Origin of the sequence: Paenibacillus sp. FSL R7-0189, from assembly GCF_037969925.1 — a bacterium.
Classification (GTDB): Bacteria; Bacillota; Bacilli; order Paenibacillales; family Paenibacillaceae; genus Paenibacillus_AQ; species Paenibacillus_AQ odorifer.
The window spans coordinates 3,517,961-3,575,631 of the sequence record NZ_CP150223.1 but is presented as its reverse complement, the minus strand read 5'-3'; the positions used below and the strand labels follow the sequence as shown (position 1 = coordinate 3,575,631).

At 46.3% G+C, this 57,671-nt stretch carries 47 protein-coding genes and 1 riboswitch (2 of these 48 running past the window's edge); of the genes, 17 read left to right on the top strand and 30 right to left on the bottom strand.

What is annotated here, in order from left to right; all coding sequences use genetic code 11:
* Positions 1 to 2,090, bottom strand: partial view of a WIAG-tail domain gene (locus tag MKY63_RS15540; protein WP_339809263.1) — the 5' end (the start) only. It extends 2,599 nt beyond the left edge of the window; the window shows 2,090 of its 4,689 coding nt (coding positions 1–2,090); the start codon lies at positions 2,088 to 2,090; the stop codon falls past the left edge of the window.
* Between the two features lie 217 nt (positions 2,091 to 2,307).
* On the opposite strand from MKY63_RS15540, the gene MKY63_RS15535 reads away from it, so the two are divergent.
* Entirely contained in the window at positions 2,308 to 3,402 is a 1,095-nt protein-coding gene (locus tag MKY63_RS15535; protein ID WP_036679737.1) for a YheC/YheD family protein, read from the top strand.
* Positions 3,403 to 3,488: 86 nt separating this feature from the next.
* Positions 3,489 to 4,280 (top strand): archaetidylserine decarboxylase, encoded by a 792-nt coding sequence (asd, locus tag MKY63_RS15530; protein ID WP_036679739.1) that lies wholly within the window; start codon positions 3,489 to 3,491, stop codon positions 4,278 to 4,280.
* Between the two features lie 1,109 nt (positions 4,281 to 5,389).
* Here asd and gpmA read toward each other — a convergent pair.
* From gpmA to MKY63_RS15515, 3 genes are all read right to left on the bottom strand, one after another.
* Positions 5,390 to 6,133, bottom strand: a complete 744-nt coding sequence (gene gpmA / locus MKY63_RS15525) for a 2,3-diphosphoglycerate-dependent phosphoglycerate mutase (protein WP_036679780.1) — start codon at positions 6,131 to 6,133, stop codon at positions 5,390 to 5,392.
* 781 nt (positions 6,134 to 6,914) lie between these two features.
* Positions 6,915 to 7,700, bottom strand: coding sequence for an AraC family transcriptional regulator (locus tag MKY63_RS15520; RefSeq protein WP_036679782.1), 786 nt, complete (start codon positions 7,698 to 7,700; stop codon positions 6,915 to 6,917).
* 313 nt (positions 7,701 to 8,013) lie between these two features.
* Complete coding sequence (locus tag MKY63_RS15515) at positions 8,014 to 9,519, bottom strand: PLP-dependent aminotransferase family protein (protein ID WP_036679783.1); 1,506 nt, start codon at positions 9,517 to 9,519, stop codon at positions 8,014 to 8,016.
* Between the two features lie 143 nt (positions 9,520 to 9,662).
* On the opposite strand from MKY63_RS15515, the gene MKY63_RS15510 reads away from it, so the two are divergent.
* The 5 genes from MKY63_RS15510 (at position 9,663) to MKY63_RS15490 (ending at position 13,547) form a co-directional block, all read left to right on the top strand.
* Complete coding sequence (locus tag MKY63_RS15510) at positions 9,663 to 10,280, top strand: pyridoxamine 5'-phosphate oxidase family protein (RefSeq protein WP_036679785.1); 618 nt, start codon at positions 9,663 to 9,665, stop codon at positions 10,278 to 10,280.
* A gap of 111 nt (positions 10,281 to 10,391) precedes the next feature.
* Positions 10,392 to 11,693: an aminotransferase class I/II-fold pyridoxal phosphate-dependent enzyme gene (locus MKY63_RS15505; protein WP_036679816.1), complete on the top strand. Its 1,302-nt coding sequence runs from the start codon at positions 10,392 to 10,394 to the stop codon at positions 11,691 to 11,693.
* A 150-nt stretch (positions 11,694 to 11,843) separates the two neighbouring features.
* Positions 11,844 to 11,963 (top strand): YjcZ family sporulation protein, encoded by a 120-nt coding sequence (locus tag MKY63_RS15500; RefSeq protein WP_212592220.1) that lies wholly within the window; start codon positions 11,844 to 11,846, stop codon positions 11,961 to 11,963.
* Positions 11,964 to 12,354: 391 nt separating this feature from the next.
* Positions 12,355 to 12,672: a transposase gene (locus MKY63_RS15495; RefSeq protein ID WP_036683594.1), complete on the top strand. Its 318-nt coding sequence runs from the start codon at positions 12,355 to 12,357 to the stop codon at positions 12,670 to 12,672.
* Positions 12,621 to 13,547: an IS3 family transposase gene (locus MKY63_RS15490; protein ID WP_339279736.1), complete on the top strand. Its 927-nt coding sequence runs from the start codon at positions 12,621 to 12,623 to the stop codon at positions 13,545 to 13,547. The genes MKY63_RS15495 and MKY63_RS15490 overlap by 52 nt, the downstream gene beginning before the upstream one ends.
* A gap of 265 nt (positions 13,548 to 13,812) precedes the next feature.
* Here MKY63_RS15490 and MKY63_RS15485 read toward each other — a convergent pair whose 3' ends face one another.
* The 6 genes from MKY63_RS15485 to MKY63_RS15460 form a co-directional block, all read right to left on the bottom strand.
* A complete protein-coding gene (locus tag MKY63_RS15485) occupies positions 13,813 to 21,663 on the bottom strand; it encodes a glycoside hydrolase family 3 N-terminal domain-containing protein (RefSeq protein ID WP_256717842.1) in 7,851 nt (2,616 codons plus the stop codon).
* Between the two features lie 262 nt (positions 21,664 to 21,925).
* Complete coding sequence (locus MKY63_RS15480; protein ID WP_076099366.1) at positions 21,926 to 23,146, bottom strand: ABC transporter permease; 1,221 nt, start codon at positions 23,144 to 23,146, stop codon at positions 21,926 to 21,928.
* A 1-nt stretch (position 23,147) separates the two neighbouring features.
* On the bottom strand, positions 23,148 to 23,894 hold the full coding sequence (locus tag MKY63_RS15475; RefSeq protein ID WP_036679788.1) for an ABC transporter ATP-binding protein: 747 nt from the start codon (positions 23,892 to 23,894) through the stop codon (positions 23,148 to 23,150).
* A complete protein-coding gene (locus MKY63_RS15470) occupies positions 23,891 to 25,399 on the bottom strand; it encodes a DEAD/DEAH box helicase (protein ID WP_076099367.1) in 1,509 nt (502 codons plus the stop codon). The genes MKY63_RS15475 and MKY63_RS15470 overlap by 4 nt, the downstream gene beginning before the upstream one ends.
* A 97-nt stretch (positions 25,400 to 25,496) precedes the next feature.
* Positions 25,497 to 26,273 (bottom strand): SDR family oxidoreductase, encoded by a 777-nt coding sequence (locus MKY63_RS15465; RefSeq protein ID WP_076099368.1) that lies wholly within the window; start codon positions 26,271 to 26,273, stop codon positions 25,497 to 25,499.
* Between the two features lie 28 nt (positions 26,274 to 26,301).
* Complete coding sequence (locus MKY63_RS15460; protein ID WP_036679793.1) at positions 26,302 to 26,757, bottom strand: chemotaxis protein CheX; 456 nt, start codon at positions 26,755 to 26,757, stop codon at positions 26,302 to 26,304.
* 254 nt (positions 26,758 to 27,011) lie between these two features.
* On the opposite strand from MKY63_RS15460, the gene MKY63_RS15455 reads away from it, so the two are divergent.
* Together MKY63_RS15455 and MKY63_RS15450 are read left to right on the top strand one after the other, a co-directional pair.
* Positions 27,012 to 27,914, top strand: a complete 903-nt coding sequence (locus MKY63_RS15455; protein ID WP_038573173.1) for a LysR family transcriptional regulator — start codon at positions 27,012 to 27,014, stop codon at positions 27,912 to 27,914.
* A 71-nt stretch (positions 27,915 to 27,985) separates the two neighbouring features.
* Positions 27,986 to 28,795: a histidinol-phosphatase gene (locus MKY63_RS15450; RefSeq protein ID WP_038573175.1), complete on the top strand. Its 810-nt coding sequence runs from the start codon at positions 27,986 to 27,988 to the stop codon at positions 28,793 to 28,795.
* Positions 28,796 to 28,937: 142 nt separating this feature from the next.
* On the opposite strand, the gene MKY63_RS15445 is transcribed toward MKY63_RS15450, so the two are convergent.
* The 7 genes from MKY63_RS15445 to MKY63_RS15415 form a co-directional block, all read right to left on the bottom strand.
* Positions 28,938 to 29,669, bottom strand: a complete 732-nt coding sequence (locus MKY63_RS15445) for an NADPH-dependent oxidoreductase (protein WP_256717607.1) — start codon at positions 29,667 to 29,669, stop codon at positions 28,938 to 28,940.
* Between the two features lie 210 nt (positions 29,670 to 29,879).
* Positions 29,880 to 30,422 carry a GNAT family N-acetyltransferase gene (locus tag MKY63_RS15440; RefSeq protein ID WP_051491088.1) on the bottom strand — a complete coding sequence of 181 codons (543 nt, stop codon included), beginning with the start codon at positions 30,420 to 30,422 and terminating at the stop codon, positions 29,880 to 29,882.
* Positions 30,423 to 30,460: 38 nt separating this feature from the next.
* Entirely contained in the window at positions 30,461 to 31,390 is a 930-nt protein-coding gene (locus MKY63_RS15435) for a metallophosphoesterase (RefSeq protein WP_081382462.1), read from the bottom strand.
* A 57-nt stretch (positions 31,391 to 31,447) separates the two neighbouring features.
* Complete coding sequence (locus MKY63_RS15430) at positions 31,448 to 32,239, bottom strand: DUF3891 family protein (protein ID WP_051491089.1); 792 nt, start codon at positions 32,237 to 32,239, stop codon at positions 31,448 to 31,450.
* Positions 32,240 to 32,449: 210 nt separating this feature from the next.
* A complete protein-coding gene (sdhB, locus tag MKY63_RS15425) occupies positions 32,450 to 33,214 on the bottom strand; it encodes a succinate dehydrogenase iron-sulfur subunit (RefSeq protein ID WP_036679800.1) in 765 nt (254 codons plus the stop codon).
* A gap of 75 nt (positions 33,215 to 33,289) precedes the next feature.
* On the bottom strand, positions 33,290 to 35,032 hold the full coding sequence (gene sdhA / locus MKY63_RS15420; protein WP_076099370.1) for a succinate dehydrogenase flavoprotein subunit: 1,743 nt from the start codon (positions 35,030 to 35,032) through the stop codon (positions 33,290 to 33,292).
* 45 nt (positions 35,033 to 35,077) lie between these two features.
* A complete protein-coding gene (locus tag MKY63_RS15415) occupies positions 35,078 to 35,743 on the bottom strand; it encodes a succinate dehydrogenase cytochrome b558 subunit (protein ID WP_036679804.1) in 666 nt (221 codons plus the stop codon).
* A gap of 404 nt (positions 35,744 to 36,147) precedes the next feature.
* Between MKY63_RS15415 and MKY63_RS15410 the strand changes: the two genes are divergently transcribed.
* A complete protein-coding gene (locus MKY63_RS15410; protein ID WP_036679806.1) occupies positions 36,148 to 37,050 on the top strand; it encodes a LysR family transcriptional regulator in 903 nt (300 codons plus the stop codon).
* Positions 37,051 to 37,573: 523 nt separating this feature from the next.
* On the opposite strand, the gene MKY63_RS15405 is transcribed toward MKY63_RS15410, so the two are convergent.
* The gene (locus tag MKY63_RS15405; RefSeq protein WP_036679808.1) at positions 37,574 to 38,245 is read right to left on the bottom strand and encodes a TrkA family potassium uptake protein; all 672 of its coding nucleotides are present in this window, start codon (positions 38,243 to 38,245) and stop codon (positions 37,574 to 37,576) included.
* 13 nt (positions 38,246 to 38,258) lie between these two features.
* Positions 38,259 to 39,617: a TrkH family potassium uptake protein gene (locus tag MKY63_RS15400; RefSeq protein WP_254924578.1), complete on the bottom strand. Its 1,359-nt coding sequence runs from the start codon at positions 39,615 to 39,617 to the stop codon at positions 38,259 to 38,261.
* Between the two features lie 64 nt (positions 39,618 to 39,681).
* A riboswitch (cyclic di-AMP (ydaO/yuaA leader) is annotated at positions 39,682 to 39,857 on the bottom strand.
* Between the two features lie 320 nt (positions 39,858 to 40,177).
* Here MKY63_RS15400 and MKY63_RS15395 point away from each other — a divergent pair.
* Positions 40,178 to 41,854: a CPBP family intramembrane glutamic endopeptidase gene (locus MKY63_RS15395; RefSeq protein ID WP_076099371.1), complete on the top strand. Its 1,677-nt coding sequence runs from the start codon at positions 40,178 to 40,180 to the stop codon at positions 41,852 to 41,854.
* Between the two features lie 98 nt (positions 41,855 to 41,952).
* On the opposite strand, the gene uvrC is transcribed toward MKY63_RS15395, so the two are convergent.
* Both uvrC and trxA read right to left on the bottom strand, forming a co-directional pair.
* Positions 41,953 to 43,848: an excinuclease ABC subunit UvrC gene (gene uvrC, locus MKY63_RS15390; protein WP_218642148.1), complete on the bottom strand. Its 1,896-nt coding sequence runs from the start codon at positions 43,846 to 43,848 to the stop codon at positions 41,953 to 41,955.
* A gap of 178 nt (positions 43,849 to 44,026) precedes the next feature.
* Positions 44,027 to 44,344, bottom strand: coding sequence for a thioredoxin (gene trxA / locus MKY63_RS15385; RefSeq protein ID WP_036679814.1), 318 nt, complete (start codon positions 44,342 to 44,344; stop codon positions 44,027 to 44,029).
* Positions 44,345 to 44,698: 354 nt separating this feature from the next.
* On the opposite strand from trxA, the gene MKY63_RS15380 reads away from it, so the two are divergent.
* Positions 44,699 to 44,857 carry a YqzM family protein gene (locus tag MKY63_RS15380; RefSeq protein WP_094902239.1) on the top strand — a complete coding sequence of 53 codons (159 nt, stop codon included), beginning with the start codon at positions 44,699 to 44,701 and terminating at the stop codon, positions 44,855 to 44,857.
* A 474-nt stretch (positions 44,858 to 45,331) separates the two neighbouring features.
* Here the strand turns inward: MKY63_RS15380 and dnaI are convergent, their stop codons facing one another.
* From dnaI to MKY63_RS15365, 3 genes are all read right to left on the bottom strand, one after another.
* Positions 45,332 to 46,288 (bottom strand): primosomal protein DnaI, encoded by a 957-nt coding sequence (gene dnaI, locus MKY63_RS15375; RefSeq protein ID WP_036685219.1) that lies wholly within the window; start codon positions 46,286 to 46,288, stop codon positions 45,332 to 45,334.
* An 18-nt stretch (positions 46,289 to 46,306) separates the two neighbouring features.
* Positions 46,307 to 47,845, bottom strand: a complete 1,539-nt coding sequence (locus tag MKY63_RS15370; RefSeq protein ID WP_038573182.1) for a DnaD domain protein — start codon at positions 47,843 to 47,845, stop codon at positions 46,307 to 46,309.
* Between the two features lie 240 nt (positions 47,846 to 48,085).
* On the bottom strand, positions 48,086 to 48,382 hold the full coding sequence (locus MKY63_RS15365) for a YuiB family protein (RefSeq protein ID WP_036685224.1): 297 nt from the start codon (positions 48,380 to 48,382) through the stop codon (positions 48,086 to 48,088).
* A 307-nt stretch (positions 48,383 to 48,689) separates the two neighbouring features.
* Here MKY63_RS15365 and hemQ point away from each other — a divergent pair, with 307 nt between their 5' ends.
* Complete coding sequence (gene hemQ, locus MKY63_RS15360) at positions 48,690 to 49,448, top strand: hydrogen peroxide-dependent heme synthase (protein ID WP_036685226.1); 759 nt, start codon at positions 48,690 to 48,692, stop codon at positions 49,446 to 49,448.
* A 65-nt stretch (positions 49,449 to 49,513) separates the two neighbouring features.
* Here hemQ and MKY63_RS15355 read toward each other — a convergent pair whose 3' ends face one another.
* Together MKY63_RS15355 and MKY63_RS15350 are read right to left on the bottom strand one after the other, a co-directional pair.
* A complete protein-coding gene (locus MKY63_RS15355) occupies positions 49,514 to 49,792 on the bottom strand; it encodes a hypothetical protein (protein ID WP_036685228.1) in 279 nt (92 codons plus the stop codon).
* A gap of 1 nt (position 49,793) precedes the next feature.
* Entirely contained in the window at positions 49,794 to 50,987 is a 1,194-nt protein-coding gene (locus MKY63_RS15350; RefSeq protein ID WP_036685230.1) for an NAD(P)/FAD-dependent oxidoreductase, read from the bottom strand.
* 331 nt (positions 50,988 to 51,318) lie between these two features.
* Here MKY63_RS15350 and MKY63_RS15345 point away from each other — a divergent pair, with 331 nt between their 5' ends.
* On the top strand, positions 51,319 to 52,293 hold the full coding sequence (locus tag MKY63_RS15345; RefSeq protein ID WP_036685581.1) for an NAD(P)/FAD-dependent oxidoreductase: 975 nt from the start codon (positions 51,319 to 51,321) through the stop codon (positions 52,291 to 52,293).
* A 132-nt stretch (positions 52,294 to 52,425) separates the two neighbouring features.
* On the opposite strand, the gene sda is transcribed toward MKY63_RS15345, so the two are convergent.
* Both sda and MKY63_RS15335 read right to left on the bottom strand, forming a co-directional pair.
* Positions 52,426 to 52,569: a sporulation histidine kinase inhibitor Sda gene (sda, locus tag MKY63_RS15340; RefSeq protein ID WP_036685584.1), complete on the bottom strand. Its 144-nt coding sequence runs from the start codon at positions 52,567 to 52,569 to the stop codon at positions 52,426 to 52,428.
* 315 nt (positions 52,570 to 52,884) lie between these two features.
* Entirely contained in the window at positions 52,885 to 53,547 is a 663-nt protein-coding gene (locus tag MKY63_RS15335) for a YheC/YheD family protein (protein ID WP_036685231.1), read from the bottom strand.
* Between the two features lie 333 nt (positions 53,548 to 53,880).
* Here MKY63_RS15335 and MKY63_RS15330 point away from each other — a divergent pair, with 333 nt between their 5' ends.
* Entirely contained in the window at positions 53,881 to 54,090 is a 210-nt protein-coding gene (locus MKY63_RS15330; protein ID WP_036685233.1) for a hypothetical protein, read from the top strand.
* 437 nt (positions 54,091 to 54,527) lie between these two features.
* On the opposite strand, the gene MKY63_RS15325 is transcribed toward MKY63_RS15330, so the two are convergent.
* Both MKY63_RS15325 and MKY63_RS15320 read right to left on the bottom strand, forming a co-directional pair.
* On the bottom strand, positions 54,528 to 54,980 hold the full coding sequence (locus MKY63_RS15325; protein ID WP_339809250.1) for a GNAT family N-acetyltransferase: 453 nt from the start codon (positions 54,978 to 54,980) through the stop codon (positions 54,528 to 54,530).
* A 101-nt stretch (positions 54,981 to 55,081) separates the two neighbouring features.
* On the bottom strand, positions 55,082 to 55,441 hold the full coding sequence (locus tag MKY63_RS15320) for an iron-sulfur cluster assembly accessory protein (protein ID WP_036685235.1): 360 nt from the start codon (positions 55,439 to 55,441) through the stop codon (positions 55,082 to 55,084).
* A 458-nt stretch (positions 55,442 to 55,899) separates the two neighbouring features.
* On the opposite strand from MKY63_RS15320, the gene mqnE reads away from it, so the two are divergent.
* Both mqnE and MKY63_RS15310 read left to right on the top strand, forming a co-directional pair.
* The gene (gene mqnE, locus MKY63_RS15315) at positions 55,900 to 57,006 is read left to right on the top strand and encodes an aminofutalosine synthase MqnE (protein ID WP_339809249.1); all 1,107 of its coding nucleotides are present in this window, start codon (positions 55,900 to 55,902) and stop codon (positions 57,004 to 57,006) included.
* A gap of 51 nt (positions 57,007 to 57,057) precedes the next feature.
* Positions 57,058 to 57,671: the 5' portion of an NAD(P)/FAD-dependent oxidoreductase gene (locus MKY63_RS15310; protein WP_076099373.1), read on the top strand. Its footprint extends 448 nt past the window's final position; the window shows 614 of its 1,062 coding nt (coding positions 1–614); the start codon lies at positions 57,058 to 57,060; its stop codon lies beyond the right edge, outside the window.

Here is a 57,671-nt window from a genome sequence, read left to right as displayed (position 1 = left end):
CGGATATGCGCCCCACTGACACTGCCGGGATTCAAATGTCTACTTTGAACGGCACTTTCGCTTATGGTTTTCGAACTTACAGCATTTACCGACAAATGCTCAGCATGAACTGCTGACGCCGCCAGTTTACTGGATTCTATGCTGCCGTCTGCAAGCTTAGCCGAAGTGACTGCTAAATCACTGATTTTATCCGTTGAGACACTTTCCGGTGAAAGCTTCAACGAGGTCACTGCATGATCGGCCAGATGGTGAGGCTGCACGGCTCCTGCTGCCAGGTGAATTTCTCTCACCGCAGCGGAAGCCAGCTTATCTCCTGAAACTGAGCCCGATTGAATCGCAGCGGAAGTCACACTATTTTCACCAAGATGTCTTCGTTCCACGGCTCCCGTGGCCAAATGATCCTTATTTACCACAGCATCCTGCAATACACGGCCGCTCACACTGGCATCCGCCAGATGCTTTTCCTCCACTGTACAAAAAGCGATATGTTCACCACTGACTACTTCACGCGCAATCGTGCTCCCAATCACTGCACCTGCTGCCAGCTTAGCTGCATTTACACTTCCATCTGCCAACTTGGCAGAAGTAACGCTCTGTGCACGAAGATGCTCCCCGCCCACAGATTCTGAAGCCAACTGTTCTCCAGTCACAGCACCGGAAGATAAATGTTGAGTCTGAATAGCTTCTTCCTTAAGCTGCTCCGAGCCGACCGCTTCCGCCGCTATATGCGAATGATTCACTGCTTCGCGTTCCAGATGAATAGAAGTTATGGCTTGCATAGCAATTTGCGGTCCGCGAATGGCGGATTTAGCAATATGTCTTGTGGTCACTGCTTCATCTGCCAGCTTATGTGGGAGAATGCTTTGGTCAGCAATTTTGGACGAGGTTACCGCTTGCTCCACTAACTGTGCAGTTCCTACTGCACCCTCAGCCAGCTTTAAAAAAGAGATGCTGCGGTCAGCCAAATGCCGACTCGATATTTCGCCATCACCGATATGATTACCATTCACACTTTCTGGGCTTAAATGGACGCTTCTCACGACATCTGCACCAAGTTGCTTAGAGCCTATAGCTCCATCAGCTAAATGCCCGCCTTCGATAATACCCGACTGCAGCTGTTCCTTACCGATCAATTTGCTGGCAAGCTGATCAGAACCAATCGCTCCCGGGGCCAGATGTCTGGCGGTTATCAAAGCGTCGCTAAGATGGCGGCCTTCAATAACAGCATCCGCTAGCTTTGAACTGCTGATTTCACCATCAGCAATTTTATCGCCAGATACCGCTGCATCGGCCAGCTTGGAACGGTCAACACTGCCGTTAGCTAGGTGGCGACTTGTGATGCTGCTGCTTCCTATTTTGTCACTAGTAACGGCTCCATCTTCCAGTAAATCCGCAGTAATAATCAAATCGCTTAAATGGCGGCTCTCAATGGCTTTATCTGCAATTTGACCGCCGCCTATAATCCGATCAGCCAGCTTCTCTGGACTAATACTGCCATTTTTCAGCTTCTCTCCACTAATCGAATGATCCAGCAGCTTACCGCCACTAACGCTTCCTTCTGCTAAATGCTCGCCCACAATCGATTCTGGTGCGATTTTTGCAGAAGTGACTGCCTTGTCCGCGATATTGATACTCTGTACAGCGTAATCTTGCAGCCAAGGTGTACCAATAATGCCGAACTTTAGCTTAGAACCGTCAATGGTACGTGGAGCGATTTTGGCTCCGGTCACCGCTGCATCCGAAAGATCATCTGTATAAACGGGCTGAAAACGTTCTTTCTCTGGAGGAGCGAACCATACGGTTTCAGGAAGATTATCCGCCTGTTTCTGAAGCTGCGCTTCCTCTATAAGCTCCGGCTCCAATTGTAGAACTGGAGCAGAAGTTGGCTCCTCTAGAACGACTTCAGCTATTGCTCCCCCACTTACCTGAACTTCCGCGATCTCTGCTTCACTGACTCCGTCACTGTTATTCCCCGAGCTTCTAGAGCTGCTTTTGGTATCCAGCATACTCAGTTCCTCTTTATTGGGATTATCTACAAAATAGAGTCGTTTCTGTGGACTGCGCGGCTGCTTTTTTTTGGAACCCCTCACAAGCAGTCTCCTCCTTCCATCTAATGTTTCTCCTAGGCATCATATGCAGCGGTATGGGCTTATGACACCCTTTTGCGATGAGGCCTTCATAAGATTATGTATAAAAAAAGGCATCTGCCTTCGCGCATTCGTCCACCCTGACACGCGGGTACAAACATACTATGACAAGAGTAGAAAAAGCAGGGATCATGTAACCGATGAAACAGGAGGAACAAACATGGGGCATAAGCTCGTTGGAATATTACTAAATGCCGATATGCACCGGGGCGTTCCCCGGCTAAAAACAGGACAGGAGTCTCTATCCAACTATGAAGAGGCCGCGGCGGCATACGGTTTAGTCCCTTGCTTCCTGAAGCTCGCGGACATCGATACGGACACAGGCTTTAGTGCCGCCTATATAAAGGGAGCCAACGGATATAAAAGCGTAGTTGTTCCTACGCCTGCTGTTATCCATAACCGGGCAATATACAGCAAAAACAGCCCTGGGATGCAGCGTCTGCTGAAGCACTATCCCCTGATTTTCAATACATGTAATCGATACGGCAAAGATGAGATCCATCAGCTGCTTGAAAAAAATACGGAGCTTCGCGAATATTTACCCGTAACAACGAGAGTCTCAGGCCTAAAAGAAATGATGAATCTTTATCCCGATCTCATTCTTAAACCTTGCCGTGGAAGTATAGGGAATGGGGTCATGCGGCTGGTCCGCAAGGGATCTCAGCGTTGGACCTTGAGCTACCTCTCCCCTTCGATGCAGCGCTGGAGAAATATTCCCGTAAATCAGGCGGCGTTGCCACAAGCGCTCCGCGCACGCCTAACCTCCGTGCCTTATCTTGTTCAAGAACGTATTCCCCTTGCTGAGATTGGAGGACGTCCCTTTGATCTACGCGTCACCGTTCAGCGCGGCTGGGGAGGAGATTGGCAGGTCACTGGGCTCTTCGCCAAACTGGCTGCCCCAGGGGGCTTTGTCTCCAATATAGCCCGCGGAGGAGAAGCGTTAAGCTCCTCCCTAGCGCTCGAAAAAGCCTTTTCAAGATCCACAGCGGCCCACATCCGTATGTCTGTCGAAATACTTAGCCTTGCAATCGCACGGTGTCTGGAGCAAGACCTTCCCGGACTGGCCGATATCGGACTGGATATAGGCATTACTAAGGACGGACGACTCTTCTTCATAGAATGTAACGGTCGCGACCAACGCTACGGATTTCATAAAGCCGGCCTTACGGAAATTTGGAAAGACAGCTATCGCAGACCTATGGGATACGCGCGTTTTTTAATAGAAACGAACAGTACGGTATATAACAGTTATTGATTTGTCTCCTATTCTATGTCAATATAATGCAGAGCAGAGACGACCCGTATACAACCGTACTGCTGCATTATGGAAGGGAGATGGGCATGGTAAAACAATTGCTACGGCTGATGACCGAGCTATCCTCACACCGGTGGCTTTCACGGTTAATGGGATCTTTTTCTCATAGTAGAATCAGCCGTTTTCTTATCCCGGCATTTATTAAGACTTATCAAATCCCCTCCGCTCAAGCGGAGAAAAATCCTGGAGAATATCTCACTCTTAATGAGTTTTTCAGCCGCCGGCTGAAGCCGGGCATGCGGCCTATTGCAACCGATGCTGACGCTTTGGTTAGTCCCGTAGACGCAACGATTACTGCTATGGGTGACATTACCGCCGGTACGATTATGAATGTAAAAGGGCAGGATTATAAGATCGAGGATCTCCTTAATCACTCCCCGCATCTGGAGCTGTACAAGAAGGGTTTTTTCTTCGTTCTTTATTTGAGTCCTACCGATTATCACCGGATTCACTCTCCCCTTACCGGACAAAAGGTGGAGAGCGATTATATTCGCGGACGGGCCTATCCTGTCAACGATTTCGGAATGCGACATATGAAGGGTGTCCTGAACCGCAACGAACGTCTCATTACGTATATTGCCGGGAGTTACGGGGAAACCGCGGTAGTAAAGGTAGGCGCAATGAACGTCAGCAGCATCCGTTATACGGATGCTACGGCTGCCGAGTGGCAAATAGGCGATGATCTGGCTTATTTTGAGTTTGGCTCCACCGTAGTGCTGCTCACGGAAAGCGGTACCTTTACCCCGAGACCCAAGCTTGAGGTCAACTCGAAGGTAAAGATGGGCGAACTACTGGGAACGTTGCATCGACCTTTGTAGGGAGAGTTGGGCGAATGTCAAAAATTAGAGGGTGCCTCAAAAGCCATGAAATGGCTGCTGGGGTGCCCTCTAATTTTGGGGACTTAGTGTGGAGCACAGTTGCGGACACGAACCCTCTAGCTATCGTATACCTATCGTATACCTATCGTTAGCTATCGGACCCAGCTGACCTTATACGCGGATTTTTGACACATTTGCGATTCTATCGGACTCCACCGCAGCTATTGGCATGAAAAACACCCTATTTGCGCTAGATCTTAGGCAATAGCGGCACTGGAGTCCGAAACTCCGCTCAAATGGCGATAAATGGGCAAATAGCGGCTGCTGAGTCCGTAAGCATTTGCAGAGCGTTGGTCGAGGTTGGTCGAGCGTTAGTTGAGGATGGTCGAGATAGTGGAGGGCTGGTCGAGATAGTGGAGGGCTGGTCGAGATAGTGGAGGGCTGGTCGAGCGTTAGTGGAAGGTGTGCGCTCGCCGCTATCGGACCCAGCTGACCTTATACGCGACTTTTTCACACATTTGCAATTCTATCGGACTCCACCGCAGCTATTGGCATGAAAAACACCCTATTTGCGCTAGATCTTAGGCAATAGCGGCGCTGGAGTCCGAAACTCCGCTCAAATGGCGATAAATGGGCAAATAGCGGCTGCTGAGTCCGTAAGCATTTGCTAGAGCGTTGGTCGAGGTTGGTCGAAAGTTAGTTAAGGGCTGGCCGAGAGTTAGTTGAGGGATGGTTGAGCATTAGTGGAGGACTAGTCGAGAGTTGGTGGAGGGATGGTCAAGAGTTAGTTGAGGATTTGAGGGCTAGTGGAGCGTTGGTCGAGGATCTACGGAGCGTTGGTCGACGGTTAACATTCAACGCTTTCGCACCCAGCTGACCTTATACGCGCCATTTTCGCACATTTGATTGGTCACAAACACACTAATAGCAAAAAGGACAGCCCCGAGGCTGTCCTTTTATCTTTTCATGTAACCCACCTAATACGCCTGTTACGCTTATTAACCTGCTACGCCCTAATGTGATTATTACGCCGCCTGTTTTGCTTACTATACCTGTACACCCGTTATACTCAATACACCTGTTACGCCTATACGCTTATTACACGCCAATTACACATGTCCCTGCTTAGCAACATCAAGCGCCTTGGCCGCTACCTGTTCCGGATCTCCTAGATAAAAGCGACTGATAGGATTCATGTCCTCATCCAGTTTGTACACGAGCGGTACTCCGGTAGGAATATTGAGCTCCAGTAATGCCGCTTCATCAATATCCTCCATAAATTTAATCAATGCACGCAGCGTATTGCCGTGGGCTGAGATAAGCACCCGTTCTTTTTTACGCAAAAGAGGTACGATCCGGTTTCCCCAGAAATCGCCTACACGATGTACAGTGTCCTCCAGGCTCTCTCCACGCGGGATATCTTCCGGACGAACACCGCTGTAGCGAATATCGTTTCTGGCATACCTAGGATCATCAAGCTCCAGCAACGGGGGTCTCACCGATAAACTCCGCCGCCAGATATGCAGCTGCTCATCTCCATATTTTAGCGCTGTCTCGCTTTTACTTAATCCCTGCAATGCCCCGTAATGGCGTTCATTCAATTTCCAAGACTTTTGCACGGGTATCCACAGCAAATCCATCTCTTCCAGTACATAGTTAAGAGTTTTAATCGAGCGTTTGAGTACCGAAGCAAAAGCCAGATCAAATGTATACCCAGCGTCCTTCAACAGCTTGCCAGCAGTCTTTGCCTCTTGGATACCCTTCTCAGTTAAATCCGGGTCACTCCAGCCTGTGAACAAATTCTGTACATTGTACTGGCTCTCACCATGACGTATTAGTACGATTTCGTACATTTTCTCTCTCTCCTTCCAACTATGGACCTTATATATTCTACCGACGAACAACATTATGCGAAACGTATCGCGGAAAGCTCTCACCTTAGTAATAACCCAATCGTAGAAATAAATATCTACCGCTACCTCATAGTTAGACCAATTAAACATCCTCAAAGGTACGTGAATGAGGCGTGCATGGACCGTGAACGGCGTGTAGATAGTGCGGTACATGAGCTTACGCTTCATTGCAGAATGTGCAACAGAAAATCTTAACTCTCACTTGAAAATACATTACATTGTACTTTGTGCAATAGATTATCGTGATGATCTCTAGAAAGGCTGCTTCTCCTGAATTTGAATGTAAGATGTGCAACAGAATTCAAATCCGACTGCTTTTAGACTCAATCCCATTGTACAAAATACAACGTGAGGCACGATGTAATGTCCATCAGTTACTCTAGTCTTCGACTTAAGTTCATTATATATATCAATTTCTAACAACACAAAAAAACCGGATGCCTCATGGCCCCGGCTATTTATATTTTTAGTCATATCATGCGATTGTATGCTTGCTTGTTCCGTTTAGAACCAGCTGTCCACGACAAAAGCGTTCGCCTGCTTTAACCGTTTTAAGCGGTTTCTAAAAATACCTCCGCCTCCACTCTTACAATCCGTGTTGCAGATTCTGCGTCTGATGATCATGCCAAGAGTCTCCTTCCAAGAAGTTATGTAAATTCTCTGTAAACTAAACTGCAAAGTATTTACCCTTGGTTGAACAAACTGAAACAAAAAAAGAGAATCAGCGGATCTCAGATGGACTTTTTCCGGTATATTGCTTGAACTGGCGGCTGAAAAAGAAAATGTCACGATATCCGAGCGCATCTGCGACCTCAGTAACATTCATTCCTGCGTACAGCAGTAAATGCTGAGCACGCTCAATCCGGGCTCGGATGACATAAGACTGCACAGAAGAGCCCGTAAGCTCCTTAAACTTAATTGAAAAGTACCGAGGCGAAAGCCCCGCACGAGCAGCAAGATCCTCTACACGATGTGCAATCCCCGGATGCTGGCTCACATAGTTCGCTATTTCGTGAATGATTTCTGTCAAATGGTTGCTAACATAACGTTCTACTGGCTTCACACGGTCCTCCCTCAGCAGATGAATCATCAGCTGCTTCAGTACAAGCTGCCCTTCTTCCTCAGCGGCGTAAGTATCCACCAGAAATAGTCGAACGTACCTAGCAAGCAGATGTTCAAATTCAACGGTTTCTGTAAGCTCACGATAGGGCAGCGGAATATCCGTCACCTCTTCGGAGACATCAAAATGAATATATGTAAGTACAAGTGGCTTTTGCGGATTATGTGTAGCACTAGTATGGTCACCCGGACGAAAAAGGAAGCAGCTTCCCTTACCTACTTGAAAGGGTTCATCGTTACGCACAACCGTCCCTTCCCCGCTCCATACATAAAATAAATCATAATTTTGCAGCGACTTCTCTCTTTTTTGCCATTTCCAGCCCGGCTCGCATACAATCTTAGCCAGAGCCGGTAAAATAACAAAAGAGGACGGCGATGCATGCAGCATAACGTTCCCTCCTAAAAGTTTTGTTAGCATAAACTACCTTGAACACTTCGCAAAACTTGCTTCGTAAGCATTTCGCTTTGTTTTGTTAGCATAAACTACCTTGAACCACTTCGCAAAACTTGCTTCGTAAGCATCCGCTTTGTTTTGTTAGCAAAACTTGCCTCGTAAACATTCGCTTAGTATTGTCAGCAAAATCTGCTCTGACTTCGCAGCGTCCATATAGTTTTGTTTAGCTTAATCTACTCCGAGTTTCTTCGTCAAAATTCGTAAGTATTCGCTTAGTTTTGCATTTCATCTTCTTTATCATACCTTGTCATGTTGCATTTTGTACATCTTCCCACGCCAGATGCAGGCTTGTTATCCCTTCCTCCAGCTCCTCGGCATTCAGATGGGCAAAAGAAAAACAAGCGGCCGGTGCTCCCGGTGATAGCTGATATAACGCGGCATCTCTAAAATCCGTGTCGCGCCTAAGCGCTGCCGCTCGGAAAGCAACAAACTCTTCACTGCTGCGCAGCCAGCGGGCATATACATGCAAGCCCGCATCACCAGGCAGCAGCTCGAAGAGCTCCTTAAGCCGTTCCGACAGCAGCGTCCTGAGGATGCGTCCGCGTTCACCATAGATGCGTGTCATCCGGCGCAGATGACGGCCATAGCCGCCTGTATTCATGAACCGCGCCAAGGCACGCTGCTCCAGCAGCCCTACCGGCAAGGGCTCATATAGCGCCTTGGCGGCGATAGTCGGCTTTACCAGAGAGGGCGGAAGCACTGCAAAGCCTAGCCGCAGGCCCGAAAACATCGTGTTTGAAAAGGAGCCTACATACACGACCCGCTCTTCGCGATCCAGTGCTTTTAAGGGCTCAATAGGACGCCCAGCCCAACGGAACTCACTGTCATAATCATCTTCAATGATTACTGCATTATGCCGCTGCGCCCATTCCAACAAGGTCCGTCGTCGTTCCAAAGGCAGTACCACACCCGTAGGAAATTGACGGCTCGGCGTAACAAACAACAGCCGGGCATCCCAATCCTCCGGAATAAGGCCGTTGCCATCCAGCTTCCCTGCCAGCAATCGGCCTCCAGTGATCTCTACGGCTCGCCGGATCCCGTGAAAGCCCGGGTCCTCTACGACCGCTGAGCCCCCTGCATCCAGCAGCAGCTGCGTCAAAATAACGATGCCTTGCATCGAACCGCTGAACAATACGATATGCTCTGCATCCGCGCGAATCCCGCGGGTAATCCGCAGATGTGCAGCGATAGCTTTCCGAAGTCCTTCATCGCCTTGAGGTGGACAAGTGCTTTGCAGCAATCCACCTTCCTTCCCTCCGGCATAAGAGAGCGCACTGCGCCATTCGGAGTAAGGAAAATGTTCCATCCGCATACCACTACTCTGGAAGCTCACTGCTTTCTTATTACTCTTTTCATAAAAGGGTATCGGGCGCGCAAGCAGCCGCTTTCCCCATGCTGAAATAGGAATCGTAGTCTCGATTTCACAATCTCCTCCAGCAGCATCTGTGGCTTCACCCAAAGCCTGATTCTCACCGTCACTGCGACTGGCAGCTGAAGCAAAGCTATCTTCCGATACGAATGTCCCCCGCCCCGTTTCAGTCCTTACATACCCATCAGCGAGCAACATTTCATACACCTGCGAGACCGATCCGCGCGACAGCTCATAGTGCTTAGCAAGACTTCGTGTAGACGGCAACGGAGTGCCTCCCGGAAGTGTTCCTTCCAATATTCCTGCGCGGAGCGCGTGATATAACGCTAAATATTTGTAGCGGTGTATCGCCAGATATTGATCGTATGCCAGCGTGATATTCATCGTTATCCTCCTTGACCAGCAAGTGGTCCATTAAAAACTATCTTAATTGGTCCTTTTTAATTGTCAACCACTCTACTATTCTTTAAAGAACAATTACATTGGAGCAGACGCTCTAGACTAAAAAGAAAGAGGACGTGATCCCTATGCGCAGAAAAGAATTTAAAGTAGATCAGGAGGAAGAATTGGTCTCTTTTCTAAACGGAATGAGTTTTGGTTTTCTCGGGACAAGCGATGAACAGGGGCAACCGCGGGTGACACCGCTGAATTTTGTATATACAGATGGTTGTTTCTATTTCCATGGCAGTCATGCTGGTGGCAAAATGAAGTCGATCCGCAATCAGCAGAAGGTCTGCTTTACGGTAGCGGATGAGTATGCTCTTATCCCGTCTTATTTTAGCGATCCCGAGCTGGCATGCCCTGCAACCGCCTATTTTAAAAGTGTGACCGCCTACGGCACAGCCGAACCTGTCGAAGACATTAATGAAAAAGCCGGCGTACTCTCCTTATTTATGAAAAAGCTCCAGCCCGAGGGGGGGTATGATTCCATCGATGCAGAGGACCCTAGATACCGTCCCCGTCTAAAGGGAGTTGCCGTTGTGCGCATTACCCCCGAGGAGATCACTGCGAAGTTTAAGTTTGGGCAAAACCTAAAAGAAGAAGAGCGCTCCGGCATCATTTCCGGCCTGTCCGAAAGAAATAATCCACGGGATGAAGAAACGATAGAAATGATGAAAAAATACTGCCCTTTCCACGCCGAATGATATTTTTTAAAAATCGTATCTTTCCAAGTGACGGTTGCAATTGGCGGTGATATAATGTTAGGCAATGTTAACAGTATGTTATCCCCAAAGAACCCTGGAAGGATGAAACTGATGAATCCACTAGCTGGACAATTAAACGAAAGTATCAAAGCAGGAAATGAACATGTGTATGATATGCTCTCTACGCTTGGCAAAGAGATTTACTTCCCAAAAGAGGGCATCCTGAGCCAATCCGCTGAAGCAGGAGCTCACGCCAAGAAATACAACGCAACCATCGGTATTGCTACTGAAGGTGGCGTACCTATGCACCTCGGCGTCATTCAGGATAAACTCTCCGCTTACAGTCCTAAGGATCTTTATAGTTACGCCCCTCCGGCAGGTAAACCAGAGCTGCGTACTGTATGGCGTGAAAAGATGCTGCGCGAAAATCCATCGCTAGAAGGTAAAACCATCAGCAATCCCGTTGTAACCAATGCCCTGACTCACGGGCTTAGCATTGTCGCTGACCTCTTCGCAGAGCCAGGTGACGCGATTATCTACCCGGACAAGAACTGGGAGAACTACGAATTAACCTTCGGAATCCGCCGCCATGGGGAGACCGTTAACTATCCGCTGTTCACAGAAGAAATGACTTTCAACAGTGCAGGTCTGGAAGACGCTCTGCTCGCTCAAAAAGAACGCGGCAAAGCGATTGTGCTGCTGAACTTCCCTAACAATCCTACCGGATATACTCCAGGAATTAAGGAAGGCGATGAGATCGTCGCAGCTATCCTTCGTGCGGCTGAGGAAGGCATCAACGTTGTTGTTGTAAGTGATGATGCATACTTCGGGTTATTCTTTGAGGATTCACTAAAAGAATCGCTGTTCGGCAAACTGGCTCATCTGCATCCTCGTGTGCTTCCAATCAAGATTGACGGTGCGACCAAAGAAGAATTTGTCTGGGGCTTCCGTGTGGGTTTCATCACTTATGCCTCGGAGGACAAAGACCTGCTGGCAGCATTGGAGCAAAAAACACTAGGTATCATCCGTGCCACCATTTCCAGCGGTGCGCATCCTTCGCAGACCTTCGTACTAGACGCCTTGAAATCTCCGGAATTCGAAGCACAGAAGGAAGAGAAGTTCCAGATCATGAAAGGCCGTGCGAATAAAGTAAAAGCACTGCTGGATAGCGGTAAATACGGCGAGGATGTATGGACGTATTATCCTTTTAACTCCGGTTACTTTATGTGTCTGAAGCTGCACACAGTTGCGGCTGAAGATCTCCGGCTTCACCTGATTCATAATTACGGACTAGGCACTATTGCTTTGGGTGAAACTGACCTACGTATTGCTTTCTCATGTATCGAAGAGGAACAGCTCGAAGATCTTTTCGATCTTGTATACGCAGGTGTTCGCGATTTAGAAAAAGCCTAACTGAACTTTATATAGCTTACAATCAGCTCCGTTTTCATGGACCTGATTTTTTTTGTACACGACTCCGACATTGGCCTATACACGCCCCTCTCTCCGCACATACAATACGATGTACTCAAGTACAACACACACACCGAAAGGGGAATGAACATGAGCGAAGAAGTTAGAGGCGGATATGGATGTTGTGGAGGTGGCCCATTCACTAGCACTGGCGCCATCCTGGTTCTCTTTATCTTGCTGGTTATCATCAGCCGTTCACTTTTTGTCTAACCATTAATGACAGTCTCGGGAGAGAGCTTTAAGCTCTTTCCTATTTTCAATCCCTTTTTTTTACAATAGACGTGGGTGTCCAGTAGGTCATGATAATGGCTGCTGTGACGTCCGCGTCTTTTTTTATTCCACCTTGGTCTAAGCACCAACCGCACCAACCTTCGTTACCGCAGATCACATTTGCCCGCACAAAGCAGCTATCGGACACCCCTGACCCTAAAGGCAGTATAATCCCATATTTTACTTACTTACGGACCCCAAAGCCGTTATTAGCATGCCAAACCCCAAATATGAACCTCTTCATAGGGAATAACGCCACTGGTGAAGCTAGAATAAAAAGTGGACAGTAGTTAACAGACTGGCGATAATGAGTCCACGGAGGTGTGTTCACATGGGAGAACATCGACAACGGTATAACGAAGAATTTAAAAAACAGACAGTGCAGTTCATTCAAGAGCAAACAAAGACAGTGGGCGACTTGGCGGAAGAGCTCAACATCCCAAAAAGTACCCTGCATCAATGGATGAGTCAGTATCGAGAACTAAAGAATGAACCGGCAGCTAGCGTGGATCGAGTACGGGAACTCGAGGCACAGTTGAAAGAAATGAGCCGACAACTTCAAGAAAAAGATAACAAGATTGCTGATGTGGAAGAGGAATTAGCGATCGTAAAAAAAGCAGTGCACATCTTCAGCAAACCAAGGAACTGAGATTCCAGTTTATTGAAAAACATCGCTCCGAGTTTCTCTTGGAGAAGATGTGCATGACCCTACATGTGTCACGGAGCGGGTACTACAAGTGGCGGACAGAAAAAACCAGTACGCATATGCTTCGTAAGGCTGCGATAATGAAGCGAATTCAGTATCATTTTGCAGACCATCAAAAGCGGTATGGGAGTCCGAAGATCACCCGCCTGTTGCATCAAGAAGGTTATACCGTTACCGAACGCACGGTGAGTGTGTACATGCGACATATGAAGCTTCGCTCCATTGTCTCCAAAACGTATCGCGTACAGACCACCGACTCCAATCATGACCATCCGATTGCCCCGAATACGCTGAACCAGCAATTTAAAATACTCAAACCCAATTCAGTATGGGTTACCGACATTACGTACATTCCTTGCCGGGGAGGGCGCTTGTACCTGGCTAGTGTGATGGACCTTTGCACGCGTGAAATCGTGGGGTGGCGCTTGGAGGACCATATGGAAACTAGCTTAATTTCGGGCGCCTTACAAGATGCTTACGAAGCTAAACAACCGGAAAAGGGTCTATTACATCACTCCGATAGAGGTTCTCAATATACTTCTCATGAATATACGAAGCAGTTGAAAGCGTATGGCATGGAGTCCAGCATGAGCCGCAGAGGTAACTGTTATGATAACGCCTGTATCGAGTCGTGGCACAGCATTTTGAAAAAGGAGCTCATTTATTGTAATCCACGATTCAAAACTAAGGAGCAAGCCTACCAGACACTTTTTCAATATATTGAGTTTTATTATAACCGCAAGCGAATGCATGGCGCGCTGGGGTATCTTTCTCCAGTTCGTTTTGCTGAGCAATTGACTAGAATGTCTATTGCGTGACTGTCCACTTTCTTGACAGAGGTCCAGGTGTCCGAATTTCCCCGATAAAGGTTATATATTTGCAAATAACGTCTGCGGGGTCCGTAAGCCTCCGGGGATAATTATGATCGGCGGCGAAGTTGCAGGCTTAATGTAGATCTAGCTAATGCGAACTTCTAAACTTAGATACTCACCCAATAACCACACCTAAAAAAGGCTGTCGCAAACGTAGAAAATCTACGGATGCGACAGCCCAAGAGCTAAAAGTATCTTTACAACTGATGTATTACAGATTGTACAGGTTGTAGATCAAAACCGCTGCCTCTGCACGGGTGGTAACACCTTGTGGATGAATCCGCAAGCCGTCTCCCTTGATCAGGCCAGCACGTATTAGTGCTGCCACACTGTCACGTGCAAATGCTGATACTTGCTGGCTATCCGTGAAACTGGACATTGAAGCTCCGTTGCCGGCTGGAAGCTGTCTGCCGGCTGCTGCAATCGCTTTTGCAGCCAGCGTCATCATTTCCTGCCGCGTAACAGAAGCGTTAGGATCAAAGCTTCCATCTGGACGACCAGTGGTGATCCCCAACTGCTTCGCCATAGCCAACGCTTCATATCTGTAATCGCCAGGCTGCACATCTGTGAAGCTTTCTGCACTATCTCCTTCCAAGCCAAACGCTTTTATAAGCAGGAGCACAAAATCTCCCCGCTTCACTTCCGCTTGAGGCACAAATTGATCCTCTGTCATTCCGTTGATGATGCCTTTAGAGCCAAGCACCTCAATCGCATTGCGGGCCCACTCAAATTTGCCGATATCCCGGAATGTCTTCTCCGTAAAGGTGATACTGTACGTACCAGAGAGAATTCCTGTAAAGGAAACCATCCCCGTAGCAGCGTTATATCTGCCACTTGGAACAACCGTTAGAATCCCCAACGAATTCAGACTATGAATCGTTATATGTCCTTCTTTACCACGTTCTTCTGATTGTGGAGTATACGGCAGGGACACCTTAACCCGCATGTCAGAACTGTTCCATACGGCTTCCTTGCCATTGATAGTTACGCTCAGTTTAAATTCTGGGCGAGAATCTGAATCCACCTTGGTTATCGTAATTACCCATGGGGTTCCTGCCTCTTTTGCCGCTTGTTTCAGCAGACTACCTGGCAGCTCCAGCACACCAAATTCAGTATGAACGACCAATGAAGTCTTATCATCTGCAAAGATTATACCGTTTGGCAATTGCAGCTCATAACCCTTAGCTTTAGCTACTGCCGGTATATCAACAGTAACCGCTGAAGTTGCTCCACTTAAGCCTGCTGTAGCAGCCTTTTTCAAGCTTTCCAGGTCTATACTTGCTCTTGCCGCACCGGTATTACTGTTCAGCACTGGTGCTGCTGTAAGGATGGTGCTGCCTGTTACACTGCCTGCATTTCCGCTTGAATCCCCCCCTGTTGTTCCGCTGTTGCCACCACCTGAGGTACCCCCGCTTCCGGAAGTTGGTGCTGTCGTTGGCTGAGTAGTCGGTTCAGAGGTTGGACTTGGGGTTGGTTCAGGCGTTGCTGTTGGTGTAGGTGTTGGTGTTGGTTCAGGTTTATCCGCAGAAACGATATATTCAAAACTGGAAATATCACTTGGCTTCCAGCCCTCTTTTACAGCAATCGCCTTAATCGTCTTGCTCTTGCCTACATAAATCACTCCACTATACAGTTCGCTGGCTGCTGTAGGTACAGTGCCATCCAACGTGTAGTGAATAGACGCTCCAGCTGTAGCTGTAGTTAACTTCACAGCAACCTGCCCTGTATAAGTTCCCCCGGCAGGATCAGCCTGCGGTGCTGACACCGTCTTCATATCAACCGCTCCGCTGATCACATACGTGAATGGAGCTACAAAACTGTTCTCCATGCCCTCTTTTACCGCTATCGTACGAAGAACTGTGACTCCTGCTGCGTCAATAGTTCCGGTATAAAGTGGACTGTCTGCTGTAGGCAACGACCCATCGGTTGTGTAATGAATCTCTGCTCCTGATGTCGCTGTAGTAAGGCTGATCGTTTGTAATCCGCTGTAAGCTCCCGGTTTCAAAGAAGAAACAGGTAAGGAAGTCTTTGAATGAATCGGCTGCTCTCCTTCTTCCGTCCGTTCAAGCGTGAACCAATCTAGATTGGCACCGTCATTATTGAAGTTCATCCGTACTACCTGTTTTCCTTGCGCAAGTTGTACGACACCACTCGCCAGCGTGTAATTCGACCAGCCACCTGTAGTAGGCATAGGCACTGTCGAGAGTTTTGTACCATTTACAGATAGCGTAGTGCTTACTCCGCCTTGTGCTGTAGCATACCGATATACGATTTTATAAAATCCGGCTTCAATAATATCAAGCATATAATCCATGGAACCACCTGCAACGGTAAACCCGACATTTCTAAAATCCAGCACACCGCCAGTCAAGGTACTCTGAATTCCATTGGGTGTAGCATCGTAATAATTCTCGGCTTCCACTTTCAAAGAACCAGTGCCATCCATGATTACTTCAGTATAAGGTTCTATTTTAATACCACTAAGCTCGTATCCTGCTGATCCAGCTTGCAGGCGCAGCTTCTGTTCACCAGCCTTCAATTGAAGAACGGTGCGTATGCCAACGGTTTGCGAGTAAAGATTCGGCACATCAACGGTTCTTAATGTCTTCCCATCCTCCGTTTTATAAATAATGCCCTTAGGAGCACCATTCGCGGAAGTCACGGTAAGCGTAAAAGCATAGTTTCCATCCTGCGGCACATTTACCCAGTAATCAATGCTGTCTCCAGCATCAATGCCGGTCAGCTTCGCTCCACTGCCTTGGCCGCTGACTGTGATACCTTGAAGCTGGTAGAATTGATCCAATCCGTTCAAGCTTGTGACTTCTATAGGTGCTGTAGCACTAGTTGTTCCTAAGAGCTTAACCTCCGCACGCAGCACGCCGCCACCACTTGAATCGGCATAAGCATTTGCAGGCACATTCACGGTAAGCTGCAAATCACTATAATACGGGGTATGATCATTCCATGCCAGCGTCAGCTTCACATGGGTTGGGTCAAGTAAGGCAGCTGCCCCAATACTTACATGCCCCTGATCCTTACCTGGGCCAGAGACAGAAATGCTCTGAATGGCATCAGGATTAAACGTTCCTCCTATAAGGCTAACTACCAATTCATTCCCGTTCACTTGATAAGGAAGCGTGTTCGGAGAAAGACTGATGCTCTCTTCGTCGTTGATTGCTGTAACTATAAGTGGCAATTTCAGAACATGGACGCTGCCAAAAGACTGATTTGATTCTGTCTGATACACATCAGCGGTAACCGTAAGCGTACGATCAGTGTCGAAATCAATAGCTCGCGTCCCCGCTAATACGACCTTCGCTGTATAATCATCCACCCGGTATACGCTATCCACAACCGTTCCCTCGTAACCTTCAATAGACCAATAAGCGGTATCCAGTTCAGGTGCATATTTGTCATTTACTAGCTTGACGATAACTTCTGCACCCTCCTCATTTCCTTCTACCAAAGCAGTCTCCGATTGAAGCGCGGGTCCGATCGTAAGCGACTGCAGATGAAATCCTGCTCCATTTACTTTCATGGTCAGCGTCTGCTCCCCGGCAGGCAAGGTTACCGTTCCATTAGCTATTTGCCAATTGGACCATCCCCCCGTCTTCGTCAAAGCATAAGTCGCTGTCGTTACTGTTGCTCCATCCTCTCCCGTCAGCAGTTCCAGTTCTGCATCATCCTGATTAGTAGCATAGGAGATCAAGAGTGGGTAGGTACCGCTGGCAGGTACATTAATCTTGTACTTCATCCAATCGCCGGGGTCAGTATAACCCACTGCACCACCCGTCACTAACACCCCTGAAGCTGTAGTGTAGTCTTGCGCTTGAAGCACACCAGGAAGCTCATGTGATCCGGAAGGCGCTTGGCGTAAAGTTAATGAACGGATATTATAACCGTTCCCGTTCGTCTTCAAGGTGAGCTTGTGAATGCCCTTGTTCAGAAAGATCAAGGATTGATAATCTGCAAAATCTGTCATACTCTCCGTCTGCTGCACAATTGGAAGCGTAGCGATAACCTTACCATCTTCACTAATTTCCACCGATTTTCCGGCGCCATCGCTGAATTGAGCGGCATGCTTAAATTGAAGTGAATATTTACCGCTTTCTTTAACATCAATCACATAGTCGAAGGTGGACGAGGCGTCTGGCGCGAACCCGCCAATATAACCCTGCTCATTTACAGTGTAAACCCCTTGCGCTTCTTCAAAATCAACAGCATTCACTACACCCGGCACCGTCTGTATACCATTCAGACGTTCCCAGCTATAAGTGCCCACTGATTTCGCCGGCAGCACAGCACTAATTTGCGCACCGTCCACTAGCAATTTGAACGGCTGTGGATCCGACGTCTGGTTGATCACTACCGTCACAATCTCTTTTCCATCCGGACTAGCAAAAGCTACGTTCGTTACAGTGCTGCTTGAGCCGTAGTCACTATCAATCCGCACGTACCCCGGTTTAACGAATTTCGTATATTGGCCCATCAGATAATATTCTGGCAGCAGCCAGTAATGGTTACGGTCTCCCGAATCCTGCACAATCGGGGTTGGGTCTGGCGTTCCGGTCCACTGATGAGAGGCAATATCACTGTCCAGCATCGCTACCCAGGAGTTATAGCTGCGGGCCCAATTACGGAAATATTGAGCAATGCGGTCTGCGCCTGAGGTACCCCAGACTGCGCGTTCGGTCAAATATACATTTTTGTCAGGATAGAGATTATGGAGCTGGGTCATCAGACCAAGGTCACCGCCATAATCATGAAAAGCAGTTCCGTCCACCGCATCGTAGGCACCTAATTCAGGATTGCCTAGGATTTGTGCTGGATAGGCCATCGTGTCACCAGGATTATGATCAAATGTCCACAGCTTCACGTCTTTAAAACCATGTTCATCTAATTCCTTCCGCAGCAGTTTAGCCAGCTGTGCTTCTTGCTCCCACGGCATTTTGGTGCTTGGATATTCAATTTCCAGCAAAGGTTCATTCTGCAAGGTCAGACCTTCAAAGGTAATTCCCAGCTTCTCGTACTCCTGTACGAATTTAAGATAATATTTGGCCAGTACAGGCAGATATTCATCCTTCACTTGGCCTTTGATCATACTGTCTGTAGTCTTCATCCAACCCGGCGGGCTCCAAGGTGAGGCAAAAAACTTAATATCCGGGTTGATGTTTTGAATTTTTTTAACCGTGCTGATGATATGGTAGTCAATGTCCTTTTGGATGGAGAAATGCTCCAAATTAATGTCGGTTTGTCCTGGAGGCATATCATCGTAGGTATAAAATTGTTTATCTGTAAAGTCAGCCGTCCCAATCGTCAACCGGAGCATACTCATTCCGATCCCTGATACAGGATTAATCATTTTCCGCAGCAATTCCTCCTGCTTCGCCGCAGACATCTTCGCCAGATTATTAACCGTCGATTCCTCCATGGAGGTACCGATCCCTAGAATAGATTGATATTTCCGGTCAGGATCAATATGGATCTCTGTACCTGCCTTCACGTCAGGAACCACAATATCCAGCTTCGCCTGCTCTTCCAGCTTCAAATCACCCTCTTGATAACGGTCAGCATAATACCATTTCCGATCGGAAGGATCTCGCTCACTCGATACCCAGGAGCTAACTACATCTGACTTAATAACATGTTTAGTGCTTTCCCCGCCATCTCCGGGATTTGATGGATCTACAGGCACATCACCTGTTCGAGTGAAGCTCACCCAGTTCAGGTTGATATCCCCACCGGTAAATTCCAGACGGATCTTTTGCAATCCTGCCTTCTTAAACACAACATTTTCTACAGCTTTCGTCTGCCAATTCTGCCAGCCACCTGTTGAGGTCACGCTTAATGTTCCTAGCTTGGTTCCCTCTGCTGATTTGATGTTGATGCCTGTAGTGCCACTATTAACGGAATAGCGGAAATCGGCTTGATACGTACCTGCTTGCGCCACATTCACGTTATATTCGAGCCACTGTCCAGCCGAGGTATAGCCGACATCGAGACCGCCACCTATATCCTGCGTGTTTTCAGTTTGCAGTCCTGCGCTTTTGTTCAAAAAGTCCTCTGCTTCAATTTTGCCGGGAACCGGCAGGGAAGGAATCTCTGGAGCTTCCGGATCGACAGGAGCGGTTGGAAGCTTTGGTGTTTTCTCATTTTTGGTCAAGCCATATCCCGTTTTGAACAACACATTGGTACTGTTATTGTCTGCCGGATAATTATTCAAAGTGAATGGCCAACGAATTGGATTTTTGCCTACAAAATCCTTAGTACCAAATAACACATCAGCTACTCCAGCACCCTCTGTACCTGGTAGCCAAGCTGCCACAAGCCCATCCCAATCTTCCACTTGGCTGGCTATCGTCATTGGACGTCCAGACACCAATACGACGATAAGCGGAATATTAGGATCAGCAGCACGTATATTCGCAAGTGTCGCCAGATCCTGCTCATCCAGATTCAAGCTGGTCCGGTCGCCATCGGTCTCGGCGTAAGGTGTCTCACCGATAACAGCGATCGCCGCATCATAACCCGCAGCTCCCCGCCCGTTCAGGTTATATTTGACCGTTGTAGAAGCAGGAACAGCCTCCTTTATCCCTTCGAGGATCGTCGTGCCTTCAGTTATATTGCCCGACTTCCCTTGCCAAGTGATCGACCAACCACCGGCTTGGTTACCGATATTATTAGCGTTTTTACCTGCTACGAATATTTTATCCATCCCGCTTAATTGCGATAGAATTGGACTTCCATTTACCTCATCGTTCTTCAAAAGAACAAGCGACTCCGCCACAGCTTGGCGGGCTAATTTGCGGCTTTCTGCTGAGCCAAATGCACTCAACAGATCCGGTTCGCTTTTGGGATGCTCGAACAATCCTGAAGCGATTTTGACATGCAGGATACGTTCTGCCGCATCATCTATGCGCTCAGTAGTAATTTTACCTTCGCCTACAAGTTCTGTGATGTACTTAATCGTATCCTTCCAAACGGTCGGCATCATGAACATATCGACTCCGGCGTTTACGGACACATACAGCTGGTTCTTCAATCCGCTAACTGCTTTGCCCTCGCTATCCACTGTGATTTGCTGCACAGCGTTATAATCCGAAATCACGAAACCGGTAAAGCCAAGCCCGCCATTTTTCTTGTCACCCTTCAAAACATCGGTCAGTAAATGTTTATGGGCATGCATTTTAAGACCTTGGATGCTGTGATAGGAGGCCATAACCGTCTGCACCCCTGCGTCTACAGCTGCTTTATAAATTTTCAAATCCTTATCCATGATCTCTTGCTCGGTATATTTAGTGATGTTGCCTTGATTTACACCATTATCTGTATAACCTTCACCTAGATAATGTTTTGCTGTTGCCGTGATTGTATCTGTCCCTGCCAATGCAGCAGCAGTCCGTCCTTGCAGTCCAAACACATAAGCCGCACCTAGTTCTGCTGAAATATCCTGATTATCACTAAAACCTTCATAGGTTCTACCCCATCTTGCATTATGAGGGGAGGCTATCGTTGGGGCAAATGTCCAGTTCGCTCCTGTTGCGGCTACTTCCCTAGCAGCAGCTGCACCAATAAGCTCAGTCAATGCGGGATCATTAGCAGCCCCTAGGCCAATATTATGCGGAAAAAGCGTTGCGCCTTTGACATTGTTATGTCCATGCACCGCATCCACCCCATAGAGCAGCGGAATGCCTAATCTGGTAGACAATGCACCATCCTGATAGCTATCTATCAAGTCTCTCCAGTTAACGCGGGTACTGTCACTTTCTTTTCCGTTAGGGAATGAGCCTCCCCCGCTGAGTACAGAGCCAAGAGCATATTTCTGTACCTCCTCAGGAGTGACGGCAGCTCTTTCTGCTTGAACCATCTGCCCAATCTTCTCTTCCAGCGTCATTCGGGATAATAGATCCGCAGTGCGCTCCTCCACACTTTTTGTGGGATCATAGTACACTGGAACTCCTGCGGCATCCGCTGCGGCCCGTGGTATACCCGCCTCAAGCACATTCAAGAATAAGGATGATAGTAAAAGCGCCACCATGAATATTGATAATCTTCTTTTCACGCCTGAATCCTCCCCCAATACTGTTTTGTTGGTACGGATGACTACGCCTATGAATGGAAGCGTATACATGATGTAAGATACAGGCTTATTATGCTGGAGCTATCTGGTAAAAGACATACAGCATTTTTTAAATACTCTGTTCCGTTTTTGCAAATTTAAGGACTTGCCCGGCTCAAATTATGCTTCCAGCAAAAAAAGGCTCTCTCATTCGTAGAATTTCTCTACTGTGAGACAGCCTTTTTATTGTGACTATGAAATTGCTTTACAAATCGTCGTCATCCAATCGTGCCGCTTTGCGGGACAAGTATCCTTTAAACAGGAAGACTACCACAATACCTGCCGCTAAGGTAAAGATCACTGGCATCAGACGGTCACCTATGGAAGCTAAGAAAGGTAATCCAAGAATCAATGCCACAACCAGATGCGCACGGAATACAAATTGTGTCGTGTTGTCCGCCTTACTGCCTTCAGGAAAAGGATACACTGTCAGCCAAAAAGACTCGCTATGCAATTTGCGGAGTGCCGACAATTGAACACCAATGATGAACAGGAAGAACAAATAAATTCCGGTGCCAAAGTAACTATCACGGTTCCACCAATTCAGCAGCAGAGCCAGCACCGATATCCGCATAATGATTCCAAAGATATCGCCCCGGGCAAAGCTTTTGGTCAGCAGATACCGATAAGCAGTATCCTTACACCAAGGCAGTTTAGCGCCCCATTTGGAAAGATAACGGCGGGAATACACCCGTTGCTCACGGCCGGGTACATCCACGAACCAGCCCAGAACCATCAGCGCACGTGCACCTTGATTGTTTTCCATGGCGATCAGTCTTTCCCATGGCACAGCGTGACGCCCAGGCACAGACAGTGCAGCAAGATAGGCTGCTGCCAATAACACCATAAATATCAGGCTTGGGCCGGCAGGCTGCCACAGCCAAGCGGCAATAATCAAACCTCCAACTGCCCAGCGCAAGAAAGCAAACACACCCGCCATCGGACGTGACAGCATAGCTATCTCTTTCCATAATCCATAGCTCGCGATCAGCTTCACAGCAATCAGGATCAATACTGTAAATAAAAGTCGCTTGGGAGAATCATCTGTACGTATGTACAACGGCCAAAGGGTAATCAGTACAAATAACAAACGAATGATCTTCCACACGTTTCCACTGACCCAGGAGGGTGCAAAATATTCCTTCATGCGGTGACCCTGAGGCAGCAGAAAGATCGTATCCGGGGTCTGCAAATAGGTTCGGAAGCCGCTATGCACTGTCGCAGGCAACAGTAATGCTAACATAATCCAGCGAATGGGAATGCCTTCAGGTACATTTTGTAACAGCGATGTATACCAAGCAGAGAAGACGATCAACACGAACAGGAAGACCATGGCTACGCCGCTTTGAATGATATATCCCACATAAGGAAGCATACTTCCCATGAATCGACCGCGCCGCGTGCGCCGCAGCTCTTTCAAATCCATATTATTTCCCTCCCTGAACCAGCTCGTAGAACAGCTGCTCCAAAGTCAGCCCCTGATGCCCGGCAGTTGCCGCTATTTCCGCCAACGTACCCTGTGCAATCACCTTACCTTTATGCAATACAATAAAACGGTCGCAATAATTCTCTATTGTGGAAAGAATATGAGAGCTCAACAGAATCGACGATCCAGAGTTCTTAAGATCCATCATGAAATCAAGCAAGGAGCGGATACCTAGTGGATCCAATCCTAAAAAAGGCTCATCGATGACATATAATGCAGGCCGTGCAACGAAAGCGCACATGATCATAACCTTCTGTTTCATCCCTTTGGATAGATGGGTCGACAGGGTGTCCATCTTATCCTCCATATGGAACAGCTTGGCAAGATGCGAGGTGCGGGATTCATAATCCTTTTGATCTACCCCATAAGCTCTGGCAGTAAATTCAACATGCTCACGAACCGTCATTTCGTCATACAGTAGCGGCGATTCCGGTACAAAAGACAACGCATTATTGTATCCAACGGGATCTTCAGCACGCGTCTTGCCCTGTACGGTGATATCGCCCTTATGGGGCGACATCAATCCTAGAATATGCTTCATCGTCGTACTTTTTCCTGCTCCGTTTAAACCAATCAATCCAACCATTTCGCCAGGCTGCACCTGAAGTGCAATATCATGCAGCACTGGCTTATTCAGGCTGTACCCACCACTGAGACCCGTAATTTGCAATACGGGAGCATTATTCATTGACCGTCACCTCTCGGAGTTTTGTCTTTCAACCACTTTGGAGCTCCTTTATTTTTACGGTTCTTCTCACGTTCCGCATTGCTGCTGCGTTTGCTCCGTGCAGGAGTCGCATCTCCGCGTGCTCCCGCAGAAGGATTCGCGCTGCGCTGTGGATCGCGCTGTTGTTCTCCGCTTGTTGTTTCACTTGTGTTAATCGTAGCCATTCTTTTGGCAGGCGGTGTACCTGCTCCAACGGCTGGCGACTGAACATTGGAGGCTCCAGATGTGCTTACAGGTGGCTTGCCGCTGCGTGGAGCGGATCCATCACGGCGTTGCCCACTGCCTTCACTACTCCGTCCCCGTCCATTGTGCAAAGCGCTGCGCGCTTCATCTGCTGCAAGCACCTTACCACCGACCATCTCCCGCTCCTCAAGCGCAATATCCAATTCGCGGGCGAATTTCCGCATGATAAAGGTCTGTTGCTCTGTAACAATTGTTACAGATAAGCCGCGGCGTCCCATCCGTCCGGTACGGCCTGCACGGTGTACATAATGTTCAGAATCAAAAGCAGGATCGTAGCTAACTACCAAAGAAAGATTCTCAATATCCAGTCCTCTGGCAGCTACGTCACTGGCAACAAGCACACGAAATTTGCCTTCCCGGAAACCTTTTAATACATTGCTGCGCGTTACCTTATCGGCATCTCCGTAAAGTGCTGCCGCAGTAAGCCCAAGATGATTCAGCTTAGCCTCAACCTCGGCAATATCGTCTGTAGCATTCACGAACACAATCGCTTTATCGGGATTGTAATGGCGAATCACCCGGCGCAGCATGTCCATTTTGTTACGCTCTTCAGCAACAACATAATGATGCTCCAAACTTTCAGCAGTCATTACACCTGGAGCAATCCCAACCTCTGCCGGGTTCTTCATTTCACGATTAGCCAGCGCTTTCGTCTCTGGTCCGATCGTTGCCGACAGCATAACAAGCTGGCGTGAACGCAGCGCACTGCTGACAATTTTTGTGACTTCGCCGGCTCCGCTAAGCTGGAACATTTGGTCCGCCTCATCCAGAACAATAGTACTGACTTCATGCATCTTCAATTTACGAAGTCCAATCAGCTCGCGGATCCGCCCAGGTGTTCCCACAACTAGCTGTGGATGCTCACGCAGCTTGTCAATCTGGCGTTTGATTGCGGCGCCGCCAATAAGACCCATAACTCGGATTCCGCGCTGTTCGCCATAACGCTCCGCCTCGCGTAAGATTTGCATCGCCAGCTCCTGTGTAGGGGCGAGCACCAGCTTTTGGACCACCTTCTGCTCCGGATTAATCGTTTGAAGCAGCGGCAATAGATAGGCCAGCGTCTTACCCGTTCCAGTCTGGGAAGCTGCAATAACATCTCTTCCCTCTAGTAGAAGCGGTATTGTCTGCTCTTGTACCGGGGATGGAGCGTTAATGCCGAATTCCGACAACCGGGCAATGAGGTCTTCCTGAATGCCGATAGCCGCAAAAGAAGCTTTATTCATAAGTGTAATTCATCCTTTTCGCTTGAGATAATATCTTCATTATATGCCAAAAAGGCCTCTCCACCAAATGGAAGGCCAATAAAGCTGACAACAGGGTCTATTTTCTGTTCATCGCATTATAAGTAAGCTTGTCCGCCAGGCGAGGAAACAGCCCGTAAAGCCGTATGCCAAACCCTGCCAGACCCGGAAGATCGAGCTCTTCTTTGCCGGTCTCCATAACCTTAACGATCTTAGAAGATACATGCTCTGGGGTCATCATCATCCGGGCTACACTCTTCTCATAATTGCCAGACGGGTCTGCCGTTTTGAAAAAATCGGTGGCGATAGGCCCCGGGTTCACAGCCGAGACGATAATTCCGCTCTTCCGCAGCTCCTGACGGAGCGCATTTGTGAATCCGAGAACAGCATGTTTGGTAGCTGTGTAGGCTACGGATTTGGCTGTGCCTATCTTCCCTGCCATGGAAGCCACATTTACAATCTGGCCGCTTCCCCGCTCCAGCATATGTGGAACAACAGCCTTCGTGCACCGGACAATCCCCATGTAGTTAACATCCATCATATCGTCAAATTCATGAGGCTCCATCTCCGTAAAAGCAGCAAATTTGCCGTACCCTGCGTTATTTAGCAAAATATCAATTCTGCCATATGCGGCCAAAATTTGTGCGAAGGTCTTCTGAACACCTACAGCATCTGTTACGTCACAGGTGTACAGTCCAAAAACGCCCGGGATACCGGCCGCTGTTTCTTTCAGCTTCGCTTCAGAACGTGCTACCAGGACGGGGATTGCCCCCTTTTTACTAAGCATCTGTGCCGTTAATGCACCAATGCCGCTGGACGCTCCTGTAATCACAACAACCTTATCTTTGAGTACCATGAAAAGTATTTCAGCTCCTAACTCTTGCCTAAGAGATCATCACCTGAATATCCATCTCTCCAACCCCATCCATCAACAACGGAATACTAAGCGCTTTACGAGGCATAAAAGACATGCTTTCCATCTTCATAATCTGAGGAGGGCTTATATCCACCGAAACACCTTGATTATATAGAATGGTACTGGCATTCCCACTGATCATATTGCTCAGCTCTGAAATTGCACTTTGACCCATCTCATCCATCTCGGTGATCACAAAGCCTCCCATCATAATCGATACCATTCGCAAGGCTACCTGCTCCGCGATACCAAATATAATATTTCCGCTCAGTTGGCCTGTCATCCCTACTTGAATCCATATATGATTATCGATCAGTTCAATTTCTTTAATGCCTAAACTCCCCGTAGAAGGCGAGACCTGAATTACTTGTTCTATAACAGTCCGTGCAGACTCTAGAAACGGATTAATTACTTCTGCTTTCATGAATGTCTAGTCTCCCCCTTTATCGTGCTTTGGTCATATACCAAAAGTCCCAAGCAATATGGATATATTATACTTTATATATCGGCACAATTCAGCAAAAATTAATGCATATGTCGAATTCAAACCCAAGATAGTTTACGCAGCAACATTGCTCTGCCGGGTATTATCTCCTATAATTTAAACAAATGCCAACGTGGAACGTAAGATATTAACGCAATTACAGATCCAATTCGATGGTCCAAAGGAGGTATTCCATGAACATCAGCCAGCTGGAGACACTAATAACAATTTCCAAAACGATGAGCTTTCGCAAGGCCGGAGAACTGCTTAATCTGACCCAACCAGCGGTTTCAGCACAGATTAAGAGCCTTGAAGAAGAGTTCAAGACTCAGCTGGTTGACCGAAACCAGCCAGTTACATTAACGGATAGAGGGACTGTCTTTCTGGAGCATGCGGAACAAATAGTGAGGATTGTCGAGGAACTTAAGGAACGGCTTGCAGATCTTGATGAAAATCCCCAAGGTCATATAGTTCTAGGCACAACTACCTCAATCGCCATTCAAATTTTACCGCGTATTCTATCTTATTTTAAAGACCAGTTCCCCCATATCAAAACATCAATTTCCTCTATGTCCTCATCACAAATTTATCAGCATGTCGAAAACGGCATTGTTGATGTCGGCATCGGTTATTTAATTGGACGTAGCCCGGGCATGTCTACTTCCATTTTGTATTATGATACCTTCGAACTGGTGGTCTCTCCCAGACACCCTCTCGCTCAAGTGAAGACCGCTGGGATAGAAGCCTTAAGCAAGACCCCGCTAATTCTGCTCTCACCAGATACAGTGGGCCGTAAATTTGCGGATGAGGTTCTGAACAAACATGGCATTCAACCTCAGGTCATTATGGAGCTGACCAGCAGCGAGGAAGTGAAACGGATGGTCGAGCTCGATTTGGGCGCCGCCATTATTTCCAAGCAGTCAGTAACCGCTGAGGTTCGAGCCGGCACCCTCAAAATTGTGCCAATTATTGAGCTGGAAGTCACCCATCCTGTTGGCGTGATCACAAAATCAGGAAAATACGTAAACTCTGCTATGAGGCAGTTCCTAAGCGATCTTAAAGGCATGCCGGAAACCCAATTTATCGGGTCTGAATAAATCCCACCCACAAAGTGGAACCGATTACTTCTGAGCTGATTGCATAACCTTGTTTAAAGGAGATGTTCTTGATGAAATTTGATTTACACACCCATCATTTCCGCTGTGGCCATGCTGACGGAACGATTAGAGATTATATCGAAGCTGGGATTGCCGCTGGATTAGGAGTTATAGGTATTTCCGATCATACTCCCTATTTCGGAGATCCATCCGATCAGGCTTTTCCCAAAATCGCAATGGCTAAATCCGAATTTGCTAATTATGTAGATGATGTTCTCTCCCTCAAAAAAGAGTACGAAGGCGTTATCGACGTACTGTTAGGCATCGAATCAGATTACTTCCCCGAACATGCTGAGATATACCGTAAGACATTATCCGCCTACCCTTTTGATTATGTGATTGGATCGGTACATAGTGTTGGTGGAGTCAGCATTTTTAACAAAGGGCGCTGGAAAAACCTTAGCAAAAATGAGAAGATCCGCGTGAAGTCTGAATATTACCGGTTAATTGCTGATTCCGCACGCAGTGGTATGTTCCAAATACTCGGACATGTTGATGCGATGAAGGGGAATTATCCTGCTTTTTCCGAAATCCCTGCACCTCAGCCGATTGACGATTGTCTGCGTGTAATCAGTGAATGTGACGTGGCCATCGAAATCAATACCTCAGGCGGGACTAAGCTGGTCGGCGGCTGGTATCCCTCTGAAGATATTCTGGAGCGGGCACTACATTTTGGCGTAGAGGTTAGTTTTGGTTCGGATGCACATAAGCCGTCCCGGGTCGCCGAGGATCGGGACGCGGTAGCTGCACAGCTTAAAGAAATAGGCTTTACACACTGGGTTTATTACAAGCAGCGCCAAAAAGTCAAAGTTTCTCTGTAAACAAGCTTAAACGCCTTCGCCGTCCCTATAAGGACGGTAAGCGTTTAAGCGAGAAATTAAATAATGCACCAAGCGTTATTGGTTTAGGGGCAGGGTTCACCCTCCGTTAAACCAATCTCAGCTTGGTGCATTTTTTGTTTATTTACAGATTATCACAGCTAAAACCTTGTTGTTTCAGCGTACGTTTCGCATCTCCATATTCCGGGTTGATATCATAAAAATGAGCAATCGTACTGGTCCAATCTCTCTCCGTCATCCCCTGCTGCTGCAAGAATTCACGGTGGGTTTGATTATACGCCTCCAGGAGGCCTTGTACGTCCGGATTGTATTGCTCCTCATGAAATATAGCTTCCAGTGGCAGCCGCGGCTTCTGAGAAACCTCCTCCGCTGGGTATCCCACGCATAGGCCGACGACAGGGAATACGTACTCCGGCAGCTTCAGCAGTTCAATCACACCCGCTGTGTTGCGGCGCACACCCCCAATAGGAATGATGCCCAGTCCCATGGATTCCGCCGCTGCAATCGCGTTAGACAATGAGATTCCCACATCTGTAGCTCCAACCAAAAGTGCATCCACATCTTTTACGGCTTCAAAAGACTTGCCTTCCAGCTCACTAGCTACTTTAGCTCTATAAAAATCCATGCAAAATACCAAAAAAACCGGTGCTGCCGCTACATGCTTCTGATTTCCGCACAAAACTGAAAGCTGCTGCTTACGCACAGGATCTTTGATGGCGATTATCGATACCTGCTGTCCATGAACCCATGACGGTGCGGCTTGAGCCGATTCAATCATAATTTGTAGCTTCTCTGGCTCCACAGGCTGGTCTGAATATTGCCGGAAAGAACGATGATTTTTTAATGTTTGTACCACTTCATTCAAAATGTTACGCCTCCTTGGTCATTCCACTCCATAGTATGTTAATCATAAACGATCGGATTCGGTACTGCCAATCACTTACGCTACTCTTTTCAATCAAAAAAAATGGACCCGAATGATCGGGTCCCAAAGCAGTATATTTTTAAAAGGGGGTCATGTACTTAGTTTAACCGCACACTGTTAGAGTTTGATAACGGCATTATTTCATTTGTGTAACAATGTGAATACTTTCATTACATCGTCCAAGGAGCCGACTTTGGGCATCACCCGCTCCAGCTTCATACCGTTCTTGAGCATCACACGTTCCGATCTAATATTATCTCCTGTGCAGCGTCCTTCGATCCTTGTTATCCCAAGGGTATGAACACTATAGTTCAAAAACAAACCCACGGCCTCCGTCGCCAGCCCGCATCCCCACCATGCCGGGTCCAGCATATATCCTAAGGTAGCTGTGCCCTCACGGCGGTTCCAATTCTGCAAAGCCACTATACCGATCAACCGCTGCTGCCCCTTTAAATAGATCCCGGCATGCAGCGCACAAGGATCGAAGGCAAATAACATCCGGTTTACCAGCTTCTCCACCTGGGCAGATGCTGATCCAGGGCCAGAGCGTACTAGAATATGGCGCTGCACATCTGGATGGGAGAGCAGCTGCCGCAAAGCTAAAACATCCTCAGGCATGATCAGCCTCAGATCAACTGCTAAACCATGTTGTGTCTCTAACAACACTGCTCCATAGGTGCTCATCTTCTCTCCCCTTCCGTGCAGCTAAAATTCCAGCCTAATCAGCTCATGGACCGATGCAGCGTCAGAACCGTTAATTCTGGCCTACACAATAACCGAAAAGGCATGTATGTCTCTCCAAACCCTCTATTCACATACACAGGCATGGCTTTGTCTTCTGTATAATACAATCCATTTATGTATTTAAGAGATCCATAAGGTGTAAATGGCGCACCTATAAAGGGCAGGCGAATTTGTCCGCCATGACTGTGCCCGGAAAGCTGTAGATCAAATGAATAGGCCTGTGCGGTATCCGCATAATCCGGCTCATGCATCAAAAGGACGTTAAAGGTTCCTTCAGGAACACCAGTAATTGCTTTCGCTGGGTCGGGTTTACCGTGTAACAGATCATCCAGACCCGTAACCGCCATGACTGCCCCGCCTCTTTTTAGAAGGTAGGATTTATTCCTCAGCACCCGGAAGCCCGCAGACTCCAGCAGCTCGGTAACCAGCTGGGTATTCTTGTAATCATGATTGCCTAATATCGCAAATTTACCCAATGGCGCACTTAACGCTGCCAGCACCGGTACGGCTTCAACAAGATCCTCAGGATCGCTGTCCACAATGTCACCCGTGAAGCAAATAAGATCCGGTTCAGCTTTGCTTATATGTTTAGCGAGTCGGGCCAGATCCCTGGCATCCTTATTAAATCCGAGATGCGTATCACTGAAATGAACAAGCTTCATCCCTGAAAAAGCGGAAGGAAGCTCCTTAAAACGCAAGTCCAGCTTAGTGACCTCAATCCAGTTCGGCTCCCCCTGCCATGCATATCCGCTTGTAAGCAATCCTGCGCCGATTACAGCAGCCGCACTCCGAGTCAGGAACTGCCGGCGGGTAATTGTAGACTCGCTACCAGAACGCCCCTTAGAGGGGTCCTTGTGGATCTTATCGCCATTCTTATTGGGAGAAGCCCCAGACGATTGTATCTTCATAGGGAGATTCTCCTTTCTTTACCTTTTCCCCGAAAAACAGACGGTCCAAATAATAACTTATATATTATTTCGGGCAGTTAGAACAATCCGGCATTCTTCTTCCGGAGTTTCGCTGTAAGCGCGTGCAATCCCTTTTTTTGCGATTTCTGATTTTTGAACTCGTCTCAGCATAAATGCTACTTCCAGGTTTTTTACAAAAGGAAACGGTTCAAGCATTAACGTTGACTTATCCTGCCACTCCGCTGTGATAACACGACCTGACGTAAAACTGAAATCTTCAGTGCCTGAGAACCCTTCACGCCACCATGGATGCTCCTCTGATTTCGGACACCCCGGCTCATTTAAGGCCAAATACAAGGACAGATCATCGCAGAATTCTAAAAGACGGGCATCATAATACAGCTCATCTTCTCCGATAGGCTTAGAAGCTTCAAGCTCCCGATGGATACGTGCTCTGCGTTCCTCTTCATGTTCTTGATATAACGTTAGTTCTGGATAATCGAGTCCCGAAATCTTAATAAGCCGCTCAAAATGCAAGCTGCACAGCAACGCTCCGTACGGTGTGTGTTCCTCGATCTCATCTAATCCACGCTTATAAAAGGTCAACTTAGGCACTACAGGAAAATCAATAAAGGTGTAGGGTGCTTGCTCCGCATCATTCCAGAAAGGGGTCTCATCGAGATCAATCCAACCCCTATCATGCTGGGCTACTGCCCACAGTACCTCTTCCCGGCGTCCTTCAGTTGGCACATGCTGCTCTTTGAACCCAATGGCCAGCTCTCCGGCAAGTTTCCCGTGATCATGCTGCTTAACCATTACAATTGCTCCATCTTGCTCCCGACAAATCACGATTATTCCTCCTTGTTCCACAGCTAACATTACGTTAACAATGGATATTATAGCATAAATTGGTCAATATTCTGAACTTGCTCCAGCCCTGCAAGACTTTCCCGCCTCAAGCAGATAAGAGAGTCTTAACAACATAAAAAAAGCTACCCCCAGCGAATGGAATCCACTTTGAGGATAGCTCAATAGATAAACATTTGGCGGTACTATTAATTACACACCTAACCAACGTTTGAACATATGCTTCGTTGTTTGCTTGTTTATTTCTGCAATAGATGTCGTAAGAGGAATCCCCTTTGGACAAGCGCGTACACAGTTCTGTGAGTTACCACAGCCATCGATCCCGCCATCCTCCATAAGAGCGTCCAATCTTTCGTCAGCGTTCATTTCACCTGTAGGGTGAGCATTGAACAGACGTACTTGAGAAATGGCTGCCGGTCCGATGAAATCCGTCTTTTCGTTGACATTCGGACAAGCCTCCAAACATACGCCACAGGTCATACATTTGGATAATTCATAGGCCCACTGCCGTTTTTTCTCCGGCATCCGCGGTCCCGGTCCAAGATCGTACGTACCGTCAATCGGAATCCATGCTTTCACCCTTTTTAGCGCATTGAACATCCGGGTACGGTCAATGACTAAGTCACGCACCACCGGAAATGTCTTCATAGGCTCAATGCGTACAGGCTGCTCCAGATTGTCTATAAGTGCAGCGCAAGCTTGGCGGGGTTTGCCATTAATCACCATGGAGCAAGCTCCGCACACTTCTTCTAAACAGTTGGAATCCCAGCATACGGGAACTGTGCTGTCACCTTTGGCATTCACAGGGTTACGCTGAATTTCCATCAAAGCACTGATCACATTCATACCTGGACGATAAGGAAGTTCAAATTCCTCGACATACGATGAACTTTGTGGATCGTCCTGGCGGGTGATGATAAACTTTACGTTTTTGGGAGCTGCAGCTGTTTCCGCCATAATGGTTCCCTCCTCAAATTGCCTGATTTTATTTCATGAAGCTTGCCTCGCAAGCTATTCTGTTACTGGAAAGCATTAATCCTTCGAATAATCGCGTACCCGTGGAGGAATCAGCGAGACATCCACTTCATCGTAGGAGATTTGTGGACCCTCTGCAGTCCAGGCTGCTTTTGTGGTCTTCAAGAACTCCTCATCATTACGATTTGGGAATTCCGGTTTGTAATGTGCACCACGGCTCTCATTCCGCATAAGCGCTCCAAGTGTCATCGCTTCGGACAGCTCCAGCATATTCCAGAGCTGGCGAGTGAAGGCCACACCTTGGTTATTCCAGCGCGATGCATCATTCATATTGATCTTGCGATAACGCTCCTTAAGCTCTTTGATTTTGCCAATGGTCGCTTCCAGCTTCAGATTGTGCCGCACCACGGTCATATTGGCGGTCATCCATTCGCCCAGTTCCTTGTGAATCACATAAGCATTCTCTGTACCTGACATCGCTAACAGAGATTCATATTTGTCCGTTTGCTTTTTGTGGAAGCTATCGAATACGGAAGAAGAGATATCCTGCGATGATTTCTTCAGGCCTTTAATGTATTCAACAGCCTTTGGTCCTGCGACCATACCGCCGTAAATAGCAGATACCAGTGAGTTGGCGCCTAGACGGTTCGCTCCATGATATTGATATTCACATTCTCCGGCTGCAAAAAGACCAGGAACGTTCGTCATTTGATTGTAATCAACCCACATGCCGCCCATAGAATAGTGTACAGCCGGGAAGATCTTCATTGGTATTTTACGGGGATCATCCCCCATGAATTTTTCGTAAATTTCAATAATCCCGCCAAGCTTCACGTCCAGCTCTTTCGGATCCTTGTGAGAGAGGTCCAAATACACCATGTTCTCGCCATTAATGCCCAGCCCTTGATCCACACACACATTAAAAATTTCACGTGTAGCAATATCGCGCGGCACCAAGTTACCGTAGGACGGATATTTTTCTTCGAGGAAATACCACGGTTTCCCGTCTTTATAAGTCCAGATACGGCCGCCCTCGCCACGTGCCGATTCCGACATCAGGCGGAGCTTGTCATCTCCCGGAATAGCGGTTGGGTGAATCTGGATAAATTCTCCGTTGGCATAATGTACACCCTGTTGGTACACCGCACTTGCAGCTGTCCCTGTATTAATAACGGAGTTCGTTGTTTTGCCAAAAATAATACCCGGCCCGCCGCTTGCCAAAATAACAGCATCCGCAGGAAAAGTCTCAATCTCCATCGTCTTAAGATTCTGGGCACTGATGCCGCGGCATACACCTTCGTCGTCGATGATAGCCGAAAGGAACTCCCAGTTCTCGCGTTTAGTTACGAGACCTTCAGATTCCCAGCGGCGCACCTGCTCATCCAACGCGTACAGCAGCTGTTGGCCTGTTGTCGCGCCGGCAAAAGCTGTACGGTGCCGCTTCGTTCCGCCGAAACGACGGAAATCGAGCAGACCTTCCGGTGTGCGGTTGAACATAACGCCCATCCGGTCCATAAGGTGAATGATACCTGGCGCAGCTTCACACATCGCCTTAACCGGCGGCTGATTCGCCAAAAAGTCACCGCCATAGACAGTGTCGTCAAAATGCTCCCAAGGGGAGTCGCCCTCACCTTTTGTATTTACCGCGCCATTGATGCCGCCTTGCGCGCATACGGAGTGTGATCTTTTTACAGGAACTAATGAGAATAAATGGACATGCGCACCAGCTTCCGCTGCCTTGATGGTAGCCATCAAGCCGGCCAGACCGCCGCCCACGATAATGATATCGGATGTTGCCATGATAGTTCACTCCTTTTATCGAAAATATCAGAAAGGATTCTTAAATTAAATGAAGGTCTTTATGGACTGGGCAATAGTTGCTGCAGTTTGAAATTCACTGTCACGGAAAGTAACCAGCGAAATCAGGAACATGAACGTTACTAAGACAAATATGCCAAGACAGAGGTAAGAAGATACCCGCTGTGCACGAGGACCGACGGTAATTCCCCAGCTGATTAAGAAAGACCAGAGACCGTTCGAGAAGTGGAAGCATGCAGCAACGATACCGATAATATACAGTGTCAGCAGAAGTGGCTGAGTCACGATATCGTGCATGAGACCGCCTAATTCTTCGTGCTCCACATTACCCACTGCCACCTGAACCCGTGTTTGGAACAAGTGCCAGACGATAAAGATAAAGGTAACAATACCTGTAATCCGTTGCAGGGTATAACGCCAGTTTCTTTCAATGTTGAAACGGTTCAAGTTCGGCTTGGATTGATACGCAATATAAAGTCCGTATACCCCATGGTACAGCAGAGGAAGCCATATACCGAACAATTCCAGGAAGAAGACGAGCGGTAAGCTGTTCAGCCATAACACGCTGTCAGTGAAACCGGAAGCGCCACCCTCTACAGCCGCAAAATTCGTCATCATGTGCTCAATGAAGAAGGCTCCAAGTGGGATAACGCCTAGCAAGGAATGAATCTTTCTGGAATAAAATCCTTTCATACAAAGTAACCCCTTTCCGATTAAAACAGCGTTTTCATTAATGGGTATTCACCGCCGGAACTACATTTGACACAGGATAACGTTGACAATCCAATGACATAATTCCTTAATTTACCGTTATCCTAGAGTTTACCGGACTTAGTTTTATTTTTCACAAAATGTGAATATCTTGTGTCACTTTTCATGTTACTCTTTTTTCGCTTATAAGGGAATTGCAATCTAATTATTAAACGTTATACAATAAACGCATAAGAATAGATTTTATATGATAATAATTCTCATTTAGCGAAACAACATTTTCCGACATAACCTGATTTTCCTTATGTAATAAGAACAGTTACCCTTAAGGCTATGAATTTCATCACTACTGATCATACATCGCACTAGGAGAGGAACCTCAATATATGTTTGACGATTTAGATGTTTTTGCAGCAGTTGTGGAACATTCCAGCTTAAACCGGGCCTCACGCCAGCTCAATCTATCCCAGCCCGCCTTGTCTCGCAAAATTTCTAAACTCGAGGAACGTCTGGGGGTCGCACTGTTTAATCGTTATGGCAAACGACTGGAGTTAACCGAGGTTGGGCGTCTCACTTATTCCTATGCGCTTGAACAACGGCAGCAGCGTTCCAAGTTTCTGGAAGCCCTTTCTAAATTCAAAGAGGGGGAGCCAAGGCTTGTCACCTTGGGGGCTAGTCTTACCTCACTGCAGACCACGCTTCCGCCGCTGGTTAACGCTTATATGGACAAATATCCGACCGCAGAGCTGAAGCTGATTACAGGCCGAACGCATGAGATCGTATCCTCAGTTAGTGAGGGGAAATCAGATGTAGGTCTGATCGCTTCCTCTATTCAAGAACCTGGGTTACGCTGCATTTCTCTGTTTGAGGATCAATTGCGACTGGTCGTCTCAGAGCAGCATCCTTTAAATTTATCTTCCAAGCTAACCATGGATAATCTATCCCGGCTGCCTATGATTCTCTTCTCAAAGGGGACCTGGTACCGGCGCCTGACGGACGATCTATTCCAGCGCTGCGGGATTGATCCCGATGTGCGCATGGAGATTGACTCCTTCGAAGCCATCGTGCGGCTGCTTCCGACTGTCAAAGCGGCTGCGTTGCTGCCAAAGTCTTATCTGCGTCCAGAGCTGCTGAACGGCGGCGGACTGGTGTCCTTACATATCAAGGAGCTGGAGCAGACTCAACGGACCACCTGCCTGATTTACCGTGACGATGGAAGCATGAGCACGGCGGCTCGCAGTCTGGTGCAAGTAACCGAAGAGATGTTTCTGACAGAACGTGAGCAGTAAAGCCGGACCAAATGAATCAAGGGGCGCACCTATTGATCTCCAAATGAGGCAATAAGTGAAGCACTTATCGAAAGATTAGGGGATTTATCCCTAAAATTCAGAGATTTTTGTTCAGAAGACTTATAATTAGGGAAAACTTCCCTAATTTTTGGCCGATTCAGTAGCTAATAAGGAATCCCTCTAATTATTAGGGAGAAATTCCCTAATTTCGTTTATTTAGAGCGAATAGCGGCTGTTTTCAGGGAAGTTTTCTCTAATTAGTTCACACCCACTCTGTACATCGTACAAACAAAGAACGCATCTCGCCCATAGTCCACTGTCACAGATACCACAAATCATCTACTACAGCCGTACGAATATCACACCTAGTAACTCGCCCACCACACACCCCAATAGCACAGATCACTACGCGTGATCTATAGTCATATGGCATAGTAAAATCCATTACTTTTCCTACTCTTTACTCCATAAAAAAGAAGCTGCCCCCAAGTAGAATTCACTACTTTTGAGTCAGCTTCTTTTACTATGATTCTTGGTTCACAACTTCACTCTCAAAACGGTCAATACTTTCATTAGGACCAATGAGTACCATAACATCGCCTTCACTTAAATAATCATGGGCAGTTGGAGCGACGATTATTCCGCTTTCCCTATTTAGGGCAACAATGCTGCAGCCATATTTAGCTCTTGTATTTAAATCGGACAAGCTTCTGCCGTTCATGCAGGATGGCACGGTCAGCTCGACAATTTTATAATCCTTGGACAGTTCAATATAATCCAGCAAATTGGGCGTCACCAGCTGGTGTGCCACACGAATCCCCATATCCCGCTCCGGAAAAATAACCCGATCAACCCCCAGCCGCGACAGTGCGCGGCCATGAAGGATGGAGATTGCCTTAGCCACCACTTGCTTGACTCCAATCTCCTTTAACAAAATGGCCGCCAGAATGCTTCTCTCCATATTGTCACCAATCGCAACAATCCCACAATCAAAGTTCCGTACACCAAGCGAGCGCATAATTCCCTCATCTGTAGCATCTGCTACTACCGTATGCGTCAGCTGATCGCTCATTTCCTCCACGCGTTCTTCATGGTGGTCAATGCCGAGCACCTCGTAGCCCATTTCCATCAGCTCAAGCGCCAGGCTTGAACCGAAGCGACCTAAGCCGATTACTACAAATTGCTGTGCTTTCATTTCTAATTAACTCCTATCCAATAATTATTTTACCTTCAGGATACTTATACAGTGGTTTACCCTGTTTGGGACCGAGTGCATACGCCAAGGTTAGTGGACCTAGCCGACCTGCAAACATCGTCAGACAGAGTAGAATCTTACCGATCGCTGACAGTTCCGGAGTTAGCCCCATAGTCAGTCCTACCGTAGCAAAGGCGGAGGTCGTCTCAAACAAGATTGCCAAGAAATTACTGTCTTCAGTTGTGGAGAGTATCATCGACACAGAGGCGATTAACAACAAAGCCAGCAGTGTGATCGTTAATGCCTTGTAGATGCGCTCTTGAGCCAGCCGATAACGGAACAACACAACATCTTCCCGTCCACGCAGCATAGCAATAACAGCACCAATCATCATCGTAAAGGTTGTTGTCTTGATCCCGCCGCCCGTTGAGCCTGGAGAAGCACCAATAAACATAAGAATCACTATAAAAAATTGTGTAGCCTGCCGAAGTCCAGCAATATCAACTGTGTTCGCGCCAGCCGTACGGGGAGACACGGATTGAAAGAAGGCTGATAATATTTTACCGCCAAAATTCAGTGAACCTAGGGTACGAGTGTTAGTAAACTCGAATATAAAAATAACCAGAGCTCCGATCAGAATCAGCCCTGTGCTGGTGGACAGGACAACTTTACTATGTAGAGACAGCCTGCGGGTTACCCGAAACTCCACCAGATCTGACATTACAATAAAACCAATCCCGCCGGAGACAATCAGAAACATCACAATAATATTCACAAGCGGATCATATACATAATCAGTTAAACTGCGAAAATCCCCAAAAATATCGAACCCCGCATTATTAAACATAGACACCGCATGAAATATGCCAAAATAAATCGCTTTTCCCAGTGGCATATCAAAAGCCCAGCGAATAGACAGCAGCAAAGCGGCACAGCCTTCTATGACAAGAGAATATATAAGGACTCTCCGGATCAGTCGCACAATTCCTTCCATAGAGCCTTGATTCATGGCTTCCTGTAGGATTAGCCTGTCCCGCAAAGAAATTTTACGCTTTAACACCAGTGAAAATAGAGTGGCCATGGTCATAAAACCTAAGCCGCCGATCTGGATCAGGATCATAATTACGGTTTTCCCAAAAATCGTGAACGAAGTTCCGGTATCCAGCACAACAAGTCCTGTTACACAGGTTGCCGAAGTTGAAGTAAATAATGCATCAATAAATTCCACGGAATTCCCGCTTGTGCTTGAAATGGGCAACATAAGCAGCAAGGCCCCTATCAGAATAATCGATGCAAAACCAAGCACCAGTATCTGCGGCGGCGAGAGCTTCAGAAACTTAAATTCAGAAATCCTGCGAAACTGTGAAGCCACTATGCTCACCTTCTTATCAAAAATTCCAACAAAAAAAGCACTGGAAAACCAATGCTGACTTGGTTCCTGCAGTAAATTAGCCTACGAGGTTAGCTGACGGATTCGGACTGTGCAGGCTGCCCTATTCGTTCCTAGAACGAAATTCACCCCTGATGAAAGTGCCATTTATCTTGTACACTCCACTTTTCATCACTTCTTATGGTTCCCCCGTTTTCACCAGAAATTCGGCTACTATACAATTGCATACAAATTATATACGTTATTTAGTGAATTCACAAAGACACAATTAATGCTCATTCACATGAAAAAATGCGGTTTAAAGAGACTGCATCAAATGGAGTACCTTTTCTCATCACTTTTCCGTGTTTTCCCTGCAATTACACCGATTCTCACCATTCGTACACAAATGAACACGATAAAATTCATGGTATAAATTCACATGACTATTCTATACTATCTCTATTACCCATAAAAAGAACATATAATGTTTTTTGTAACCAGCCAGGCACTAATACTATAATGGAACATAACATTGTCAGTACATAACAAGGAGGCGTTACATGAATCCCGTCGGCCAGCCCCTACAGCAACGTGCCCTCTCCAAGAGGCTCATCATCTCGGGCATTATCGGTCTTATTCTATTTATTATGTTTCAGATTTCCCCTTCGCTGCTAAGCAGCTCTACAGGGGAAGATACCACCGTTATTAGCAAGGCAGAAGCCCGTGACCAAGCCGTATTATTCGCAGAACAAAAGCTCAATTACACCGAAGCACCAAACGATCAATGGAATGTACTTTACGAGACGGACTCTTCCTTTTATGGTTATATGTCTCGCGAGAAGCTTGTGGAGGACTACACCAAGAAAAAATTGGATCAAAAATATCCTTTTGATGTCTTTCGTGCAACGCTTACTCCGTCAGCGGATCAAGAGCCGCAAATCATCGTTGACCTCAATATGTATACCGGCGAGATTGTCGCTTTCTCAAAGGCTGCAAAAGTTGCCTCCGAAGAGGGGTCTGGCATTGCTTCCGTTGGTGCAAAAGAGGACAAGGGAGCTGACCTCACTCTAGCGCAGAAGGAGAATCTTGCTCGTCCTTGGCTTCAGGAATGGGAAGTAAATCCTGCCAAGCTACAAATTGAATCGAATACAGGAAGCCATGGGCTAGTGTATACGGATAGTACTGTTCAGGTCGGCGAATCCTTATTGCACTATTATTTTGATTTCAGTGGAGAGCAGGTCTCCAGCTTTAATGCCGGATTCACTGCACCAGCTTGGCATACCTCCTACGTACAAGGACAGACCTCTTTAGCGGAAAAGCTAACATTATTCGGTTACGGTATACCCACACTGATTTTAGGAATTCTGGCACTCGTCTACAGTATTCTTAGAAGAGAGCATACTTCCTTTAAACGTGGAGTATTCCTAAGCTCAGCCTATTTTGTAATCATGATGATCAGCACCTATAATATGCTGCCTGAATCTACGGGCGAAGGGCTAGAAGCACAGATTACCTCTGTCATTATGTTTATCATTTATGCTTTGTACAGCCTGCTGATGTCCTCCTTGCTCTACTTCTCTTTAGTGGGCGGCAATGGCTTATGGCGAAAAGAGGAAGGCATGAACCCTTGGCCCCGCGCCAAAGAGCCCGGCTATGGACAATATGTGTTGGACAGTATCCGGGCTGGTTACATCTGGGCTTTCGTTCTGCTAGGGGTGCAGACGGTTATGTTCATCATATTATCGTTTACCTTGCACAATTGGTCTACTACAGACGCCACCCAATCTCCTTATAACATGAGATATGCTTGGCTTCTGCCTATCGTCGCATGGCTCGCTGGTTTATCTGAGGAAGCCATTTATCGCTTTTTCGGAATTCCTATGCTGAAAAAGGTGTTCCGGAACACTTTTGTCGCTTGCTTGATCACCACGCTGGTTTGGGCGTTTGGCCATACGTTATATCCGATCTATCCCATCAGCTCCCGTCCCATTGAGCTGACCGTAATCGGGCTGCTGTTCAGTTATATTTTCCTTCGTTACGGATTTATTGCTGTCATGTTCAGCCACGTCGTGTTTGACAGCATCCTGATGGGCGCTACGCTGATCTTTATGAAGGAGAGCGTAAATGTAGGCGCGGGTATCTTCGCGATTATTATGCCGTTCATAGTCGCTTACATCGTCTATCGATTTAATCCACCACAGAAACCTAAGCCGGTGGAGCCTTCTTCTTTGATTTAAGAAAATAAAATAGTGTACATCCTATAACCAAATTAAAAAAAGGGCATCATAGCAGCTTTAGTCGCTGCTGTGATACCCTTTTTCTTTTGTCATCATTGCTATGAGGTTGGCTCTTCGTCCTTGAGCGCATCAAGAATTTGTCTTGCCAGCTTTTCTCCAATAGAAAGTGTACGGAAATCATCCACGGAGGCTTCTTTAATTTTCTTAAGCGATCCGAAATGCTTAAGCAACGCTTTACGGCGCTTCTCACCTATACCAGGTATAGAGTCCAGCTTGGAGGTAACCATGGACTTCCCGCGCTGTTCACGGTGGAAGGTGATCGCGAACCTATGGACCTCATCCTGAATCCGTTGCAAAAGGTAAAATTCCTGACTGTCCCGGGCTAGCGCGACAGGTTCTGGCGGATCTCCAACCAAAAGCTGAGCCGTCTTATGCTTATCATCCTTAACAAGGCCGCAGACCGGAATGAATAATCCCAGCTCATTCTCCAGAATATCAATAGCAGAGGAGATTTGCCCTTTCCCGCCATCGACCACGATAAGATCCGGTATCGGAAGATTCTCCTTCAATACCCGTTCATATCGCCGCCGAATGACCTCGCGCATCGTTCCATAATCATCCGCACCCACTACCGTACGAACCTTATATTTACGATACTCTTTTCGTGCAGGCTTGCCATCAATGAAGACAACCATCGCTGAGACCGGGTTAGTCCCCTGAATGTTCGAGTTATCGAACGCCTCAATGCGGCTCAAGCGTTCAAGACCCAAGCTCTCACCTAAGCTGATCGCTGCTCCAGAGGTACGCTCTTCATCCCGTTCAATCAGCCGGAATTTCTCGTCGATAGCCACTCTTGCATTTTGACAGGCCATGCCAACCATCTGCTTCTTAAGGCCGCGTTGTGGCACAAGCACCTTAATGCCCAGCCACTCCTGCAGAATGGAGGCGCCGCCGGCGGCATCCACGATCCCAGCTGCAGCAGCTTCCTCCGCCGCCGTCGAACGTGCCTCAGCCTCTTCAGCCGATTCAGGAGTATCTTCACCCTGTTGTAAATCCGCTTCTGCTGGAGCAGCTATCGTGATCTCAGGTTTAGCCTCTTTATTAGCCAGAGACTCCTCATCGAGCACATCCGGCAGCAGAATCTCCTGCGGCAAAGCGGGATTATCACTGTAATACTGCGTCACATAAGACATAAAGTCACTGTAGGCTTCACCATAGAACGGGAACACGGAGGAATGGCGCTGGATCATCTTCCCTTGTCTCATGTACAGAATCTGTACACACATCCATCCCTTGTCTACAGCATAACCAAATACATCCCGGTCCTTAGTATCTGTAGTGTTGATCTTCTGCTTCTCCATCAATGCATCGATATGGATAATCTGATCCCGCAGTTCCTTCGCCCGCTCAAAATATAACTCCTCAGCAGCTTCCTGCATTTTTTGCTGTAAATCCTTTTTAACCGCCTCATGACCTCCGCCTAGAAAAGCAGCGATATCCTGCGTAATCTGCTCATACTCGGATTTCTGAACCTCCTTCTCACACGGTGCCAGACACTGGCCCATGTGATAGTAAAGACAGACCTCCTTTGGCATCACACCGCATTTACGAAGCGGGTACATACGATCTAGGAGCTTTTTTGTCTGCTGAGCAGCATAAGCATTAGGATAAGGGCCAAAATATTTTGCTTTATCTTTAATCACCCGGCGTGTAACCTCAAGGCGCGGGTGAGTTTCATTCGTTATTTTTATATAAGGAAACGTCTTGTCGTCTTTCAAAAGCACATTATAACGCGGCATATGTTTCTTAATCAGATTACACTCTAGAATGAGCGCTTCCATGTTACTGGACGTAACGATGTATTCGAAATCAGCAATATTAGCGACAAGCCGCTGCGTTTTACCATTATGACTGCCTGTAAAATAAGACCGCACCCGATTCTTGAGTACCTTCGCTTTGCCCACATAAATAATAGTGCCTTCCTGATTCTTCATCAGATAGCAGCCAGGCAGATCGGGTAGTAGTGCCAGTTTATTGCGGATATTGTCCAAAATGATCCCCTCCAGCTAAATTGGACCCATGATTAGTTGGCATTCAGCACACAAAACGCCTCCGGAATGAACCGAAGGCGCTGAGTGGCAGGGCCGAGGCCCGAACAGTAGCATCTATCAATTATTGATGTTTTGCTACGATATTTTTCAGGGATTCTTTGGAGTTCAGTCCCACAACTTTATCTACCGGTTGACCGTCTTTGAAGAAGATCAGAGTTGGGATACTCATAACACCAAAACGGGAAGCCGTTTCCGGATTCTCATCCACATTCAATTTTGCAATTTTCACGTCGTCTCCCAGCTCTGTGGACAATTCATCCAAGATTGGAGCGAGCATTTTACAAGGACCACACCAAGGAGCCCAGAAGTCTACTACTACAGTACCTTGACCTTCCACTTCGTTACTGAAGGATTGGTCAGACACGTTCACGATAGCCATGATATTGTTCCTCCTTTAAGTTTTGCGAAGCATTACGCACATCTTAAGCCAAAGCTTAGTTCATGGAAGCTGCTCCGAAATATGAGTTAATAAATTGTTTCATGTAATATGATAACCAAATTACCACTTACCGACACATTACAAGTATAACATATCTTTATGGGATATGTGAAATATCACTCGCAATTATATTGCCTTCAATGTATTTTTTTTACGTACTCTTTTCTTTACAACCTCCCCAGCATTTCGGTATACTTAAATAAAGCGCATTAATTGTCAATGACTTATTTCATAAAACTAATGTCAATTTGCATCTAACAATACAGGGCTTGTCCCTGTAAGGAGGCAGAAACTATGGATGTTAACGCGCAAGTACGGGACCCACGAGAACATATCAACGAAGAACCCCGCAATGATCTTGGGGATTTAATGACCGGATTTTTCGGAATGACCACGTTTATGACGGTTGTCTTTTTCGGAATGGTCATCCTTAAATTCATTCTCTCGGAGTAAAGGAATCATCGCACAATAAAAAGAAGCTGTCTCAAAAGTAGTGAATGCTACTTATGGGACGGCTTCTTTTTTTGAGAATAATGAGGGAAAACCTCCCTGATTATAGCCGATAATTGCTATAAATGAACAGAATCAGGGAATTCCTCCCTAATAATCGGGAGAATATCTATTTTCGCTGACGAATCAGTTCATTTTTAGGGAGATATTCCCTAATTAGTAGTCTAATGAGCAGAAACCTCTGAATTTTAGGGAGGTATTCCCTAATTATCGATCAGAGTGAGTATGCCCGCCAGATGTTGCAGCCGGAAAGTGTGTTTGGACAATTAAAGTACACTCAAGACTTCCGGCGATCCTGCTTCGCAGCATGGAAAAAGCGGCGTTTGAGTTCGAATAACTAAAAAAACGAAGAGCAGCCATCCTCCAATAAAAGGAGAACCACTGCTCTTTTGAATTTTACATTATGAATATTCCAGCTTATCTATTGGCCCCTCGCTGATTCTCCCCATGCAGTGGAAGCACATCCACAAAAGGAGCAATGCGATCCATTAGTCGTTGGCCTTTATAGACCTCTTCACCATCTTTGCTCGTAAAGCTAAGATGTTTCTCCAAGCCATCCAATGGATAATTCGAGGTATAGAAGGTTGGTTTGCGGTTCATCCGATAATTCAAGATCGCCCCAAGTACATGATCACGAGCCCAAGGATTCAAATTTTCCGCACCAATGTCATCAAAAATAAGCAAATCACAGTTTTTCATCGTATCGACAGTTTCCTTCATTTTCTGGCCATCCATCATGATCGATTTCAAGTCCTCTATAAAGTCTGGCATGTATACGATCACTCCGGTATATCCAGCAACAGCAAGCTCATGCAGCAAATAACACATCAAAAAAGTTTTGCCTGTTCCGAAAGAGCCATGTAAATAAATGCCGCGTGAAGTCAGGCCTTCCTCTTTAACACTGGTGATATAATCAAATATTTTATTCACAGCCGAGACCCGGCGCGGGTCTTTGCCCATAATATCTATCTCATCATAACCGCCGTTAAGTACACGCTCGTCCACATAAAAGCTACGAATACGTTTGCGGATATTATCCTGATTATCTTGTGCCACTTTAAGTCGGCATGCCGTCTTGCGTTCATATAGATCCACTGAACCATTCACAGTTTCTACCGTTAGTTTACTATAATGGCCAGGAAAATCATTTGGACACTTCTCTAGTCCTGGGCAGTTCGCACAGTTTCGGCTTTCCTCTACATATTGATACAGGCGACTCATATGAAGCCGCAGTCGTGATTCGTCCAGCTCAGGATGTTCGGACTGTAATGCCTTCACAAGTGGATGATTGAATAACCCCTGTTCAAGATCGCGTTGACGCTGCCGTAGAGTTGGATTGTTGATCGAACGAAGTACATCGCCCATAGACTCCATTGTTCCACCTCTCTTTCATTAAGGCGTTTGCGATACGCCTTTTTTCTTACTAGCCTTAATTTCTGCCGCTTTCTTCATCATCGCCGCGAATTCCTCTTCCGATACTGTTCCGGCACTTCCATCATCCAGCACAATCGGAATTTCCGGTTTATTGGATCGGCCTGTATTTTTGGCATAAGAACGTGATCGTGTTCCTCCAGCAGTATTAGGCGTTGTCCCCTTGCCCTTCACTTTGGACTGATCTCTAATATATCTTACAGCCTTCTCATAGGTGTTCACTTGTTTAACCAGCATATTGGAGGCGATAGCCTCTACAAAATTGCGGTTCATCCGCTGTTCTCCACCCGAAGCTACCATAGTCATTAAATAATGAATGAGTACATTAATTACTTCACCGCTCAGCTTATAGTTCAGATCTATTTTCTCGAACATATCCATCAGATGGCTGGGCACTGCACCCGGGAAAAAGGTTTGTAGCAGTCTTGTATAAGGTTCGTTACGCAGCATCATATTATATTGGTGAATGTCGCATTTGGACAAAAATTGTGGCGGTACTTCTACATAATACTCCATCTCAACTGATTGCTCTGGTGGTGCTATAGAATCATCATTCTCTTCGGTCGCACTGGACCGGATGGAAACAACTTTTGCAGCCGCAATTTCACGTTTTTCCTGTCGTTTCATATCTTGCCTGAAATGTTGGCTCGCTTTATATTGCAACGCATCCAGCATTACCTCGCCCTCCGGTGAGAACACTCCATCCTCATCCAGCAAACGACATAAATCCTGCGGACTCAGTTCGTATTTATGAGCAACATAGTTAATTACACCCATTTGAGTATGGTCAAAGCGCAGTTTTTCTACATGAGCCCGATTCACAGACTCCCGTGGAAAACGCAAAATAATGTCACTATATCCGATTGCCTGCTCTCCGGATTCAAGCGTGCCGGGCTGTCGAACAGAGGCTACCTCCGCCAAAGCTTGCTCCAACTCATAATCAATGACATGTGTATTAAGTTGAAAAATATCATAAAAAGGCACGGAAATATTCTCTTTGCCTATAGATCTGCGACTCCACTCTTCCGGCTCGCGATTCCAGAACTGTTCCCGTAAGGACAGCACAGCAAATTTGCCAATCTTATCACGTAACAGCAAGGTTAAATGCTGAGTGGCAAAAAAGTCGGCTGGCGATAGCGGCGGCATTAGCTCATATTCATATAAATAATCATCTGTTTCCGGCACATAGATTCGACAGGTCTGCAACAGACCCACTGCTTCTAACCGGGAAGCCTGATCAATTAAATATTTGCGGCCTTTCTCATTGGGTTCAACACCCAAAGTCATAAATAGCCTGCGCTGTTGCTCCACTCCAGAATAGCCAATGCTATCTGCTGGCACATGTTCAACCAGCAAGCGATAGAAACTGATTGCAAAGGCTCCCACCATAGGTTGATATACAGAGCTAAGCATACGTCCATCTATAACACTAAGACCAAATTCGCGGGAAACGCAGTACCGATGATGTTCGGTGAAATGATGTAAGTTACTCATCCGCATCTACGGATACCCCCTTGTTTACACGAATTCATACAGGATTCTATTCTATCACAAATTAACATAGCGAAAATGTAAATAAAATCCCAATTTCGACTCTTTTCGCAATATAATCAACTTCTTCTTACGAATATCTACCTCTATTAAACAAGAAGAAACGGCTTCGCCGTCCTCTAAAGAGGAAGGTATCCCGTTTCTCGCAGAAATATAAGACTGATTCATAACATAGGCTCTTTCGAATCTTTAAAACATCTTGTAACCGCCAAAGCGCAGCTTTTGAATGGTCCATCCACTAAGTATAGCACCTGCAAGACCAGCGACACCTGTAAGATAATCAACAAAGTGGAAACTGGAGAGATGCTCCCAGAGCGACATCGCGTTTCTATCCCAAATAGAATAGATTACGACGGGTAGAATAATAAGTACGAATAGATAAGCGGGGAACCAGGTTGTCTTCATTAACATGTTAAGAATAAAGCCGATACCAAACATCATCACAAAGAATAAAACGGCTAGGATAAACACTGGAATAAATCCCATCTTACCGTCTCCACCCCTTTCTATAAAGAAGCGCACATCTTTTACAAGCTAGTAGTAAGTTTACTAGAAAAAATGTCACGAAGCAATGAACTTTATTCAAATTCACGCACTAATTCGCACACTTACAGGATGCCTCCGTTTGCTCTTGGCGGCTTGATTGCGATACAATGCAAGTAGATTAATCAGATCATACATAGCCTATGAAGCAGATGCTTCGTAAGACTAAGTTTATGCTTCAATTGCGAGTTTTACGCGATGTTATTTTGGGCGAGGCTTATGCTTCGTAAAACTTTTAAGGAGTGAGATCATGATCGAAGCCGCTTTGACACTGGAAGGCTGGTATGCACTGCATGACTTCCGCTCTCTGAACTGGACCGCTTGGACGGCAGCAGATGATGAAGAACGTGCCGTTGCCCTGGAAGAACTACATGCTTTTATGCAGGAATGGAGCCCTGTTGAGGAAGCTAAAGAAGGCAGCACCGCAGTATACTCCATAGTGGGCCAAAAGGCCGATTTTGTAATGATGTTTTTGCGCGAAAGCCTAGAAGCTTTGAACCAACTTGAGACCGCCTTTAACAAAATCGCTTTTGCTCAATATACAACCAAAGCTTATTCATATGTAAGTATTGTTGAATTAAGCAACTACGCTGCTGGTGGCAGTGGCAGCGACGGCAGCGATCCAATGCAGAATCCGCATGTTGCCGCACGACTAAAGCCTATTTTACCGCAAGCGAAACACATCTGTTTCTATCCTATGAACAAAAAACGCGAGCTTGCCGATAACTGGTACATGCTTGATATGGACAAACGCCGGGAACTCATGGCTTCACACGGGTTAATTGGACGTTCATATGCAGGCAAAGTGAAGCAAATTATCACCGGCTCCGTCGGTTTTGATGACTGGGAATGGGGCGTGACTCTGTTCGCTGAAGATGCACTGCAATTCAAAAAGCTGGTATACGAAATGCGTTTTGACGAAGTAAGTGCTCGTTACGGCGAATTCGGACCTTTTTATGTCGGCAATCTGCTGACTGAAGAATCTTTTGAAGAAATGCTCAAGCTGTAATAACAAAAAAGGGTGTGTCTCCAGTTCGTATGGAGACACACCCTTTTTATTGCCATATTATTAGATTAAGACACCGAAGTTCCTGAATCCTCATCTTCGTTATCCTCATCATCTTCACGTAAACTTTCCAGATATTCAGCCGTGGCCCGATCCCGAGCGCGCCCTTTATCCTTCAGGCGTTCGATACCAGGGAGAATGAGCAGATCAATTTCCTTCTGAACGATATAAGCCAGATCATACTGGTTCTGATCCTCCAGATAAGATCCAACCTCTATCAGTCCGTTATAACGGTCCAATTCTTCCCGAGTCAGCAGTCCGCGTACCTGTACGCTGCAATGGCGCATCTTATAAGAATCTTCCTTTTTTCAGAACCAGCGGAATTCCGCCGATAATGAACAAGTAGCGCATATCTACAACTTTTTTCAACTGAGCTGCAGTCCAGCCCTTGTAAGTTTTGCTGCCTACTACAGCGATTCCTTGGCCTTTGCCTAGGGAAGCTACGGTTCCTTTATTGCTGAATGCGAATTTCTTCGGCTGTTGATTGCGGATTGCTGCCACCAAATTATGCGCACAACATTCACCCTGCTGCATAGCAATTTGAGCGGTTGGCGGGTAAGGGCGTCCTTCCGGATTAATCATAAGGGAGCCATCACCAATAATGAAGATATTCTCTTGGCCCGGTGCACGTAGATATTCATCTACCTTCACGCGCCCACGCATAGCTTCAAATCCGGCAGCCTCAATAAGACGATTGCCACGGATTCCGCCTGTCCAAATAATTGTGGAGGCTTTGATTTCTTCGCCTGATGCCAGAATCACCCCGTTTGGCAGACACTCCTTGATCGCAACCCCCATCTTGAAGGTAACTCCCTTTTTGGTGAGCAAGTCCATCGCATACTCAACAAGCTCAGGAGCAAAACCAGGCAGTGCTGTCGGAGCAGCCTCTACGTTATATATATTAACCATACTTGGATCAACGTCATATTCTTTACACAGTCCAGGGATACGGTCAGCTAATTCAGCTACAAATTCGATACCGCTAAAGCCGGCACCACCGACAACAAAATTAATATGCTCCTGAGCATTGTTCTCGTTCTTGTACTTAGCGAATTGATATTCAATATGCTCGCGAATTAAACGAACGGAATTGATGCTCCGGATTGTCAGTGCGTATTTATCAAGTCCAGGAATACCAAATGTTTCAGGCTCTCCACCTAAAGCAATGACAAGATAATCGTACGATAGGGTACCATCCTCCAAAATAATCTTTTTCTGCTGAGTACGAATTTCCTGAACAGATGACTTCACGAGGTCGATCTTGAATTCATCGATTAGTTTCGAAATGGACACCCGAGTGTGTTCAATACTGTCCGTACCCGCGGCAGGCATATGTAGATGGGTAGTAAAATAGTGGTACTCGTGACGGTTTACAAGCGTGACATCCGCTTCATTATAATTCAAAGCCTTCTGCAAGCGCTGTGCGGTCAAAATACCCCCATAGCCCGCGCCTAAGATAACGATTTTGGGAATACTACTCATGTTCCGGCTCCTTCCAAGAGGTAAATCTGTCTTTGTATTTTTTATTGAAACAATGTACGGTCCTTTTTGTGAATTTATACACTTATATTTAGAAGAAATTCCAATCAAACTTGAAGCATTTCTAAATTGACCATATCCATTGTAAACCTTAGTGTAGCATTAATCAAACATTAAAATACTAAAAAACGTCACACTTTTATTGACTTCTAAAGTCTTTCTTTGCAGGTATGTGTCACAATGATTATAATAAGTAGGTACACAAGTATGGCAAAATGAATATATCAACTCGGAGGTGTAATATCCCGTGACCCAAGAGCAATCCAGCGTTCCTATGAGCGACCTTTTAATCATAGGTGGCGGGCCAGCTGGCATGTTTGCCGCATTTTACGGCGGAATGCGTCAGGCATCAGTAACCCTTATTGAAAGTATGCCCCAATTGGGGGGACAACTTGCTGCCCTTTATCCAGAAAAATACATTTATGATGTGGCAGGTTTTCCAAAAGTAACAGCACAAGAATTGGTCGACAACCTGTCACGGCAAATGGATATGTTCCAATCCAATATCCGGCTGGAGGAGAAAGTGATTTCTGTTCAAAAACGGGACGAACGTCATTTTGTGGTTACAACCGATGTAGCCGAATACCACAGTAAGGCGATCATCATTACAGCTGGTGTAGGTGCATTTGAACCTCGTCGTTTGGAATTACCCAACGCTGGACGTTTTGAAAAAGCAAACCTCCATTATTTTGTAAATGATCTAAATGCCTTTAAAGATAAAAAAGTTCTGATCAGCGGTGGCGGTGACTCTGCAGTTGACTGGGCACTCATGCTGGAACCCATCGCTGAACAGGTAACCCTGATTCACCGCCGGGATAAATTCCGTGCGCATGAACATAGCGTTGAGAACCTGATGGCTTCCAAGGTTAACGTAGTTACCCCTACTGAAATTACAGAGCTGCATGGTGAAGAGTTCATTACTAAGGTTACATTGTCAAATATCAAGACCAAAGAAACTCAAGAAATTGAAGTGGACAGCGTTATTGTTAACTTCGGATTCATCTCTTCCCTAGGTCCTATTGCCGAATGGGGTATTGAGATTGAGGGGAACTCCATTGTTGTTGACTCGCGTATGGAAACAAGTATTCCAGGCATATTTGCTGCCGGCGATATCACAACTTATCCTGGTAAGCTGAAGCTGATTGCTGTAGGATTTGGCGAAGCTCCAACGGCTGTGAATAATGCTAAGGTGTACATTGATCCAGAAGCCAAGCTTTCACCGGGTCACAGCAGTAATATGAAACTCTAAATCTATTAACACAATAAAAAAGGGTATTCTTACAGGCCTGTTGATAACAGCCTGTGAGGATACCCTTTTATGTTTGTTTGTGCCTCGCGGTTTTATATATGTAGCCTGCTACAAAGTTATCCTTTGCGCTTTTTAATGAAGAACCGCATGTACTGGAGAGTGTAAGTTTCGTTTGCGAATTTCAACGAGTAGAAGAGCGATGAAATCATGCTCTAGTTGCAGCTCTATTGCTCTATGGTAAGAGTCAAGCAGCATCTCATCCGACAATTCAACCATAAACTTCATCTACCTTTCCTTTATTTGGATCTGAATCTATCATATCAAACTATCATTTTTCGAACAAGCGTTCGCGTTATCCACAAGTACATGTGGAAATCCTGTGTATAAAATGTGTGTAAGCGTTATAAAGGTACTAGCTACACAGTGGACTATGGGGATAATAGTTATACACAGGATTGAACCACTTGTATACAGCTAAAAATATATTTTTATTGTAAATAAATTACAATGTTATTTACCCCAAAAGAACGCAACTAAACGCAATTTTATCTTACTACTCTATTATCGTCAATTCTTAAAATAATTGTTAATTTATTGAGGTCTTGTATTAACCTCCAGAATCCATATTTTCCCCGAATAATCTACAGCATAATCAAAGCCCAGCTCACCTATTCCCGGAAAATGCCGTTCCATAATTCCGATACATACATGGGTTAGTCTCCGCATTTCTGCTTTCTTCGCTGAAGCTTTAATCCGCGGCAACGATCTACGAAGTCCTTCACGACATGATAGCATCGTTCCCCCTTTACAAAGATTGGTCACGAACAGACCTGGCCGAGCCAATCTACCTACCATGGAGCGAAATTCCCAAACATCACCATTTTTAACTACTTTGACCCGATAATCAATAGGCCGCCCGCCGATTCTCGCCAGGGAAATCCCTTGTTGAATCAAATATCTGCGTCTTGCTTTCACAGTATTAAGCGCACGTCTCATGGATCCAAAATCCTTGTAAATTCGAGTTCTGTCCATATAGGTGAATCCATAACCGCGACTATCCCGAAAAACTTTGATTACACCGTAACCTCCGCCACCCACAATAGGTTTAATGACAACATTTCCATATTTACGAAGCATTGCCAGGAGCGTTTCTGCCCTGTACCCCCTCGTCATTGGGATATAGGGTGCAACCCGAGCATCGGTCAGCAACGCCTCTGTCTTCAGCCACTTACTGGCCAATTGTCTTCCTGCCATCGTCCTTTCCCTCCCTTCACAATCCAGCCTACCCTATACATTACTCAGAGAAGGTCTCGCCCTCTTGTATGATTGTCCGTGTAAGATGCCGCTCTTAGCAAAAAGGGCTTAGTGTTTAGCACAGCATCAGTCGACAGCGACAGGGTACAACCGCGGATTTTGTAGATTCAGTTCTCAAGAAATTCGACATCATTATCTTAATGGATGAGTTCACTATAACTAGAATAATCTTCAAAATCGTTGTATTATTAATAGCGGTTACATTTTCAATTTCTACTATTATAGTGAGTACTAACAGAATCACTAAAAAGCACAGCGCGGGGAGGGCTCAGAATGGCACAGTTTTTTGAGGTTTTATATTGGGTGGCTATGCTTGGGATGTCCATTGTATTGGCTGGAACGACTATACTGATCTGCGCCATCGGCTTTAAATTTATTAAAGACAAACGCAGAGCACTGGGTACGGGCTGTATCGCCTTCTCCCTTGGAGCTGCAGCGCTCATCGTATTTATGATTAATTACAAGTTTATTATTCCAGCCTAATGTACGCAGGGACTGCCTATAAGCAGCTTATTTCTATGAACAGACGGTCCGACCATCGCAAAAAAACAACAGAGCAGCGATTCTCCAGTTATGTGGAGAATCGCTGCTCTGTGTTTTTAAACAATAGCTATCTGCTTCAACAGCGTCTTTAACCCATGAGCATTTCGGACCCATATGACGTTATTTGCAGATTTTCAACCTTTTAGGCGTGGTTTCGGACTCCAGTGACACTATTGCTTAAAAAGAGCTTCATATTTACTGATTTCATAGCAATAGCGGCAATGCGGTCCGTTGGCACCACAAATATGGGGAAATGCGGCGTTTAGGGTCATCTGTGTCCGATACAAGGTTCGCGATACATGGTTTGCTTCCTATGTAAAAGAATAAAGAGCTACCCCAGCGCAAATTAAATGGCTTCTGAGAAACTCCCCTTTTACTCATAAATCTAGCGACAGACGTATCATATCTATGACTTGAATCCCATTTTCAAAGATCTCTTCGCTGTAATGCCTAGTAAAAAAGTCTCTATCAATTCCGGTGATTCTGAATCCGCATTTCTGATAAAGTGCCAATTGTCCAACGCTCGAATTTCCTGTGCCAATTTCAATGGTATTTGCCCCAAGCAGCTTGGCATTCTGAATCGCATGGTTCAGCAGCTGTTTTCCTATACCTTGCCCGTGTTTATTTTCGTCGACGGCGATATTAACAATCTCTACAGTCTCCGGTCTTGTCTGCAGCACAACGTAGACTCCGATGATGCTGTTATCTACCTCAGCCACACAACATAACCCTCTTCGTAAATATCCGTTAACTAAGCTCTCCGAAGGATCTGCTAATAGAAGTAATTCTAATGGAGGCTGTTCACCAGCTTTTAATTTTCTGATTTCCATTTCCGAACTCCTTGTGATGATTTTTGTCATTGAGAATAAAAAAAACTCCAAGCCTGTGTTGTTAGAATCCAACACGGGGCTTGGAGCCGTGATAGCTGCTATTAGCAAGGCTCTTCGTTAGGTTTCCCTGCATCCGTAGCTGTACGGAAGCTTGAGCCGCAGCCACAGGTTGCAGTAGCATTAGGGTTGTTGATGGTGAAGCCACCCGTCATGCCGGATTCTTCAAAGTCGATTTCGAGACCGTCCAGGTAACGAAGGTTCTCCTTCTCCACAACCACTTTCATGTCTTGAATGTCCATATATACGTCCTGATCAGTTTCATTATCATCAAAGCCCATAGCGTACGAGAATCCACTGCAACCGCCGGGCGTTACTCCAATACGGAGGAACATGTTCGGTACTTCTTGTTCAGCAAGCATCGCCTTTAATTGTTCTGCTGCCTTTTCACTAATATTAATCATGATCTCATCCTCCTACAAATTCGTCTCACTTCATAAGCGGAAACTTATGTTTAAGAGGCCTTCCGGCCAAAAGTTATTTCTTAAAAATATAAGAAAGTATAAGTGTTGCACCTATTCTTTATGTCTTATATTTCTCGCTCAAACGCTTATCACCTTTATAAGGATGCCAATGACGTTTATGCTTGATAAATTCAGTATAACCGACTATTCCGTTACCCTCAAGTCACAACTGCCTTAGGCATGACCCTTCACAGCAAAAAACACCATCAATATCAAGCTGTTGATACCCTTAGGAGAGTAGGTTTATAATAGGGAAGGCACTCTAAGTAAAAATTCGGAAATTTGTCACGGAGGCAAGCTCGCCTCTTTCTTTTTTAGAATGAACAGCTACCACTTGGGTACGTCTGGAATTTATCTTCGAGCAATCTGCTCGTAAACTTTCAGGAGGAAATCATAATATGTCTACTCTTTTTACCCCCCACACGGATGCCCGAATGGCGAACATTATTGATAAGGTTCGCAGCGGCGAAAGATTGAATTTGGAAGATGGCGTTTATTTATATCAAAGCAACGATTTACTTACCATTGGCCAGCTAGCGAATGAAGTCAATATCTCCAAGAATCACAACCGGGTATATTTTATCGAAAACATGAGTCTATATTTCACCAATGTTTGCGAATCGCACTGTGCATTCTGCAATTTCCGCAAAGATGATGGAGAAGAGGGAGCCTATACCCTTTCCGGTCAGGAAATGGTGCAATATGTCGAACAGCATATCCACCCGGGCGTACGCGAATTCCACATTGTTGGTGGCCATAACGACAAGGTTCCCTTCCAATATTATGTGGATTCTTTAAAGGCTTTGAACGAACGTTTCCCTGAGGTTACCTTAAAAGCCTACACTGCCGCTGAGATTGATTTCTTTACCCGTATTAGCGGTTTGAGTATTCGTGAGGTACTGGAACAATTGCGTGCTGCTGGACTTAAAACACTCACCGGTGGTGGCGCAGAGATATTATCCGACCAATATCGTAAAAAAATGCGTGTAGACAAAGCTAATGTGGAAGAATATCTGGAAGTCCATCGGACAGCACATCAGCTTGGGATGAAGACCCATACCACTATGCTGTACGGCTCCATTGAATCTCACGAAGACCGTATCCGCCATATGATGCAAATCCGTGATTTGCAGGACGAAACCAATGGCTTTATGGTATTCATTCCATTGTCCATGCAGCCTAAGAATAAAAACGCTGGCATCATGCGCCGCAACTCTGCTTATGAGGATCTGAAGACCATTGCGATCAGCAGATTGATGTTGGACAATTTCGATCACATCAAAGCGTACTTCATTAACATTGGCCCTCAGCTTACTCAAGTTGCGCTGAACTTCGGTGCATCAGACGTGCATGGCACAATTCTAAAAGAACGGATCAGCCACGCGGCTGGCGCCTTAACACCGGAAGGTCTGACTCGCGACGAATTGATCTGGCTAGTGAAAGGTGCTGGACGAATTCCTGTCGAACGTGACACTTTCTATAATGAGGTTAAGGTATACGAATAAGAAGACTACCTGAGATTTGTTATCCCATATTGGAAAGGAAGTTCGGTCAGCATGAGAACAATACTCGTTCTTGGCGGTGGCTACGGCGGCCTAGCCTTAATTCAAGAATTACTCAATAATCATCTTCCTCATGATGTTGAAATTATCTTAATTGACCGAATGCCTTATCAAGGAATCAAAACGGAATATTATGCGCTCGCCGCAGGTACCGTAACTGATTATCACCTGCGCATTCATTTTCCGGTTCACCCCCGGCTTACTGTCCGGTACGGTGAAGTGAGTTCCATTGATTTGGAGAGCAAAATAGTCAGTATGGAATCCGGTGAGATTGTATCTTATGATCTCCTAGCCATTGCTCTTGGCTGTACCGATAATTACCACAACATCCCTGGTGCTGATCAATATACCTGCAGCATCCAGACCTTTGCTGGTACTCGGGAAACCTACCGCCGTTTAAATGATGTGAAGCCTTACGGAACGATAAACATCGTAGGTGGAGGATTAAGCGGTGTTGAATTAGCCGCAGAGCTTCGGGAGAGCCGTCCAGACCTTAACATTGCTATTCTGGATCGCGGTGAACGTGTTTTGTCTGCCTTTCCGGCAAAGCTGTCACAGTACGTAGAGGAATGGTTTCATCACCATCAGGTGCAAACGCTCGGACGAAT

Excerpts from the sequence above, each read along its gene's own strand:
- MKY63_RS15535 (WP_036679737.1), top strand. The coding sequence starts at position 2,308 with ATGGGGCATAAGCTCGTTGGAATATTACTAAATGCCGATATGCACCGG.
- asd (WP_036679739.1), top strand. The coding sequence starts at position 3,489 with ATGGTAAAACAATTGCTACGGCTGATGACCGAGCTATCCTCACACCGG.
- gpmA (WP_036679780.1), bottom strand. The coding sequence starts at position 6,133 with ATGTACGAAATCGTACTAATACGTCATGGTGAGAGCCAGTACAATGTA.
- MKY63_RS15520 (WP_036679782.1), bottom strand. The coding sequence starts at position 7,700 with ATGCTGCATGCATCGCCGTCCTCTTTTGTTATTTTACCGGCTCTGGCT.
- MKY63_RS15515 (WP_036679783.1), bottom strand. The coding sequence starts at position 9,519 with ATGAATATCACGCTGGCATACGATCAATATCTGGCGATACACCGCTAC.
- MKY63_RS15510 (WP_036679785.1), top strand. The coding sequence starts at position 9,663 with ATGCGCAGAAAAGAATTTAAAGTAGATCAGGAGGAAGAATTGGTCTCT.
- MKY63_RS15505 (WP_036679816.1), top strand. The coding sequence starts at position 10,392 with ATGAATCCACTAGCTGGACAATTAAACGAAAGTATCAAAGCAGGAAAT.
- MKY63_RS15500 (WP_212592220.1), top strand. The coding sequence starts at position 11,844 with ATGAGCGAAGAAGTTAGAGGCGGATATGGATGTTGTGGAGGTGGCCCA.
- MKY63_RS15495 (WP_036683594.1), top strand. The coding sequence starts at position 12,355 with ATGGGAGAACATCGACAACGGTATAACGAAGAATTTAAAAAACAGACA.
- MKY63_RS15480 (WP_076099366.1), bottom strand. The coding sequence starts at position 23,146 with ATGGATTTGAAAGAGCTGCGGCGCACGCGGCGCGGTCGATTCATGGGA.
- MKY63_RS15475 (WP_036679788.1), bottom strand. The coding sequence starts at position 23,894 with ATGAATAATGCTCCCGTATTGCAAATTACGGGTCTCAGTGGTGGGTAC.
- MKY63_RS15470 (WP_076099367.1), bottom strand. The coding sequence starts at position 25,399 with ATGAATAAAGCTTCTTTTGCGGCTATCGGCATTCAGGAAGACCTCATT.
- MKY63_RS15465 (WP_076099368.1), bottom strand. The coding sequence starts at position 26,273 with ATGGTACTCAAAGATAAGGTTGTTGTGATTACAGGAGCGTCCAGCGGC.
- MKY63_RS15460 (WP_036679793.1), bottom strand. The coding sequence starts at position 26,757 with ATGAAAGCAGAAGTAATTAATCCGTTTCTAGAGTCTGCACGGACTGTT.
- MKY63_RS15455 (WP_038573173.1), top strand. The coding sequence starts at position 27,012 with ATGAACATCAGCCAGCTGGAGACACTAATAACAATTTCCAAAACGATG.
- MKY63_RS15450 (WP_038573175.1), top strand. The coding sequence starts at position 27,986 with ATGAAATTTGATTTACACACCCATCATTTCCGCTGTGGCCATGCTGAC.
- MKY63_RS15440 (WP_051491088.1), bottom strand. The coding sequence starts at position 30,422 with ATGAGCACCTATGGAGCAGTGTTGTTAGAGACACAACATGGTTTAGCA.
- MKY63_RS15435 (WP_081382462.1), bottom strand. The coding sequence starts at position 31,390 with ATGAAGATACAATCGTCTGGGGCTTCTCCCAATAAGAATGGCGATAAG.
- sdhB (WP_036679800.1), bottom strand. The coding sequence starts at position 33,214 with ATGGCGGAAACAGCTGCAGCTCCCAAAAACGTAAAGTTTATCATCACC.
- sdhA (WP_076099370.1), bottom strand. The coding sequence starts at position 35,032 with ATGGCAACATCCGATATCATTATCGTGGGCGGCGGTCTGGCCGGCTTG.
- MKY63_RS15415 (WP_036679804.1), bottom strand. The coding sequence starts at position 35,743 with ATGAAAGGATTTTATTCCAGAAAGATTCATTCCTTGCTAGGCGTTATC.
- MKY63_RS15410 (WP_036679806.1), top strand. The coding sequence starts at position 36,148 with ATGTTTGACGATTTAGATGTTTTTGCAGCAGTTGTGGAACATTCCAGC.
- MKY63_RS15405 (WP_036679808.1), bottom strand. The coding sequence starts at position 38,245 with ATGAAAGCACAGCAATTTGTAGTAATCGGCTTAGGTCGCTTCGGTTCA.
- MKY63_RS15395 (WP_076099371.1), top strand. The coding sequence starts at position 40,178 with ATGAATCCCGTCGGCCAGCCCCTACAGCAACGTGCCCTCTCCAAGAGG.
- uvrC (WP_218642148.1), bottom strand. The coding sequence starts at position 43,848 with ATGAAGAATCAGGAAGGCACTATTATTTATGTGGGCAAAGCGAAGGTA.
- trxA (WP_036679814.1), bottom strand. The coding sequence starts at position 44,344 with ATGGCTATCGTGAACGTGTCTGACCAATCCTTCAGTAACGAAGTGGAA.
- MKY63_RS15380 (WP_094902239.1), top strand. The coding sequence starts at position 44,699 with ATGGATGTTAACGCGCAAGTACGGGACCCACGAGAACATATCAACGAA.
- dnaI (WP_036685219.1), bottom strand. The coding sequence starts at position 46,288 with ATGGAGTCTATGGGCGATGTACTTCGTTCGATCAACAATCCAACTCTA.
- MKY63_RS15370 (WP_038573182.1), bottom strand. The coding sequence starts at position 47,845 with ATGCGGATGAGTAACTTACATCATTTCACCGAACATCATCGGTACTGC.
- MKY63_RS15365 (WP_036685224.1), bottom strand. The coding sequence starts at position 48,382 with ATGGGATTTATTCCAGTGTTTATCCTAGCCGTTTTATTCTTTGTGATG.
- hemQ (WP_036685226.1), top strand. The coding sequence starts at position 48,690 with ATGATCGAAGCCGCTTTGACACTGGAAGGCTGGTATGCACTGCATGAC.
- MKY63_RS15355 (WP_036685228.1), bottom strand. The coding sequence starts at position 49,792 with ATGCGCCATTGCAGCGTACAGGTACGCGGACTGCTGACTCGGGAAGAA.
- MKY63_RS15350 (WP_036685230.1), bottom strand. The coding sequence starts at position 50,987 with ATGAGTAGTATTCCCAAAATCGTTATCTTAGGCGCGGGCTATGGGGGT.
- MKY63_RS15345 (WP_036685581.1), top strand. The coding sequence starts at position 51,319 with ATGAGCGACCTTTTAATCATAGGTGGCGGGCCAGCTGGCATGTTTGCC.
- sda (WP_036685584.1), bottom strand. The coding sequence starts at position 52,569 with ATGGTTGAATTGTCGGATGAGATGCTGCTTGACTCTTACCATAGAGCA.
- MKY63_RS15335 (WP_036685231.1), bottom strand. The coding sequence starts at position 53,547 with ATGGCAGGAAGACAATTGGCCAGTAAGTGGCTGAAGACAGAGGCGTTG.
- MKY63_RS15330 (WP_036685233.1), top strand. The coding sequence starts at position 53,881 with ATGGCACAGTTTTTTGAGGTTTTATATTGGGTGGCTATGCTTGGGATG.
- MKY63_RS15325 (WP_339809250.1), bottom strand. The coding sequence starts at position 54,980 with ATGGAAATCAGAAAATTAAAAGCTGGTGAACAGCCTCCATTAGAATTA.
- MKY63_RS15320 (WP_036685235.1), bottom strand. The coding sequence starts at position 55,441 with ATGATTAATATTAGTGAAAAGGCAGCAGAACAATTAAAGGCGATGCTT.
- mqnE (WP_339809249.1), top strand. The coding sequence starts at position 55,900 with ATGTCTACTCTTTTTACCCCCCACACGGATGCCCGAATGGCGAACATT.